This is a genomic window from Flavobacterium quisquiliarum (assembly GCF_019308285.1).
Lineage (GTDB): Bacteria > Bacteroidota > Bacteroidia > Flavobacteriales > Flavobacteriaceae > Flavobacterium > Flavobacterium quisquiliarum.
The window spans coordinates 403,700-461,370 of record NZ_WWEM01000031.1; the positions used below are offsets into that span (position 1 = coordinate 403,700).

Annotated in this window: 54 protein-coding genes (1 of these 54 cut by a window edge); 30 read left to right on the forward strand and 24 right to left on the reverse strand. The window is 32.9% G+C overall.

The window, feature by feature from the left end; genetic code table 11:
• The 8 genes from gyrB to GSY47_RS14125 all read right to left on the reverse strand — a co-directional run.
• Positions 1-1,143, reverse strand: the 5' portion of a protein-coding gene (gyrB, locus tag GSY47_RS14090) for a DNA topoisomerase (ATP-hydrolyzing) subunit B (RefSeq protein ID WP_179007060.1). Its footprint begins 798 nt before the window's first position; the window shows 1,143 of its 1,941 coding nt (coding positions 1-1,143); it begins with the start codon at positions 1,141-1,143; its stop codon lies beyond the left edge, outside the window.
• A gap of 291 nt (positions 1,144-1,434) precedes the next feature.
• Positions 1,435-3,051 carry an asparagine synthase B gene (gene asnB, locus GSY47_RS14095; protein WP_179007057.1) on the reverse strand — a complete coding sequence of 539 codons (1,617 nt, stop codon included), beginning with the start codon at positions 3,049-3,051 and terminating at the stop codon, positions 1,435-1,437.
• A 316-nt stretch (positions 3,052-3,367) separates the two neighbouring features.
• On the reverse strand, positions 3,368-5,044 hold the full coding sequence (gene asnB / locus GSY47_RS14100) for an asparagine synthase B (RefSeq protein WP_179007054.1): 1,677 nt from the start codon (positions 5,042-5,044) through the stop codon (positions 3,368-3,370).
• Positions 5,045-5,477: 433 nt separating this feature from the next.
• The gene (locus tag GSY47_RS14105) at positions 5,478-5,927 is read right to left on the reverse strand and encodes a hypothetical protein (protein ID WP_179007051.1); all 450 of its coding nucleotides are present in this window, start codon (positions 5,925-5,927) and stop codon (positions 5,478-5,480) included.
• A gap of 77 nt (positions 5,928-6,004) precedes the next feature.
• Entirely contained in the window at positions 6,005-6,535 is a 531-nt protein-coding gene (locus GSY47_RS14110; protein WP_179007048.1) for a GNAT family N-acetyltransferase, read from the reverse strand.
• Positions 6,536-6,669: 134 nt separating this feature from the next.
• On the reverse strand, positions 6,670-8,424 hold the full coding sequence (locus GSY47_RS14115; protein WP_179007045.1) for a TonB-dependent receptor: 1,755 nt from the start codon (positions 8,422-8,424) through the stop codon (positions 6,670-6,672).
• Between the two features lie 139 nt (positions 8,425-8,563).
• Positions 8,564-9,427, reverse strand: a complete 864-nt coding sequence (locus tag GSY47_RS14120) for a PhzF family phenazine biosynthesis protein (protein ID WP_179007042.1) — start codon at positions 9,425-9,427, stop codon at positions 8,564-8,566.
• A 91-nt stretch (positions 9,428-9,518) separates the two neighbouring features.
• Positions 9,519-12,533 (reverse strand): tetratricopeptide repeat protein, encoded by a 3,015-nt coding sequence (locus GSY47_RS14125; protein ID WP_179007039.1) that lies wholly within the window; start codon positions 12,531-12,533, stop codon positions 9,519-9,521.
• 292 nt (positions 12,534-12,825) lie between these two features.
• On the opposite strand from GSY47_RS14125, the gene GSY47_RS14130 reads away from it, so the two are divergent.
• The 3 genes from GSY47_RS14130 to GSY47_RS14140 are packed head-to-tail and all read left to right on the forward strand — an operon-like array spanning position 12,826 to position 15,326.
• A complete protein-coding gene (locus GSY47_RS14130) occupies positions 12,826-13,509 on the forward strand; it encodes a cell division ATP-binding protein FtsE (RefSeq protein ID WP_179007034.1) in 684 nt (227 codons plus the stop codon).
• Complete coding sequence (locus GSY47_RS14135; RefSeq protein ID WP_179007031.1) at positions 13,509-14,396, forward strand: glycosyltransferase family 2 protein; 888 nt, start codon at positions 13,509-13,511, stop codon at positions 14,394-14,396. Before GSY47_RS14130 ends, GSY47_RS14135 begins: the two co-directional genes overlap by 1 nt.
• Positions 14,397-15,326 carry a glycosyltransferase family 2 protein gene (locus tag GSY47_RS14140; RefSeq protein WP_179007028.1) on the forward strand — a complete coding sequence of 310 codons (930 nt, stop codon included), beginning with the start codon at positions 14,397-14,399 and terminating at the stop codon, positions 15,324-15,326. It abuts the gene before it with no gap.
• Here the strand turns inward: GSY47_RS14140 and GSY47_RS14145 are convergent.
• Positions 15,309-15,743 carry a sugar 3,4-ketoisomerase gene (locus GSY47_RS14145; RefSeq protein ID WP_179007025.1) on the reverse strand — a complete coding sequence of 145 codons (435 nt, stop codon included), beginning with the start codon at positions 15,741-15,743 and terminating at the stop codon, positions 15,309-15,311. The two genes, GSY47_RS14140 and GSY47_RS14145, sit on opposite strands and share 18 nt — an antisense overlap.
• Entirely contained in the window at positions 15,713-16,795 is a 1,083-nt protein-coding gene (locus GSY47_RS14150) for a glycosyltransferase (RefSeq protein ID WP_179007022.1), read from the reverse strand. Before GSY47_RS14150 ends, GSY47_RS14145 begins: the two co-directional genes overlap by 31 nt.
• A gap of 45 nt (positions 16,796-16,840) precedes the next feature.
• Between GSY47_RS14150 and GSY47_RS14155 the strand changes: the two genes are divergently transcribed.
• Entirely contained in the window at positions 16,841-17,977 is a 1,137-nt protein-coding gene (locus GSY47_RS14155) for a glycosyltransferase (protein WP_179007019.1), read from the forward strand.
• Here the strand turns inward: GSY47_RS14155 and GSY47_RS14160 are convergent.
• The 6 genes from GSY47_RS14160 to GSY47_RS14185 form a co-directional block, all read right to left on the reverse strand.
• Positions 17,974-19,215 (reverse strand): O-antigen translocase, encoded by a 1,242-nt coding sequence (locus tag GSY47_RS14160; RefSeq protein WP_179007721.1) that lies wholly within the window; start codon positions 19,213-19,215, stop codon positions 17,974-17,976. The two genes, GSY47_RS14155 and GSY47_RS14160, sit on opposite strands and share 4 nt — an antisense overlap.
• 34 nt (positions 19,216-19,249) lie before the next feature.
• Positions 19,250-20,203 (reverse strand): FemAB family protein, encoded by a 954-nt coding sequence (locus GSY47_RS14165; RefSeq protein ID WP_179007016.1) that lies wholly within the window; start codon positions 20,201-20,203, stop codon positions 19,250-19,252.
• Between the two features lie 7 nt (positions 20,204-20,210).
• Positions 20,211-20,813, reverse strand: coding sequence for a trimeric intracellular cation channel family protein (locus tag GSY47_RS14170; RefSeq protein ID WP_179007013.1), 603 nt, complete (start codon positions 20,811-20,813; stop codon positions 20,211-20,213).
• Between the two features lie 50 nt (positions 20,814-20,863).
• On the reverse strand, positions 20,864-21,274 hold the full coding sequence (locus GSY47_RS14175; RefSeq protein ID WP_179007010.1) for a PH domain-containing protein: 411 nt from the start codon (positions 21,272-21,274) through the stop codon (positions 20,864-20,866).
• Between the two features lie 14 nt (positions 21,275-21,288).
• Positions 21,289-22,137, reverse strand: a complete 849-nt coding sequence (locus GSY47_RS14180) for a hypothetical protein (RefSeq protein WP_179007008.1) — start codon at positions 22,135-22,137, stop codon at positions 21,289-21,291.
• A 102-nt stretch (positions 22,138-22,239) separates the two neighbouring features.
• Positions 22,240-22,983, reverse strand: a complete 744-nt coding sequence (locus tag GSY47_RS14185) for an RDD family protein (protein WP_179007006.1) — start codon at positions 22,981-22,983, stop codon at positions 22,240-22,242.
• Positions 22,984-23,003: 20 nt separating this feature from the next.
• On the opposite strand from GSY47_RS14185, the gene GSY47_RS14190 reads away from it, so the two are divergent.
• The 18 genes from GSY47_RS14190 (at position 23,004) to GSY47_RS14275 (ending at position 42,001) form a co-directional block, all read left to right on the forward strand.
• Positions 23,004-23,984, forward strand: coding sequence for a stage II sporulation protein M (locus tag GSY47_RS14190; RefSeq protein WP_179007004.1), 981 nt, complete (start codon positions 23,004-23,006; stop codon positions 23,982-23,984).
• 9 nt (positions 23,985-23,993) lie between these two features.
• On the forward strand, positions 23,994-24,770 hold the full coding sequence (locus GSY47_RS14195; protein WP_179007002.1) for a DUF4129 domain-containing protein: 777 nt from the start codon (positions 23,994-23,996) through the stop codon (positions 24,768-24,770).
• Positions 24,763-25,968, forward strand: a complete 1,206-nt coding sequence (locus GSY47_RS14200) for a DUF4350 domain-containing protein (protein ID WP_179007000.1) — start codon at positions 24,763-24,765, stop codon at positions 25,966-25,968. Before GSY47_RS14195 ends, GSY47_RS14200 begins: the two co-directional genes overlap by 8 nt.
• 85 nt (positions 25,969-26,053) lie before the next feature.
• Positions 26,054-27,067: an AAA family ATPase gene (locus GSY47_RS14205; RefSeq protein WP_179006998.1), complete on the forward strand. Its 1,014-nt coding sequence runs from the start codon at positions 26,054-26,056 to the stop codon at positions 27,065-27,067.
• A 113-nt stretch (positions 27,068-27,180) separates the two neighbouring features.
• Entirely contained in the window at positions 27,181-28,512 is a 1,332-nt protein-coding gene (locus GSY47_RS14210; RefSeq protein WP_179006996.1) for a DUF58 domain-containing protein, read from the forward strand.
• Between the two features lie 54 nt (positions 28,513-28,566).
• Positions 28,567-28,869 (forward strand): hypothetical protein, encoded by a 303-nt coding sequence (locus tag GSY47_RS14215; RefSeq protein WP_179006994.1) that lies wholly within the window; start codon positions 28,567-28,569, stop codon positions 28,867-28,869.
• A gap of 173 nt (positions 28,870-29,042) precedes the next feature.
• Entirely contained in the window at positions 29,043-30,122 is a 1,080-nt protein-coding gene (locus GSY47_RS14220) for an alkaline phosphatase family protein (protein ID WP_179006992.1), read from the forward strand.
• Positions 30,123-30,164: 42 nt separating this feature from the next.
• A complete protein-coding gene (locus GSY47_RS14225) occupies positions 30,165-31,094 on the forward strand; it encodes a DUF2167 domain-containing protein (protein ID WP_219071416.1) in 930 nt (309 codons plus the stop codon).
• Between the two features lie 173 nt (positions 31,095-31,267).
• Positions 31,268-32,056, forward strand: a complete 789-nt coding sequence (locus GSY47_RS14230) for a TrmH family RNA methyltransferase (RefSeq protein WP_179006986.1) — start codon at positions 31,268-31,270, stop codon at positions 32,054-32,056.
• 401 nt (positions 32,057-32,457) lie between these two features.
• The gene (locus tag GSY47_RS14235) at positions 32,458-34,680 is read left to right on the forward strand and encodes a RelA/SpoT family protein (RefSeq protein ID WP_179006983.1); all 2,223 of its coding nucleotides are present in this window, start codon (positions 32,458-32,460) and stop codon (positions 34,678-34,680) included.
• An 88-nt stretch (positions 34,681-34,768) separates the two neighbouring features.
• Complete coding sequence (locus GSY47_RS14240) at positions 34,769-35,233, forward strand: Fur family transcriptional regulator (RefSeq protein WP_091496313.1); 465 nt, start codon at positions 34,769-34,771, stop codon at positions 35,231-35,233.
• Between the two features lie 99 nt (positions 35,234-35,332).
• On the forward strand, positions 35,333-36,604 hold the full coding sequence (locus GSY47_RS14245; RefSeq protein ID WP_113677965.1) for an adenylosuccinate synthase: 1,272 nt from the start codon (positions 35,333-35,335) through the stop codon (positions 36,602-36,604).
• Between the two features lie 54 nt (positions 36,605-36,658).
• The gene (locus GSY47_RS14250; RefSeq protein ID WP_179006979.1) at positions 36,659-37,240 is read left to right on the forward strand and encodes an NUDIX domain-containing protein; all 582 of its coding nucleotides are present in this window, start codon (positions 36,659-36,661) and stop codon (positions 37,238-37,240) included.
• Between the two features lie 65 nt (positions 37,241-37,305).
• A complete protein-coding gene (locus GSY47_RS14255; RefSeq protein ID WP_179006977.1) occupies positions 37,306-38,103 on the forward strand; it encodes a DUF4261 domain-containing protein in 798 nt (265 codons plus the stop codon).
• Between the two features lie 50 nt (positions 38,104-38,153).
• On the forward strand, positions 38,154-39,092 hold the full coding sequence (locus GSY47_RS14260; RefSeq protein ID WP_179006974.1) for an alpha/beta hydrolase: 939 nt from the start codon (positions 38,154-38,156) through the stop codon (positions 39,090-39,092).
• An 89-nt stretch (positions 39,093-39,181) separates the two neighbouring features.
• Positions 39,182-40,066, forward strand: coding sequence for a L,D-transpeptidase (locus GSY47_RS14265; protein ID WP_179006972.1), 885 nt, complete (start codon positions 39,182-39,184; stop codon positions 40,064-40,066).
• Positions 40,067-40,205: 139 nt separating this feature from the next.
• Positions 40,206-40,796 carry a TetR/AcrR family transcriptional regulator gene (locus GSY47_RS14270; RefSeq protein WP_179006970.1) on the forward strand — a complete coding sequence of 197 codons (591 nt, stop codon included), beginning with the start codon at positions 40,206-40,208 and terminating at the stop codon, positions 40,794-40,796.
• Between the two features lie 65 nt (positions 40,797-40,861).
• Positions 40,862-42,001: an FAD-dependent oxidoreductase gene (locus tag GSY47_RS14275; RefSeq protein ID WP_179006968.1), complete on the forward strand. Its 1,140-nt coding sequence runs from the start codon at positions 40,862-40,864 to the stop codon at positions 41,999-42,001.
• Between the two features lie 62 nt (positions 42,002-42,063).
• On the opposite strand, the gene guaB is transcribed toward GSY47_RS14275, so the two are convergent.
• The 5 genes from guaB to GSY47_RS14300 form a co-directional block, all read right to left on the reverse strand.
• Positions 42,064-43,536 (reverse strand): IMP dehydrogenase, encoded by a 1,473-nt coding sequence (gene guaB / locus GSY47_RS14280; protein WP_219071417.1) that lies wholly within the window; start codon positions 43,534-43,536, stop codon positions 42,064-42,066.
• A 260-nt stretch (positions 43,537-43,796) separates the two neighbouring features.
• On the reverse strand, positions 43,797-45,197 hold the full coding sequence (locus GSY47_RS14285; protein ID WP_179006964.1) for a DUF5723 family protein: 1,401 nt from the start codon (positions 45,195-45,197) through the stop codon (positions 43,797-43,799).
• Positions 45,194-45,745, reverse strand: a complete 552-nt coding sequence (locus GSY47_RS14290) for a hypothetical protein (RefSeq protein WP_179006962.1) — start codon at positions 45,743-45,745, stop codon at positions 45,194-45,196. The genes GSY47_RS14285 and GSY47_RS14290 overlap by 4 nt, the downstream gene beginning before the upstream one ends.
• A 117-nt stretch (positions 45,746-45,862) precedes the next feature.
• A complete protein-coding gene (locus GSY47_RS14295; RefSeq protein WP_179006960.1) occupies positions 45,863-46,189 on the reverse strand; it encodes a hypothetical protein in 327 nt (108 codons plus the stop codon).
• Between the two features lie 13 nt (positions 46,190-46,202).
• Positions 46,203-47,069 (reverse strand): hydroxymethylglutaryl-CoA lyase, encoded by an 867-nt coding sequence (locus GSY47_RS14300; protein ID WP_179006958.1) that lies wholly within the window; start codon positions 47,067-47,069, stop codon positions 46,203-46,205.
• Positions 47,070-47,278: 209 nt separating this feature from the next.
• Here GSY47_RS14300 and GSY47_RS14305 point away from each other — a divergent pair, with 209 nt between their 5' ends.
• The gene (locus tag GSY47_RS14305; RefSeq protein WP_179006956.1) at positions 47,279-47,893 is read left to right on the forward strand and encodes a SatD family protein; all 615 of its coding nucleotides are present in this window, start codon (positions 47,279-47,281) and stop codon (positions 47,891-47,893) included.
• On the forward strand, positions 47,890-48,603 hold the full coding sequence (locus GSY47_RS14310; protein WP_179006954.1) for a DUF3307 domain-containing protein: 714 nt from the start codon (positions 47,890-47,892) through the stop codon (positions 48,601-48,603). Before GSY47_RS14305 ends, GSY47_RS14310 begins: the two co-directional genes overlap by 4 nt.
• On the opposite strand, the gene GSY47_RS14315 is transcribed toward GSY47_RS14310, so the two are convergent.
• Positions 48,589-49,623, reverse strand: coding sequence for a quinone-dependent dihydroorotate dehydrogenase (locus tag GSY47_RS14315; RefSeq protein ID WP_179006951.1), 1,035 nt, complete (start codon positions 49,621-49,623; stop codon positions 48,589-48,591). The genes GSY47_RS14310 and GSY47_RS14315 overlap by 15 nt on opposite strands.
• 291 nt (positions 49,624-49,914) lie before the next feature.
• Here GSY47_RS14315 and GSY47_RS14320 point away from each other — a divergent pair, with 291 nt between their 5' ends.
• The 6 genes from GSY47_RS14320 to GSY47_RS14345 all read left to right on the forward strand — a co-directional run bounded on the left by GSY47_RS14320 (position 49,915) and on the right by GSY47_RS14345 (position 56,085).
• A complete protein-coding gene (locus GSY47_RS14320) occupies positions 49,915-50,511 on the forward strand; it encodes a hypothetical protein (protein WP_179006949.1) in 597 nt (198 codons plus the stop codon).
• Positions 50,512-50,549: 38 nt separating this feature from the next.
• Complete coding sequence (locus tag GSY47_RS14325; protein WP_179006947.1) at positions 50,550-51,767, forward strand: OprO/OprP family phosphate-selective porin; 1,218 nt, start codon at positions 50,550-50,552, stop codon at positions 51,765-51,767.
• 88 nt (positions 51,768-51,855) lie between these two features.
• On the forward strand, positions 51,856-52,857 hold the full coding sequence (locus GSY47_RS14330) for a DUF6515 family protein (protein WP_179006945.1): 1,002 nt from the start codon (positions 51,856-51,858) through the stop codon (positions 52,855-52,857).
• Positions 52,858-52,960: 103 nt separating this feature from the next.
• Positions 52,961-54,100 carry a formylglycine-generating enzyme family protein gene (locus tag GSY47_RS14335; protein ID WP_179006943.1) on the forward strand — a complete coding sequence of 380 codons (1,140 nt, stop codon included), beginning with the start codon at positions 52,961-52,963 and terminating at the stop codon, positions 54,098-54,100.
• A gap of 118 nt (positions 54,101-54,218) precedes the next feature.
• Positions 54,219-55,496 carry a peptidase T gene (pepT, locus tag GSY47_RS14340; protein WP_179006941.1) on the forward strand — a complete coding sequence of 426 codons (1,278 nt, stop codon included), beginning with the start codon at positions 54,219-54,221 and terminating at the stop codon, positions 55,494-55,496.
• Position 55,497: 1 nt separating this feature from the next.
• On the forward strand, positions 55,498-56,085 hold the full coding sequence (locus GSY47_RS14345) for a YdeI/OmpD-associated family protein (RefSeq protein WP_179006939.1): 588 nt from the start codon (positions 55,498-55,500) through the stop codon (positions 56,083-56,085).
• 208 nt (positions 56,086-56,293) lie between these two features.
• Here the strand turns inward: GSY47_RS14345 and yajC are convergent, their stop codons facing one another.
• Positions 56,294-56,569, reverse strand: a complete 276-nt coding sequence (gene yajC, locus GSY47_RS14350) for a preprotein translocase subunit YajC (protein WP_091496041.1) — start codon at positions 56,567-56,569, stop codon at positions 56,294-56,296.
• A gap of 77 nt (positions 56,570-56,646) precedes the next feature.
• Positions 56,647-57,558 carry a transcription antitermination factor NusB gene (gene nusB, locus GSY47_RS14355; protein WP_179006937.1) on the reverse strand — a complete coding sequence of 304 codons (912 nt, stop codon included), beginning with the start codon at positions 57,556-57,558 and terminating at the stop codon, positions 56,647-56,649.
• Positions 57,559-57,671 lie beyond the last annotated feature (113 nt).

The window sequence follows — 57,671 nt, forward strand, 5'->3', positions numbered from 1 at the left end:
AATCAATTTTGCATCATTTGGATTTTCTTCCAAATAATTCTCTAACATTTCTCCAACTGCTTGAGAAACTGGAGAAACAACTTCTCTATTTCCAAGCTTAGTTTTCGTTTGTCCTTCGAACTGAGGTTCAGAAACTTTTACCGAAATAATTGCTGTTAATCCTTCACGGAAGTCATCTCCAGCAATTTCGAATTTTAATTTATCTAATAAACCTGAAGCATCAGCATATTTTTTAAGTGTTCTTGTTAAACCACTTCTAAAACCTTGTAAATGCGTTCCTCCTTCGTGAGTATTGATATTATTTACATAAGAGAAAATATTCTCTGTATAACTTGTATTATAAATCAAAGCAACTTCTACCGGAATTTCACCTTTATCATTATCCATGCTGATAACGTGAGAAACAATTGGCTCACGGTTACCATCTAAATAACGGATGTATTCTTTAAGTCCTTCATCAGAATGAAACACTTCACTTCTAAATTCACCTTTATCATCAACTTCTCTCTTATCCGTAAATGTGATTGTAATTCCTTTGTTTAAGAAAGAAAGCTCACGCATACGTGCTGAAAGTGTATCGTATGAAAACTCGGTAGTTTGTTGAAAAATAGTATCATCAGGAAAGAAAGTCTGACGTGTACCTCTTTTTTCTGTTTCTCCAATTTGTTTTACTGGATATAAAGCTTTTCCTCTTTCGTATTCCTGCTCATAAATTTTACCTTCTCTAAATACGGTAGATTTCATATGAACCGAAAGGGCATTTACTACAGAAACCCCAACTCCGTGCAAACCTCCAGAAACTTTATATGAATCTTTGTCGAATTTACCTCCAGCACCAATTTTAGTCATTACAACTTCAAGTGCAGAAACACCTTCTTTTTTATGTAAATCAACTGGAATACCACGTCCGTTATCTTCAACTGTAACAGAACCATCTTCGTTTATTGCAACACTAATAGCGTCACAATGTCCTCCCATGGCCTCATCAATAGAGTTATCAACAACCTCATAAACTAAATGATGCAGTCCTCGAACCCCTACATCTCCAATATACATCGATGGACGCATTCTTACGTGCTCCATTCCTTCTAATGCCTGAATACTATCTGCTGAATAATTGTTCTTCTTGATTTCTTCGCTCATATAATTTATTCTAATAAATGTATTTATTGTCTAACAGGCAAATATATGAAAACGCAGGCTATATACCCAGTAAAATACCACATAAAGCACTTAAGTTATCAACACAATTGTCTGAAAAACCCAAAAAAAATCCAAAAGCGAACTTTAAATTCTAATTTTCTTAAATTATAAATTATAAAACTGGAAATAACGTAAAAAATTAAAAAGCCGAAACTACATTTGAATGCATTTCGGCTTTTCTATATGTACTCCAATCTTGGAATTTGGAATTTATTTTTTTGAATTTAGCTCTTAAACTACCACTCCAGATTTTACACTTTCAAAATTTCCCTGTAAGTGTGCTGCATTTGCTCTTCCGCTTGGATCAAGATTTTCCTGCCATTTTGGAATCCATTTACGCACAGTTTGTGCTGCACTGACCTGTGGATAATATTTATGAAAAATAGAGCGGTACAAATAAGCTTCTTTTGTCGTTGGAGAATTATACGGAAATTCTGCATTTGCACCCGCTAATTGTTCGTCTGTAACTTGAGAAGCACAATATTCAATTAATTCATCAACCCAATTGTAACCTACCCCATCAGAAAATTGCTCTTTTTGACGCCACAAAACTTCTGAAGGCAAATAAGGATCTTCTGGTGTATCAAAAGCTTTTCTTAGAATGTATTTTTCAATTCCATCATATGTTTTAGGCTGTTTTTCTTCTGTTTTGATTCGGATATTTGTATCTAGGAATGCGGTATCCAAAAACGGGAATCTCACTTCCAATCCGTGAGCCATTGTGGTTTTGTCCGCACGAAGTAAATCTGCCGTAAACAACTTCTGAACTCTTTCTATTGTTTCATCTTGAAATTCCTCTGTTGAAGGCGCATTTCTAAAATACAAATGACCTCCAAAAACCTCATCTGCTCCTTCTCCTGACAAAATCACTTTTATTCCTTGCTCAGCAATCGCTTTAGAAAGCAAATACATCGGCACTCCGGATCTTACCGAAATAATATCATACGTTTCGATATGATAAATTACTTTTTCTAAAATCTGAACTCCTTCTTCTACAGAAAAATGAATTTCATGATGCTCTGTTCCTAAAAATTCAGCTGCTTTTCGCGCCACAATATTATCTGGAGAATCTGCATCTAAACCAATTGAGAAAGAATGTATTTTTTGCCCATTTTCTTTTAAAAAACGAGAAGCAATAGAAGACGTTAAAGAAGAATCCAGTCCTCCTGAAAGTATTACTCCAACTGGAACATTTGCCAACAAACGTTTGCTTGTTGCATCGATTAAACTCTGACGAACGACATTTAAATCTAAAGGCTGATCTGCATTTTTATGATCTTCGTACTCTGGACGGTAATATTTTACAAAACCCGTTTTTGCTGTATAATAATGTCCTGGAGGAAAAGTTGAAAACGATTTGCACTGATCTGCAATAGATTTCATTTCTGAAGAAAAATAAATACGTCCTCTTTCGTCCAAACCATAATATAAAGGCTTCACACCAATTGGATCACGACCTGCAATATATTTATCACCATCAATTACCACAAAAGCAAAATCACCATCGAGTTTGTTACAAAAATCATAACCAAATTCTTCATAAAGATGTACAATTACTTCTGAATCCGATTCTGTTCTAAAAGTATGATGTTGTAAAACTGTTTCTTTAAGTTCTTTATAATTGTAAATCTCACCATCATGAACCATCCAAGCTTTATTAGTTCCTTGAATTGGCTGCTTTCCCGAATTAAGATCAATGATTGATAGACTTTCATGACAAAGTATACTGCCATTTTCCATAATATGAACATCACTTTCATCAGGGCCTCGATATGACATTCTTTCTGAAAGTTCTTTAACAAGTTTGGGGTCTTTTCCTTTACCAATTACGGCTAACAATCCAGACATACTATTCTATTTATTATTATATTGTATTGTACAAAACTCAAAGCAAGCTGTACATTAAAAAATCATTAAAAATTTTCACTAAAAGCAAAACTAAAGATTATTTTTTGCTTTCCTAATACTTTCCATATTAAAATCTTCGGGGATTCAATTTTATTTCGGAGAATGCCAAATATAAAAAAAGTAAGCTTACTAATTACCAAAAACTTTTTATAAAGAACTGAAATCTAGAATTTAACAATTTTAGACAAGAAAGACGTTCTTTTTCAAGAACGTCTTTCGGCAATATATATACTAATTCTAAAAATTAAACTCTTCTTTAGGCTTTTTCATAAGCATCATCGTGAACGCTTGCTACTGCTCTTCCAGATGGATCGTTCATGTTTTTGAAAGCTTCATCCCATTCCAAAGCGATTTTTGTGCTGCAAGCCACACTTGCTTCCTGAGGCACGCATAATGCCGCCGCATCACTTGGGAAATGCTCTGTAAAGATTGAACGATAGTAATATTCTTCTTTTGAAGTTGGTGTCTGTAATGGGAATTTGAATCTAGCATTCGCCAATTGCTCATCCGAAACTTCTCTAGCTACCACTTCTTTCAAAGTATCAATCCAGCTGTATCCTACTCCGTCTGAAAATTGCTCTTTTTGTCTCCAAGCCACACTTTCTGGAAGCATGTCTTCAAAAGCTTTACGAACTACCCATTTCTCCATAGGATGTTCTTTGTTGATCATTTTATCTTGTGGGTTGATGCGCATTGCAACATCCATAAATTCTTTATCTAAGAATGGCACACGACCTTCAATTCCCCAAGCTGCCAAACTTTTGTTCGCACGTAAACAATCATACATGTGTAGTTTTCCTAATTTACGAACGTTTTCTTCGTGAAATTCCCTAGCGTTTGGTGCTTTGTGGAAATATAAATATCCTCCGAACAACTCATCTGCTCCTTCTCCAGAAAGAACCATTTTGATTCCCATTGATTTAATCACTCTTGCCATCAACCACATTGGAGTCGAAGCTCTTACTGTAGTTACATCATACGTCTCAAGGTTGTAAATTACATCACGAACCGCATCTAGACCTTCTTGAATAGTGAATTTAATTTCATGATGAATAGTTCCGATATGATCTGCTACTTTTCTTGCTGCCGCTAAATCAGGCGAACCTTCTAATCCAACTGAGAAAGAGTGCAATTGTGGGTACCAAGCATCTGTAGTATCATCTGACTCAATTCTTTTTTGTGCAAATTTTTTGGCTACAGCCGAAGTAATAGAAGAATCTAAACCTCCTGAAAGTAAAACTCCGTAAGGAACATCACTCATTAATTGTCTGTGAACTGCCGCTTCCAATGCTTTTTTGATTTCCGGAATACTTGTTTCGTTATCTTTTACTGCATCATAATCAACCCAGTCTCTTTTGTACCATTGAACAAATTCGCCATCTTTACTTGATAGATAATGTCCTGGAGGAAATAATTCGATTTTTGTACAGTATCCTTCTAATGCTTTTAATTCAGAAGCCACATAAAAAGTTCCGTGCTGATCCCATCCAATATACAATGGAATAATTCCCATGTGGTCACGAGCAACAAAATACTCGTCTTTATCTACATCATAAATTGCAAAACCGAAGATTCCGTTTAGTTCATCAACAAAACCAACTCCTTTTTCTCTGTATAAAGCTAGAATAACTTCACAGTCACTTTCAGTCTGAAAGTTATATTTTCCTTCAAATTGTTTACGTAAATCTCTGTGATTGTAAATTTCACCATTAGCAGCTAAAACCAATTTTTTATCCTCTGTAAATAAAGGTTGTTTTCCTGAAGCTGGATCTACAATTGCCAAACGCTCATGAGAAAGAATTGCTTTATCATTACTATAAATACCGCTCCAGTCTGGCCCGCGGTGACGAATGATTTTTGACATTTCTAATACTTGAGGTCTTAACGCTTCGGCTTTTTGTTTAAGATCAAAGGCACATACAATTCCACACATAATATTCTATATTTTAATTTTAAGTTTTTAATTTGATAAGGCAAAGATGTAATATTAGTTACAATTGAAAAACACAAACCTCAATATCAATTACAATTATTAATCAAAAATATTAATTTACATGAAAAATGTAAAATTTAAAAGTAAAAATAAGCTTCAAACTTAAAAATTTCAATTTGGAGTCCGAAATTGGTTTAAAATTGAAAGTTTAGAATGTTTTTTTGAATTAAATTTTGAGTTATTTTGATATCAATGAAAGATTCGCAAAGAGGATACAGAAAATTGTTCTGGAATTACTGTTTATACAACTACTAGCAAACTGCTTGTTATTTCTGCCTCCTCAAAATGACAAGATTATCGAGAAGAATCTAAGGTTAATTCAACTTTGTCAAAGTTTAAAACTTTGACAAAGTTCTAGACTTAGTAAATAAGATTACTCAACACTTTGAATCGTATAATGCGTCTTATTAATTTCAAACTGAAATCCAGCCTTATTTCCCATTAAATGATTTCCTAAAGGAGATTGCGGAGAAAGTGCAATCACATTGATTCCATCAATTGCTATTTTAGGAAGAGCGACACTAACATATAAATAGATTCCGTTTGCTTTTACTAAACTTCCCAAAACAATATTTTCAGTAGATTTCAACGAATCGATTTTATCTAAAATGCTTTTTTGCTCAATCGCTTCTTTCAGTTTATTAGTCAATTTTTCCTGCTCGATATGCATCATCGACAATGCAGTTTCGTGTTTGTCACCGGCAGAACCTTTGGCATCGTTTTTTGAATCTTCGGTCAAGTTGGAAATCATGTCTCTAAAAACATCTATTCGATCTTGAACCATTTGTGTGTAGTGAGTGTATATTTTTTCTTTGAAGGTCATTTTTTTTAAAGATGCAAAGGTTTTTGTTTTGCCACAAAGGCACTAAGGCGCTAAGATAAGTCATTTTTTTTCTAATCTTATTCGAAAAATTCTTTTGGATAAATTACCTCACCGCTTACTCCTTCCAAACTATTTTCTACCAACGCGATAACCATGCAGTTTTCTGCAGGTACATCAAATGGCATTTTGATATTGTATTTTTCGCAGGGTTCATATCCGAATCTTGGATAATAATCTTTATGTCCTAACAAAATAATCGATTTATAATCTAAGCTTTTTGCTACTTCATGTCCATACAGAATAAGTTTGGAACCAATTCCTTTTCCTTGAAATTCAGGCAGGACTGAAACTGGAGCCAACGCCAAAGATTCAAATGCATGAGAATCATTTACAATCTTTAATTTGGTGAATAAAATATGCCCGACCATTTTACCTTCAAGTTCTGCAACAATAGATAATTCAGGAATAAAAGCATCAGATTCTCTAAGTCTTTCCACTAGAAACTGTTCTTTATGATCACTGTATTCTTCTTTCTCAAAAGCTTTTTCTATCAATTGAAAAACACTTTCAAAATCGTTTATATTCTCTTGACGTAATTTAATTTCCATAACTGTAAAATTAAAAAAACAGCCACGAATTCACGAATCTACTCCAAAAAATTCATGAGTTCATGGCTGAAAAAAAAAAGGCACTTTATTTTTTTATAAAATCTTAGTGCCTCTGTGTCTTTGTGGCAATAAGCCTAAAAATCAAATTTATAATTTGCTCCTCCTAAAATCTGGAATCCTTGCACTGGGTAATTCAACCATTTTTGATATGCTTGATTTCCTATATTATTCGCTTTTAAGAAAAATGTCAAACGTTCGTTGAATTTATATCCTAAATGAGCATTGGCATCAAAATAACTTTTTAAAGTTATCGGAGCATAATTAGCTGCAATACCCGAATTTGCCTGCATATCTTTTCTTTCGCCCACATAAAACACATTCAATCCTGCATACCATTGCTTAGTAATAGTAACGTCTAAAGTTGAACTTAATTTCATTGTTGGTAAATTCCATGCTTCAACTACATTATCTGTATTGTAACTATTAAATGTTCCGTTGATTCCGAATGTTACATTTTGAGAGAAATCGGCTTTTAATTCTGCGTAAAATCGTAAAGTTCTAATATCTTCATAAACTACTCCAAATGAGTTTCCAAAAGCATAATCTTCGTTCGTAATCACTTCTGTGTAATCATTTGCTTTAAACAACGCTTTGTCTTTTTCATTCAAATACGAACCTGTCAAATTATAGTTTACATTGTTTGCCAGTTTTCCTTTTAAACCTGCAAAAACATTGTACTGCGTGCTTGACGGACGCATATTTAAAGTCGGTGATAAAAACGGATTCTCAGTCACAAAATCAGCATAAGAGTTTTGTTTTAAACCTCCATCAACTCCTGTATAGAAAATCATTAAATCTCCCACCAATTTATAAGAAGCATTTACTTTTGGATACAAATAAAATTTATTGCCACTGTTTTCAGAATCTCCGCTATAAAAAACTCCAGCTCCCAATTCTAACGTCCAGTCATTTTCATGAATTACAAAACTTGGCTCGATTCCAACATTTGTAAAACCATATTTAACAGCTTCTGTATTATTCTGCAAATAATTATTTTTGAAAGAACCGCTTACGTGATCTACAATTACATTTGTTTTAATCGCCTGATCCATGATGTCAACTGTAAAAGTCGGCTTTACAAAAAATCTATTTTCTGATGAAGAATAACTATCTGAAAAGTGAGTAAATTTTGCTGCAAGATTACTAAAAATACTCTCTGTAAATTCAGCGTTTCCGCCTACCCAAATTGTATTATAAGAATGATCTGGATTGATGCTATTTATTAAATCATAACGCTGTGCCGGAATTGTTGAACCAAAATCAGCTGGAAGTCCGTACCAATTGTAGATTTGATTTTGATATCCTAAATCAACATTCCAATTATTGTCTCTGTTGTTTTGGCCATAACCAACATTAATTGCAGTATCATAAAATTCATCATTCAGCTCCACATCTTTAATTCCCCCTTGCGACGAATGATGACGAAACATGCCCGCCACATAATCATTATTTCCTAAATCCTGATTTACAAATAATTCGCCATTCAAAGTACCATAATTTCCAACTCCAACAGTGGCGTAATTATTAAATAGTTTTTCTCTTTTAGCTTTTTCCACTCCTTCTGCTTTTCCTTTAGAAGGCGTAAACGTAGAAGCCACAGGAACAGATAAAATACTATATTTAATTACTTCCTTTGGCTGATTACCGCTGTCGTCAAGCGAAGGATTTTCTTTTACTTTAAAAGCATCTGAAATAGTCGGCGAATACGGTTTTACAACATTTACGGTTTCCGTTCCGATACTTTCATTTTTCTTAACTTGGGAAAACGAAAGCTGGACAGCAAATAATACTAGTAAAACGATAATTTTATACTGGCAATTTAATTTCATATTTCTTCTTTTTAAGAGTATAGAGAAAAGAATATAGACAATAGACTTTTGCTATTTCTTAATTCTTATGCTAAAAACCCTTTGTTCTCTTTCTATATTCTAAAATCTTTTTTCTTTGTTCTATTTTCTATATTCTTGTTTAAGCCTCCCATTCTCCTTTGGCTACGAACTGAGCTTTTCCTCCAATATTGATATCATATTGATCGTCAACTAATTTTCCTTTAAAATAGATTTCAGAAGGTCTGTTTATAAACTCGCCCTGATAGTTGATTAGTTCAATTTCTTTGGTATTGTATTTTAACAAAGAGGCTTGCAAACATGTACTGGCACTTCCTGTCGCAGCATCCTCCATTAACTGATTGTGTTCAATGTACAATAATCTGCTGGTTACTTTTGTTCCTTCAAAATAGTAAAAATATAAACCTTGGTGATCGGTTTTACAATGCTGTTTCATCCATAGACCCGCGTTGTCTTTATCCAAAACCAAATTCTCTAAAGCTCTTCTACTGCTTAGCGGAACCATTACAAAAGCGCTTCCAGTTGTAACTTCCTGAACTGGAAATTGGTTTTCAAAATCGCTTACTTTCAGATTGCTGAAGTGTGTAAAATCTTCTTTTGAAAAAACATCCCAAAACTTTGGCTGCGCTGCTTTTAACCAAATCAGATCTTCTGATTTATGAATTGCAATTGGTCCAATAGGAACTTCTAATTTCATTTCAGATGGAGCATTTTCAAAAATCTTGTTCATCAAAACCCATGAAGTTCCAATTATTGGATGTCCTGCAAACTGCATTTCGTGTGCTGGTGTAAATATTCTAATTTCCGCTTTATTATTTTCTCTGTCTAGCTTTGTAACAAAGGTGCTCTCTGCAAAATTAATTTCTCGTGCAATCTGCTGCATTTGTACTGTGCTTAAATTTTCTGCATCTAAAAAAACCGCCAGCTGATTTCCAGCATATTTTTTATCGGCAAAAACATCTACTATATAAAAAGGTAAACTCATATCTTTTTTGTAAAAAAATGTAAATTGTAAATTGTATACTGTTTCAATGTTTTCATTTTTACAGTATACAATCTACAGTATACATTAAAAATTATCTATTAATCGACGAATTCGTTTTTGATTCTTCCGCTTTAATAGCGCTCAATTCTTTTTTCGCTTCTTCTACAACATCCGGATAATCTGTAAAATTGTTGATTACGTTATCCAAAATATAAGTCGCTTGATAGCTGTCTTTTAATCCGTAGAAGTTTTTCGCCATTAGCACTAAACCTTTTGCTCCATAATATTTATATGCCGAATAGCTTTTAGCTAATTTCTGAACTGCAATATTTGAAGCATCGTACTTACCTTCTTTTGTTTTAAAATAAGCATCGTAATACAACGCTTCGGCTGCTAATTCTCCTTTCGAAGTTGTCAATAATTTAGCATAAGCTGTTTTTGCTTTATCTTCATTTCCGGTTTGAATTGCTGCACGAGCTACAATAATCTGAGCATCGGCTTTTACTCCAGCGTCCGATTTTGGGTTTTCTAAAACTTTTTCAGCAGCAACAACGGAGTTATCATAATCTTTTTTGTCATAATAACATTTCATTAAGTTCGCCTGAGCGAAAGTTTTATTCTGCGGATAATCTGCTTCGTTTTCTAAACGTTTTAAAACTGGAATTGATTTATCGCAATCTTTCGCTTTTAAATAAATCTGAGCCAGTCTATTCAAAGCCTGCTCTGTAAATTCATTTCTTGGCTGATCTGCAACATATTGATAATTTGATGTTGATTTTGTCTCAGAACCCTCAGCATAATAAAGCTGTCCTAAATAGAAATTCGCCTCTAAAGCATGTAATCCTGTTGGGAATTTGCTCACATAACCCGAAAATCCTGTAATTGCTGCTTTGCTATTATTTTGACTGTATTGTTTAAAGGCTGCATCATAAGTATCGTTATCTAATTCAGCGTCCGAAACTTCAACAAAATCTAAAGTTCTAACCCAAGTTGCGTATTCATCTACTTTTCCAGAATCCACATAAATTAATCTTGCTGTTGCAACTGCTTCTAAAGCTTCCGGTGTTTTTGGGAACTCAGCAGCAACTTTTTTGAATTTCGTTAAAGCCTGCTGATCTCTATCTGAATTGTAATAAATCAAACCTTGTTTCAAAATTGCTTTTGAAGTAAAAGATCCATTTTGGAATTCTGAAATCAACTGATCGTAGGTTTTAATTGCCTGATCGTTTTTCTTTTCAGCAACATAAGTATTTCCTAATTCAAACAAAGCGTCGTCACGATAAGACGATTTTTTATACATCTGAAGGAAGTTGTTCAATTCGTCTACTTTCTTAGCATTGTTTGACATGAATCCGTAAGAAAGTGCTTTTTGAAACTGAGCATAATCGGCATCAACACCTTTTGCGGCAATTGCTTTTCCGTACGCCTCGTTTGCTGCGCTGTATTTTGAAGTCACAAAACGACAGTCTCCCAAACGTAAATAAGAATCGTTTAAACGAACTTTATCTGATGGAGAATTATCAATTTGAGCCTGAAAAGAATTCGCAGCCTGATCATATTCTTTCAACTTAAAATAAGTATAACCAATATTATAATTGATGTTTTTATATTCGTCTGTAGATTTTGCAGCAGACATTCCGGCAAATTGCTTATAAGTTAACAAAGCATTCTGCATATCATCGTTTAAATATTCTGTTTCTGCTTTCCAGAACGTGGCACGAGCAGTAAATTCAGGTGTTTTTTGTTCGCTTATAGCGCTTTTAAACATTTTGCCTGCTTCCTGATAATTCGATTCGTTGTACAATTCTACACCACGATAAAACAATACTTTTTGATAAGCTGCTTTATTTTCAGCAGTTCTATTTTTCTCTAATAAAGCCAAAGCTTCTTTGTAATTTTTAGAAGAAATATAAGAATCAACCAATAGTTTTTCTACTTCAGAACGACTTGAATTGTTTGGATATTTTTTTAAGAAATCTAACAAAATTCCAGGAACGGCTTGATACGCATTTCCAATATCGTAACTTAATTTAGCATAATTTAAAGCTGCATCTTCTTGAATCTGCGCATTGAAATCCATTTCTGAAGCATTTTTAAACGCGTTTAAAGCTTCCTGCTTTTTACCAATATTCAAATAACTCAAACCTAAATGATAATAAGCATTTTGCGCTACGAAATCTTTTCCTTCGATAATTTTATTGAATTGAGAAATGGCTTTTTCGTAGTTTTTCTGCTCATAATAAGCATATCCTAACTGGTAAAAATCGGTATTATTCCATTTTCCTTTCTTACCTGCGTACTTTTCTAAATAAGGAATTGCTTTATCGTATTGTTTTAAATTGAAATAACTTTCTCCAATAATTTTATTCAATTCCGATTTTTCCAGTTCATTTGATTTAGCCATTGCTGTCTGCCCTAAATCAATTGCTTTTTGAAAATTACCAAGTTTGAAATTCATATCTGCTTGATAGTACGAAAGTTTCTCTTTGTACTTTTCTTCTCCGGAAACCTCATCAAAATATTTGGTTGCTTCTTTGTAATCGTCGCCTTCGTAAGCCATAAATCCTAAATAATATTTGGCTTGAGAACCATATTCTTTAGAATTAACTACTTTATTAAAATAGTTGGTTGCTTCTTTTTTCTTTTTTGCATTAAAATAGCTGTAGCCTTTCATGAAGTTAAACTTATCCGATTCGGATTTACTCATATAACTTTCATCTACTTTATCAAACCACTGCAATGCTTTTGGATAATTTCCTTGTTCAAAGAAAAACTGTGCAGCTTCAATATAAGCTTGATTTTGCTTAGTACTTGTTGGATAATCATTCACGAATTTTTCCACCAACGCATCAGCGTTTGCTTTGTTGGTTCTTATCGCACAATTGGCGATGTAAAACGCACAGTCTGACTTTACTTCTTCGGTAACTTCAGTATTTTTAACATGCTCAAAAATGAGCTGTGCCGAAGCATATTGTTTATCATTATATAAAGCCAGTGCTTTGTCAAAATCCTTTAAATCGTAAGTATAAATAGCTGATTTTTGTGCCGAAACTATGGTCGATAAAAGAATGATTTGGAATAAAAAGAACCAGGAAAGTTTACGCATTTTAATAATATTTAGTATTCAAATGTATCAATTTTATACGGTTTATAACGAAACGTTTTAAGGTTTTATTATGAACAAAAGATTAATCAGATGTGATTTTTTGTTTATTTAAACTTCAAAATATTGGTTCTCAAACTTTCTAAAATGAAATTTTTCCTGACACAAGTATTATTCCATTTTTTTTATTACTTAAAACTATTTGCATTTTTTTATATTTCTTACAGAAATGATTCAAATTTATTTTGAATCCAAACGTTATCTTATTACTTTTACCATTCAAATCAATTTTATTATGTCACAAACCGTACTATCTCTTAAAGAAGTCACTATATATCAAGAAGGAAGAAAAATTATCTCTCATATTAATTTAGATGTTAACCACGGTGAATTTATCTACATCATCGGGAAAACAGGTTCTGGAAAAAGTAGCTTCTTAAAAACTTTATACGCTGATTTACCATTAGTTGAAGGAGAAGGACATATAGTTGAATTTGATTTGGCAGCATTAAAAGAAAACGATATTCCGTTTTTGAGACGTAAAATTGGGATTGTATTTCAAGACTTTAAACTGCTTCCAGATCGTTCTATTAAAGACAATATGCTTTTTGTACTAAGAGCAACTGGATGGCATGAAAAAGATGCAATGCTGCACAAAATTGATGAAGTTTTGGACAAAGTAGGCATGAAAGATTTTGTGAATAAAATGCCACACCAACTTTCTGGAGGAGAGCAGCAACGTGTTGCCATTGCAAGAGCTTTACTGAACGATCCAGAATTTATCTTAGCAGACGAACCAACAGGAAACCTTGATCCACAGACAAGTTCTGAGGTTTTAGAAGTATTAAAAAACATCAATGCCAACGGAAAAACCATAATCATGGCAACGCACGATTATGCTTTATTGATGAAATTCCCTTCTAAAACTCTGAAATGCGAAGATGAAAGAATCTTCGAAGTGGTGCAAAGAAACGTGTAATGCTTTCTGTTTTAATTCCGGTTTACAATTACAATATTTTTACTCTTGTAGAAACGATATACAAACAGACTTTGGAATGTAATATTCCTTTTGAAATTATTTGTTTAGACGATGCTTCGCAAGAATTTACAATTGAAAACCAAAGAATTAATCAATTCCAAAATTGTTTCTTTACTATTTTAGAAAAAAATATTGGACGAAGTGCTATTCGGAATTTATTAGCAAAAAAAGCGGTTTATGAAAATCAGCTTTTTTTAGATGCCGATGTCATTTCTGTTCATGATAATTTTATTTCAAATTATATTTCAGAAATAAAAAACAACAAAAAAGTTATTTTTGGAGGTCTTTTGTATGAAACTAAAAAACCTTCAAAAGAATTGCTTTTACGCTGGATTTATGGCAGAGAAAGAGAAGCTTTACCTTTATCTCAGAGAATTCAAAATCCATCTCAAACAGCTTTAGTTTCTAATTTACTGATTAAAAAAGAAATTGTTCTTCGTTTTCCTTTTGATGAAACCCTAACGCAATACGGTTACGAAGATTTGCTTTTTTTTGCTGTTTTAAAATCAAACCAAATTGAAATTGCACATATTGAGAATCCTGTTTTTCATTTAAACCTAGAGACTTCTGCCCTATTTTTAAGTAAAACAAAAACAGCCTTAGAAAACTTAGCTTTTCTAAATTATTCGAACAAAATTTCTTTAAATGAAAGTAGAATTATTGCTTCATTTGAACTTTTAAAAACAATAAAAATGCTTGCTGTTTTTTCTTTTATTTTTCGAAAATTAGAATCGAAAATCGAAAGAAATCTGGTTTCAGAACAACCATCGCTTTTTCTGTTTGACATTTATAAATTGGGATATTACTGCTTTTTAAAATCAAAATAAATGGCTTTTTTCTCTATCATAATCCCGCTTTACAACAAAGAAATTTTTATCGAAAACACGATACAAAGCGTACTGGATCAAACCTTTCAGGATTTTGAGATTATTGTCGTAAATGATGGATCTACAGACAAAAGTGACGAAAAGCTGCTTCAGTTTAAAGACGATAGAATTCATTATTTCAGTAAAGAAAACGAAGGTGCTTCAACAGCTAGGAATTACGGCATCGAAAAAACGACTGCTGATTTTATAACTTTTCTCGATGCAGACGATTATTGGTATCCGACGTTTTTAGAAACAATGTTTACGATCATTTCAAAAGTTCCAAATCAAAAAGTTTTTTCGGCAGCGATTGAAATCGATACTTCTAAAAAAATAATTCCAGCGCAGTATTCTATTTCAAAATCAAATAATGAATTTGAAGTTGTAAATTACTTTCAAGCCAGTATAAAAGAAACGGTTCTTTGTACTTCCTGTGCTGTTTTTCATAAAACTGTTTTTGAAGAAGCCGGAAATTTTGATACTAGAATAAAAAGCGGTCAGGACACTGATTTATGGATTAGAATTGGACTTATTTATGATGTAGTTTTTTCTTGGAAAATATTGGCTCGTTATGTTTACGATCCTAAAAGTCTTTCAAAAAATACCAAACTGGTAAGAGAAAAAATGGATTTTTCAAAATATGAAGAAATTGAAAAAACTAATTCAGATTTAAAAAAGTTCTTAGATTTAAACCGATTTTCATTAGCTATAAAAAGTAAAATAGCGGGAGAAAAAATACTTTATGCGAAATATTCTAAACCAATTGATTTGAAGAATTTGGGGTTAAAGAAAAGAACTTTACTACTTCTTCCTGCTTTTGGATTAATATTTTTAATTAAAGTAAAAACCGTACTGGCTAATTTAGGCTTAGGATCATCGGTCTTTAAATAATCGATATTTTTTGTATTCACGGATGTAATCTTCTTCATCAAATTCATCAGAAGATAAAACTAAACATACACTTCCAGAAGAAAAATTCTGAATTTCCCTCCAAATTCCTGGAACAATAAGCAGTCCTATATTAGGTTTATTTAAAGTTATGACTTGTTTGTTTTTTCCGTCTTTCAAAATCACATCAAAACTACCGCTTAGAGCAATTAAAAATTGTTGTTGCCCTTTATGTGCATGTCCTCCTCTTTTACTTCCGCTTGGCACATCATACAGATAATAAACTCTCTTTGAAACAAACGGAATGGTATCTCCTTCAATAACCGAAAGGTTGCCTCTTCGATCCTGAATTTTCGGAATTTCGATTAAACGAGTATCCGTAACAGTTGTTATTTTGGATTGGTAAGAAGATTTCTCCATTGTTTAGAAATATTTTTTAAAGACAAATGCGATACACTTTGAACAGCATTCTTTTTACAAAAATGATATAATTCGTCGTCATCCGCAAATCTATTTATTGCTAATGCCAACGCTTCTTTATTATGGTTTTCGACAAGCAAACCATTAAATTCATTCTGAATAATTTCTCTCGGTCCAGAATTGCAATCTACGGCTACAACTGGCGTTTCTAAAGCTAATGATTCTACAATTGACATTGGAAAACCTTCGTAATTACTGGTCAATATAGTAAATTTGGCTTGCCGAACTTCCTTAAATGGGTTTTGTTTAAATGGAAAAATTTTGACATACTTACTTAATTCTAACTTTTCGATTTTCTGCTTTATAAATTCTAAATCATTTCCCGAACCTAAAAGATGTAATTCATATCCTTTCAAGAAAATTTGAGATGCTACAAAAGCTTCCAACATTAAAGTAAAATTCTTCACTTTTTCATCTAATCGACCAAAAAACAAAATCACTTTTTTAGTTTCTAAAACCTCTTTTTCGAATTCTTTTTCAGCAATAAAAAACGGATTGTAAATCGTAATTGTATTATCGAATTTATAAAGCTGCTGTATTTTTTCTTCAATTGCTTTTGAAACACAGATTAATGCTTCGACATTTTTATAAATGATTCTTGACCAAAATTTTGAAGAAGGAAAATAATTTTGAAAATTGTAGCTATGTACAATGTAAAAGATTTTAGTCTTTCGATAAATAAATCTCGTAATTAATTCTCTTAACAATACATTTCTGGTTCTGCTGTCAATTACAATTTCGATATTGTTTTGAACTAAATAGTGGCGAAGTAAAATTCCTTTTTTTAGTTTTTTAAGAAAAGAAAAGCTTGAAATTTCTTTTTCTAAATTGAACAAACTTCCTGTAAACGAATAATCTAAAACATCATTTACAATAATCGAATGCACTTCGAAACCTGAATCTTCCAACATAAAAGTCAATAAAGCTGCAAAACGTTCTGCTCCTCCTTTTCCTAAAGAATTTGAAACAATAGCAACTTTCTTTTTATTCATGTTTTTGACCGAAAAAGTAAATATATTTGTCAAATATACACATAAATGAAAATTTTACTGGTAGGAGAATATAGTCATTTGCACAATTCTTTGAAAGATGGTTTGCAGCAATTAGGACACAAAGTTTTTATTATTGGTCAGAAAGACGGTTTTAAAAATTTTCCTGTTGATTTTCCTATCCAAAAAAAATGGGATGCTGGATTTTTAAAAAAGTTAAAAATTGCCATTTATAAAATCTCTGGTTTTGATATCAGCTCTTATTTAACGTATCGCCAGTTTCTAAAATTAGAAAAACAATGCTCTGATTTTGATGTCGTACAGTTAATTAACGAAAATAGTTTTCATTGTACTTATAATTTCGAGAAAAAGATTATTTCAAGTCTTTTAAAAAACAACAAAAAATTATTTTTACTAAGTTCGGGATTCGATTATTTAAATGTGAAATATTGTTTCGAAAATCCCGATTTTAAATCTGTAATCTCTTTATATCAAAATAACAAAATTGATAAAAAATCTTTCGGAAACGTTTTAAAATTCCGTGAAAAATCTTTTTTCAAACTACATCAATTTATCTATAAAAAGTGTAATGGAATAATTGCTTCCGATTTAGATTACCATCTTCCGCTAAAGGGCAATCCTAAATATTTGGGAATGATTCCAAACCCGATTAATATTGACAAACTTCCATTTCAACCTATTGAGATCAATGATAAAATCATCATTTTTCACGGCATTAATACTGATAATTATTTAAAAAAAGGAAATGATTATTTTGAAAAAGTGTTAGAAATAATCGAGAAAAAATACGGTGATAAAATCGAAATAATTACGGTTCGAAGTGTTCCGTATTCAGAATATATCAATCTCTATAATCGTTCTCATATTTTACTGGATCAAATTTACGGATACGATCAAGGTTACAATGCGCTAGAATCGATGGCAAAAGGAAAAGTCGTTTTTACCAATGCCGAAACTGAGTTTATGGAGTATTATAAGCTTACTGAAAACGTCTGCATCAATTCTATTCCAGATGTTGATTATTTGGTAAATGAATTGTCTTTTTTGATTGATAATCCTGAAGAAATTACCGCCATAGGAAAACGTGCCAGAGCGTTTATTGAAAAGGAACATGATTATATAAAAATCGCGGAGCAATATGTTCAAAAATGGAACGAAAACTAAAATAAACTTTTCCTGAAATAAATCGCAAGCAGTATCAAATAAGTTAAATTCTGAAAAGCGTAGGCCAATACAACACCTTCGATTTGGAATATCTTCATGTAATATAAACTAGCAGCATATAAGACAAATAATGAATACAATTCGGTTGCAATAAAAGCCCAAGTCAATTTTTTAGCAAAAAACTGATAGCCTAAAATTAGAGCGCTGACTTTAAAAACATCTCCTAAAAACTGCCAGAAAAACAAATTAGTCACTGGGAGAAATTCTTTTGTAAAAAGAAGCTCAACAACAAAAAACCTTAGACAATAAAGGATAATTAAACCTAAAATAAAAACAGGCAGAATGTATTTATAAAACTGCCAAAAAATATTTTTGGTTTCTTGATTTGTTGATGCTTTTGCTAGTTTTGGCAAAAAATAAACGGTTAGAATTGTACTGACAAACAACAGATAATACGACGAAATTCGCGTCATGGTTTCCCAATATCCTGCCTGTTCCATTCCTAAATTCTGAATGATTTGGTTTCGGATCGCCAAAAACACAATTGGTCCAAGAACCGAAGAAACCAAAGCCATTACAGAATAAGAGGAAAGATTTTTTAATATTTTAAAATCAAACCAATCCATTTTTACGATTTGAAAAAAGTCAATTTCTTTTTGAACCAGATAAAAGGTTGCAAAAAACAATAAAGCAGGCGCAATTACAATTGCCAGTAAAGCTCCAAAAGTTTTAAATTGTAGAATCAAAAAAACAGAAGTCAGTAAACCAATAACGTTTCCAATAATATTGATCCAGATTACTTTTTGAAATCTTCCTAAACCATTTATCAACGCGACAAAAAAGATGGAAACACCGTAAAAAGGCAAAGCAAAAGCTAAAACCTTTAAAATCTTTAAATATTCTGTATTACTTCCAAAAATTTTAATGTTCCAATAATCGGCTGTTGAAAATAAAATCATAGCTAAAAGAACAGCTACAACAATCAAACTAATAAAAACGGTCGTAATTATTTTTTGAAGTTCCGCTTTATTTTTCTCATTTTCGGCGGTATATTTTACAATGCCGTTTTGAAATCCTAGAGTGGAAATATTTTCTATTGAAGTTATAAAATTACGCAGATTTCCGACCAAAGCCATGCCACTCGGGCCAACAAAAACAGCCAATATTTTTGACGTAATCAAACCAATTCCGATTTTTAAAACCACGCTTAAACTGTTTAAAGAAGTAATCTTAAACAAACTGGTTTGAACTATTTTTTTATAGAAATTCAAATTAGTATTTAAAATCAATTTTATAAAAATCCTGAGAATAGATTGAACAACCTAACTCTTCTTTTTGTTTTAAAAGCCCTTCATTATATCCAGATAGATTATTTTCATCAACAATTCCCATATCAAAAAAGATCTTTCCATCTTCTTTGTATTTTTGAATTAAATTAATGAATAAAAAATCTAAAGCTCTAAATTTTTCACCTTTTTTTGAAGTTGCCCCATATTGAGATTTAACTACATTTCTTGTTTCGAAAATTGTTATTCCGGCAATAATTTCGTCATTTGTATAGGCAGAAAACTGTCTAATATTCAGAGGAAAATTAGCTTTTAAATATGATATTTCTGCTTCAGAATGAACGGGTTTTACGCAAAATTTTTCTAAAAGTCTTGGCTGTAGAATGTTTTCCCAAAAAGGATTAAACCCTTCTTCTTCAACAATATGCAAATCAAGATTTTCAATTCTTCTAAAATGTTTTAATTTGCTTTTTGAGATTTTAAGTTCCGTTGATAAATTAACAGCCAGATTCATTTCTTTTCTTTCTAAAACCGCTCCTCTTTTCAACAAAAAAAACTCCATAGCTGCATTTCCTTCTAACAAATAAAAATCAGGAATTGGTTTATAATAAAAAGTTTCAATCTTATTTTCTTTCAAAAAAAGTAAAATATCATCTAAAATAGATTCTACCTTTTCGCCATTCAATTTAGAAGAAAAAACCAATCCGCCGTAAGTAAGTCCCTGATGTGAATAAACGGTATTTCCATTTTTATTGGCTGGAAGAATGGCTCGCAATTTTTCCTCTTCAAAAACCAAAAGAGAAAAATCTTCAAATCGATCTTTATGATATTCCATAAAATCGCGATGAAATAAAAAAGTAGCATTTTTGGCCTGATCAACAAAGTTGTTCCAAATAGAAAAATCGTTCTGATTGTATATTTTAATACTATATTTTTTCATCTCCAAATTACTTATGATCAAATGCTTTCAAGTGCCATTTATATTTTACAGCCATAAGTCTGATCACGATAATAACAAGTGAAGTTACCAAATATAAAATATCATCTTCTAAGTTTAATTTTCTTAGTCCAAAAAATAATATTCCGCCAAAAATACAGATTGTTGCATAAATCTCTTCTCGAAAAACGTTTGGGATTTCGTTGCATAAAATATCTCGAATTACACCTCCAAAACAAGCTGTCATTGTTCCCAATGCAATACAAATTGCCGGATGAAGTCCTGTCAAAAGTCCTCTTTCGAGACCAATTAAGGTAAAAACCCCAAGTCCAATCGTATCAAACAAAAACAAAGAAGTTCTTAGTTTATCAAACCTTTTTCTAAAAAGAATTGCCAGAAAAAAACCTAAAATAATGACATAAACATACTGCATATCACGCATCCAGCCAACTGGAGTTCTACCAATGAGAACGTCTCGAAGTGTTCCGCCCCCTACCGCTGTCACAAAAGCAATAATAAAAACCCCAAAAGGATCCAGTTTTTTATGCATTGCCGTTAAAGCGCCGGACATAGCAAACGCCATTGTCCCAATAATATCTAGTAAATGAAACATTTTTTTCTGAGTTACAAAGATGCAAAGGTGCAGAGATTTTAGTATTGTTCCTATTTTTTTAATACTATTTCTACTTCAGAATTTATTCTTTTTATTGCTTCTGTAAATCTTATTTTGTCTTTCGGAGAAATTAAAATCGAGTCATATTTTCCATACATAATTTCTAATCTATCCAATGAAAGTGCAGGTGAACTTATAACATTGAACGTTTGAGAAATACTTTTTATATTTTTAATATCAATCGAAAAATCAATAAGAAAGCCACATTTTATTCGCAGTTTGTCTCTCACAATCGTATAAAAAGTAGTAGCAAACATATGTATAATGAAAGCGCTGATACAAAACATAAAAGAAAAACCTATCCAATTTTTATCATAAGCAAACTGTATCAGTGCTAGTCCAAAAATTACAATTAACAGCAATGCCAGCCATAAGTCAATTTTAGATTTGAATTTTTCCATTTCGTTTTCCTGAATTATTTTTTAACATAAATGGGACTTCTTTTTAATAGATAACTAACAGAATCCATCCAACTGTCTTTTACTGCTAAAAAAGGTTTACGGGTTTGAGAATAAATTTTGTCCTTATTTTTATACATATCAAAATAAACCGTATAGTAATAATAATTTTGATTGTTTGATGTTGTAGTTGAAACATCGTTTGTTTTTACTTTTTTATTATTGTCACTCACTTTTGCATTGCCGCTGTTATAAGTGGTCGAAGTTGCCGCCGTTCCAATTGTATAGGAAACTTTTGCAGCAACAATATTATCTACTCCCAATATTTTTTCTAGATCTTCGATCGGTGTTTCGTCAATATTCTTATAATCTATTCCTGCATTGTGTAATAAACTATTAGTTGTTCTTAAATCCTGAACTGTCAGCGGAAGGATATTGGAAGATTTATCGAGAAGTTTGTTATAAAGATCGTTTTGAGCAAATTTTGCCATTTCTTCTGAACTTTCCTGCGTATCTGAATTTAAATACGGAACTGGAAGAACGGCTATTGTATTGGATTTCATTTCAGAAACTGCAATTGTAGAAGATCCTGAAGAAGGCGAACTATTTCCCTGACTAACATCAAAAGTCTGTGATCTTCCGCTGGAAAAATCAATTCTGGCAATTTGTGAAACGTCAAGCGAAATCTGAAGTGTTTCTCCCGGAAGTGAATATTCTACTGTTTTATCAGACATTTTTGAAATGGTACATTCAATAATCTGATAATCTCTTTTTATAATTTTATCTAATTTTTTTCCGCCTTGAGCGAAACTAAAAATGAATGTAAGCAACATTAAAACAACAAGGAAAGGCTTTCTATTTTTCATGTTTTAGAAGTTTAATTTTACTCTTAAAAACTAATAATCAGTTAAATATAAAAAAAATATAACTTCAAATAAAAAAACATTTTCAATTCTTAGTCCAAACTATTACATATGCTGTGTATAGAAATTATAATCTTTTAAAATCACTCGAATAAAATCATTATTATTTCCAGACTGATTTTTAATTCCTGTTACGCTTTCAATCTTTGCCACCAATTTGTAAATAATTTCATGGTCATTTTTAGCAGCCGCCTTTTGGTAGGTTTCTTTGATGATTCGCATATCATTATCTGAAAGTTTTATCACCAAAGGATAAGTTGGCACATACGCATCTCCAATTTCTTCCAAAATAGTATGGCTGATATTAATTTTATTCTTTAAAGTAATAACCGCGGTTCCTGCTGCCATATCGCCCAAACGTTGTGATTTATGACTTGTAATGACCGTAATTAAACCCGGAAGCCCAAAAAAGCTGAAAAAGTCGATAACCCTAAAAAACCAGCGAACCAAATAATCACCAAATCCAGCCTGGTAACCATCAATTTTGACCACTTTAATTTTGACCAGTTTCTTTCCAAACGATTGTCCTTCAAAAATACTTTCTAAAACTAACGAATAGACAATTATGGGTGAATAGATAATTAAATAAATAGCTCCTTTGGACCATCCATCCAAATTAAACATTAATCGGTCCACCTGCAATAGGTCAAAAACAACCAATGAAACCGTATAAATATAAGAGACAATGATAGCAATATCAATGAAAAAAGCCCCTAATCGTTCGCCTACAGTTGCAGCAATAAAATTTATTTTGACATTTTGCGTCGTGTTAATAGATAATTCTGACATATTTTATATTTTAGCCTACAATGAGAGAAATCGCTTTTATAAAACAAAACAAAGAAAAATGGCTCGAATTCGAGCTGGCAATTTTCGGTAAAGCTAAAAAAAATCCTGATGAATTAGCTAATTTGTACATTCAAATGATGAATGACTTAGCTTATGCCCAAACGTATTACCCTAAAAGTAAAACGGTTGTGTATCTCAACCATCTTGCTTCTCAAATTTATCAAAAGATTTACAAAACCAAACGCACCGACAGTAATCAGTTTATTGATTTCTTTAAGATTGATGTTCCGCTGTTGGTTTATGAATACAAAAGATATTTATTATATGCCTTTGCTTTATTTTTTGTGACGGTTTCTATTGGTGTACTTTCTGCTCGTTATGATCAGGACTTTGTCCGATTGATTTTAGGGGACGAGTACGTAAATATGACTTTAGAAAACATCAAAAAAGGAAATCCAATGGCCGTTTATGGATCCGGCAGTAATTGGGGAAGTTTTATAGGCATTACCGTAAACAATCTTTATGTTGGAGCCAAATGTTATTTCTATGGTATTTTTGCTGGTATAGGTACTTTTTTTGTTTTCCTTCAAAACTGTATCATGCTGGGTTCTTTTCAATATTTCTTTTACGAGCAAAATGTTTTCTGGAAAAGTGTACGAGGTATCTGGATTCATGGTTCTATGGAAATTTTTGCTATTGTTATTGAAGCCATGACAGGATTTATTTTGGGAGCTTCTATTCTTTTTCCTAAAACTTTCTCCAGAGTAAATTCTTTTAAGATTGGATTTAAAAACAGCTTCAAAATTTTCTTGAGTACTTTTCCTTTTACGATAAGTGCCGGTTTTCTGGAAGGTTTTATTACTAGATATTCTATTGATATGCCTAATTGGCTAAGCAGTTTTATCATTTTATTTACGCTTGCCCTTATTTCGTTTTATTACCTGGTTTATCCTTTTATAGTACACAAAAAATTAAATTCCTTAACCGCCGCAAAACTTTAATACCAAGTAATGACAAGATTATTTTTTATTTTATCTTTTCTTTTTTGCTGCTGTGTTTCTAAGGCTCAGGATTCTACTGTTGTACCTATAGATCCGCCTAAAATCAGTACAATTAAATATACCGAAAAGGATATTCAGGTAGATTCTAGAAAAGTAACAGTAAAACATTTCGATAAAAATTTCAAGAAAAAATATACAGATCCTGAATTTATATACGAATATAAAGCCCCCGAAAAAAACTGGTGGGATCATTTTAAACATTGGCTGGCAAACCTATTCGCTAAATTATTCAATTTTAAAAGCGTAAAAACCTCACTTGACTTTGTTGTTATTTTATTCAGAGTTATTATGGTTTTGGTAGTTGTTGCTTTAATCTATTTTATAGCAAAAGCTCTAACCAAACAGGAAGGAAGATGGATTTTTGGAAAAAATGCCAATAAAAAAGCAATTTTTTATTCTGATGCCGAGAAAAACATTCATCTTTTAGATTTCGAAAAATTAATTAAAGAAAGTATTGAGGCTGGAGAGAAAAGAGTCGCTGTACGTTATTATTATCTGTGGCTTTTAAAAGTTATGGCACAAAGCAATTATATTGAATGGGATATCGAAAAAACCAATTCTGATTATTTATACGAATTGCAACAGCCTGTTCACAAAGAAGAATTCATGTATCTTTCTTATTTGTACAATTACATCTGGTACGGCGAATTTGAAATAGATGATATTGTATTCAGAAAAACAGAGAATAGATTTAAGAATGCTTTAAAAATGTTTGGCAATGGATAAAAACGTTAAAATATACATTGCTATTCTCGTTTTAATATTCGGTTTAGTACTGCTTACAGACAATGGAAAACCAAAACCTATTGACTGGACTCCTACTTACTCTGTAAATGATAAGATTCCGTTTGGATTATACATTTTCGACCATGAAGTAAATGGCTTTTTTAAGAATCAAAAAGTAGAAAAAATTTCGGTTCAAACACCTTATGAATATTTAGATTCTCAATATGATGAAAGAAAAAATGTAGAAAACTATAAAATCAAAGGAACCTTTATTAATATTTCTGAAGCCAATAATATTGACGAACAATCTATGAAAGAGATTTTGTATTTTGTTTCGCACGGGAATAAAGCCTTTTTGAGTATGAGAGCTTTTCCAAAAATTTTATTAGATTCATTAAAAATTGAATTACAAACCGATTTTATGCCCTCAGAAAATGTTTCGATCTGGATGGCCAATAAAAATGTAAGTACAAAAAAATATACTTTAAATACTGGTTTAAGTGATTATTTTTCAAAAATAGACACTATAAATACAAAAGTTTTAGGATATCAAAACAGTGCAAAAAACAAAAGACAGATTAATTTTATTGAAGTTCCGTATAAAAATGGTTATGTGTATTTACATACGCAGCCTGTTGCATTTACGAACTATAATCTGCTAAAAAAAGATCATTATCAATATGCAGAAAATGTGCTTTCGTATTTTACGGCAGGGAATATTTTCTGGTATAACAAAAGCATAAATGATAAGCGAATTTCAAATTCTCCTATGCGCTATATTTTTAGCCAGCCAGCTTTAAAATCGGCTTGGCTTTTAGGACTTTTGGGAATTTTAATTTTTATGATTTTTAATGCCAAACGAAAACAACGCATTGTACCCATTATAAAACCATTGCAGAATTTAACTGTAGATTTTACGAAAACCATTGGAAATTTATATTATCAAGAAGGCGATCACACCAATATTATTGATAAAAAGATTATTTATTTCTTAGAAAAAATTAGAACTGATTATTTGATCGACACTTCGAAATTAGATGAAGAATTTATCAAAAAATTGCATTACAAAACTGGAAAAGACGAAAAGGACATTGAAGATCTCGTTAGACTAATCAACGATCATCGAAACAGTTATCATGGAAATCTTGAGGAAGATTTAATTAAAATAAATACAGCAATAGAAAAGATTATACATTAATTTATTTAGCCACAGATTAAAAGATTTTATAAAAAATTAATCTGTGTTAATCCTTTTAATCTGTGGCAAAAAAAACATACCAATTATGGACGACATCAATACAGCATCAGGCGAAATCACAAATGAAAATGTGAATTTTGAAACTAGAATCAATTTAGGGCCTCTTTTAGAACATGTAAACTCGATAAAAAAAGAAATTGAAACTGTAATCGTTGGACAGCACAAAATGGTGGACCAGCTTTTGGTCGCTATTTTATCAAACGGACACGTTCTTCTAGAAGGTGTTCCAGGTGTTGCCAAAACAATTACTGCCAAATTATTATCGAAAACTTTAAATATTGGTTTCAGCAGAATTCAGTTTACACCAGATTTAATGCCTTCTGATATTTTAGGAACTTCCATCTTCAATTTGAAGAATTCTGAGTTTGAATTCAAAAAAGGGCCGATTTTCTCTAATTTAATTTTAATTGATGAAATCAACCGTGCTCCAGCGAAAACGCAAGCCGCACTTTTTGAAGTGATGGAGGAACGTCAAATCACAATTGACGGATCTGGATATCAATTAGAAACACCATTTTTGGTCATTGCAACTCAAAATCCAATTGAGCAAGAAGGAACTTATCGTCTTCCAGAAGCGCAATTAGATCGTTTTCTTTTCAAAATCACTATTGATTATCCAAAATTGAATGAAGAAATTTTAATCATTCAAAGAGAACATTCTTTGCAAGATCATGGCAAATTAGACGCGATAAAAACCATTCTTTCTTCTGATGAAATCAAAGAATACCAAGGTTTGGTAAAACAAATTAGAGTCGAACAAAATTTATTGGAATACATTGCAAGGATTGTAGTAAACACTAGAGAAAATGCCTTTTTATATTTAGGAGCTTCTCCTCGTGCCTCGATTGCAATTTTAAACGCGTCTAAAGGTTTCGCAGCAATCCGCGGACGTGATTTTGTGACTCCTGAAGATATTAAAGAAGCGGCAATTCCTGTTTTACAGCATCGTGTTATTGTAACGCCAGAACGTGAAATGGAAGGTATTACAAGCTCGGAAATCATTAAACAGATTATTGAAACAGTGGAAATACCGAGGTAACTTTATGCCTCCTGCGAGGTTTTCAAAACCTCGTAGGTATTTTTTCATTCTAAGTAATTCATACCTACAAGATTTTGAAAACCTTGCAGGAGGAACTAAAAAATATTTAAAACTTGAAATTCATAAAAAGTCTATATCTGAATAATTTCTTCTTCTATGTGCTGATTGGCATAATAGGATTATTTGTTTGTGCTTTTATTTTCCCAAACATGTACAATGCTGTTTGGCTTGTTGTTTTGGCTTTGGGAACTTTTTTAGTGCTTGATCTTTTAATTCTGTACATCGCCAAAACTGGACTGGAAGCAGAACGAATTACGCCTGAAAAATTATCCAATGGAGATTTAAATCCGATAAAGATTAATTTAAAGAATCATTATAATTTTCCAGTTTCAGTTAAAATAATTGATGAAATTCCGTTTCAGTTTCAGGTTCGTGATTTTAAAATTATCAAAACCATAAAAGCAGCAACACAAAAAGAAATTGGTTATGACCTCCGTCCAACAGAGCGTGGGGAATATCATTTTGGCGCTTTAAATGTGTATGTTTCTTCGCCGTTAAGATTAATTTCTAGAAGATTTACTTTTGATAAAGATCAGATGGTTCCGACTTATCCCTCTTATATTCAATTGAGAAAATACGATTTAATTGCTTTTTCTAACAATTTGTTTCAATACGGAATTAAAAAAATCCGTCGAATTGGACATACAATGGAATTTGAGCAGATTAAGGAATATGTTCAAGGCGATGATTTAAGAACCTTAAACTGGAAAGCCACCGCAAAGAGAAATTCTTTGATGGTCAATCAGTTTCAGGACGAAAAATCACAGTCGGTTTATATGGCAATTGATAAAGGCCGTGTCATGCAAATGCCTTTTGATGGTTTGAGTTTGTTGGATTACGCTATCAATTCTTCTTTGGTTTTATCGAATGTTATTCTGAAAAAACAAGACAAAGCGGGACTTTTTGCTTTTTCTAAAAAGGTAGAAAATAGAGTTTTTGCAGAAAGAAGAGGTTCGCAGATGCAGAAAATCCTCGAAACTTTATACAACATAAAAACCGATTTCTTCGAAAGTGATTACAGTCGATTATATGTTGATATCAAGAAAAATATCAATCAAAGAAGTTTGATTATTCTGTATACCAATTTTGAAACTATGGATGGATTAAATCGTCAGTTGCCTTATTTAAAAGGGATTGCGAAAAGTCATTTATTGGTTGTGGTTTTCTTTCAAAACACAGAATTGAACTCCATTATCAATAAAAAAACAACTACGATTCAAGAAGTTTACGATAAAGTAATTGCAGAAAAATTCATGTTTGAAAAACGTTTAATCGTCAATGAATTAAAGAAATACGGAATTCATTCGGTTTTAACACAGCCAGAAAATCTTACACTTGACGCAATCAACAAATATTTGGAAATTAAGTCCAGAGGAATTTTATAGAAGTTGTGTGCGTCTTTCCAAAATGTAAATAACTGTCGTCTAAAAAAGAAAATTATGAATAGAATTGAATTACCAATTTTCACATATATACTTCAATTTAGAGAAGGAACTTACTGTTCACAAGTTAAAGCCGAAAACATTGAATCTTCCATTTTTAAATGGTTTGAAAAAATTAAAGAAGAAAAAAACGAAATAAAGTTTCTAGGAAATAAAACACTTAATGATATTGAATTCAAAATTAACAATCAAACAAATATCCCAACAAAACTTGACAGATTAAATAATGTTTGGTTTTTGCATTTCAGCTCAAAAACTGGTTCATTTTTTATAAACATTATTAAAACATCGAATTCCTGATCTCTCAATCTTAAACTTTTGTAATTCAAAAAAAACATAAAAAGCGAATAATAGCTTTATTCGGTTTTACCTTCTTTTTGTCCTTGCATTAATTTATAGTTACATTACGTTATCACGTAAAAATTGCTTTATTAAATTACTTAGTTTTGAATTCTATTTCAAATTAACAAGTAATGAAAAAAGCTTTTTTTATTCTGACCATTCTATTGAGCCTTAAATCTCTAGCTCAAAAAACAGAAAACATCATTATTATCACTACAGATGGTTTTAGATGGCAGGAAGTTTTCAAAGGAGTTGATCCTGCAATTGCCAATGACAAAAAATTCAATCAAGGAGACAGCGCTTATATTTATAAAAAATATGCTGATGCCGATATCAAAGAAGCCCGTAAAAAACTCATGCCTTTTTTCTGGTCTGAAATCGCTTCGAAAGGACAGATTTATGGTAATAGAGATTTAGGAAATAAAGTTGATGTTGCTAATCCGTATTGGTTTAGTTATCCCGGTTACAGCGAAATCATGACTGGAAATGTGGATCTGAAAGTCAATTCAAATAGCTACAAACCTAATCCGAATGTAAACGTTCTCGAATTTTTAAACCAGCAGTCTAAGCTAAAAGGAAAGGTTGCTGCATTTGGTGCTTGGGATGCTTTTGACCGAATTCTAAACGAAGAAAGAAGCGGATTTACAGTAATTTCTGCTTTTGATAAAGTCGGCGGAAATAAACCAACAGCCGCTCAAAAACTATTAAATGAAATGCGTGACAGTTCGTTTAAACCATTCCACATGGATGAATGTCTGGATGTTTTTACGCATTATCAGGCTTTAGACGAACTAAAAACGAAAAAACCAAAAGTACTTTATATTGCATATGGCGAAACTGACGAATGGGCACATCATGCACAATATCGTTCATATTTGGATGCAGCGAATCAGGTTGACAAATGGATTCAGGAAATTTGGACTTTTGTTCAAAATGATCCGCAGTACAAAAACAAAACGACCTTATTTATAACCGTAGATCATGGACGCGGCGACAAAGTAAAAGCACAATGGACAGATCACGGTGCTGATGTTCCAGGCGCTTCTGAAATTTGGTTTGCTGCAATGGGACCAGAAATTGCACCAAAAGGCGAGATTAAAACCGAATCTCAATTCTATCAAAAACAATTTGCCCAAACTCTCGCCAAAATAATGGGATATGATTTTAAAACCGATCATCCTGTTGAAAAAGAGATTTCAGAATTATTCTAAAACAACCAAAACCATAAATAATTTTTAACCAATTAAACCCAAATGAAAAAAACGTTATTATTTTTATTGTTATCGATCCTTTCGATTTCAAAAATCAGCGCACAAGAGCCTGATACTTTAAAGGCATTTTATGACAAAATTGACAAATCTTTCAAGTATGAAACTGGAAAAATTACGCTTCCTGAAGGAGACGGATCATTAAATGTCCCAAAAGGATTTAAATTTTTAAATGCCGAGCAAACCCAAAATGTCTTGACTAATTTATGGGGAAATCCAGAAGACAAATCGATTCTTGGTTCTCTTGTTCCAGACGGAAAAGGGGTTACACATGCTGACAGCTGGATGTTTGTAATCAGTTATCAAGGCGATGGTTACGTTAAAGACGATGATGCAGATGATATTGATTATGATGATCTTCTAAAAACCATGAAAGAAGATGTTGCTGCCGCGAATACCGAAAGAAAAACTGCAGGTTATCCTGAGGTTCAATTAATTGGCTGGGCATCCAAACCATTCTATGATAACAACCTAAAAGTATTGCATTGGGCAAAAGAATTGCAGTTTGGAGAAGATAAAAATCATACTTTAAATTACGATTTAAGAGTTTTAGGACGAAAAGGAATGTACAATATTTCTGCTGTTGCTGGAGTAGATCAATTAGCAGAGGTAAAAGCAAGCATTCCTGGAATCATCAAAAGTGTTGAATTCAATGACGGACATAAATATCTTGATTTCGATGCTGACACTGATACTGTTGCCGCTTGGACAATCGGTGGTTTAGTAGCTGGAAAAGTATTGGCAAAAGTTGGATTCTTCGCTGTTTTAGCAAAATTCGGAAAGTTCATAGTAATTGGAATTATCGCTGCTTTTGCCGCAATAAAGAAATTCCTTTTTGGAGACAAAGACCAAGTAGTTACAAGACCTGAAGAAGAGACCGCTCTTTTAGAAGAAAACAATCCTACTGAAGAGTAACAATTTTTTATTAGCCACGAATTCACTAATTATTTTTTAACTCAACTGTGAGAAAAAATAATTCATGAATTTTTGGCTAACCTTTTTTAACAAACCTACAAGGTTTTAAAAATCTTGCAGGAAGAAAAAAACTCTGTACCTTTGCCCCTCTGCAACTTTGAGCCTTAAAAAAAATGAAACAAATCACGTCTGTTCAAAATCCGTTTATTAAATCTTTGGTTTTACTTCAGGAAAAAGCCAAAGCCAGAAAACAAACCGGAACTTTTTTGATAGAAGGACAACGTGAAATTTCATTAGCCATAAAAGGCGGTTACGAAATTGAAACAGTTTTATTTTTACCTGAATTAGTTACTGAAAATGAAATCAATAAGCTAATTCAAAATCCATTTCAACTGATAGAAATCAATAAAGAAGTTTATCAGAAATTGGCTTATCGTGATACTACTGAAGGTATTTTGGCTGTAGCCAAAACCAAATCTTTAAAATTATCAGACTTAAAATTATCTGAAAACCCTTTAATTCTGGTTGTCGAATCTTTAGAAAAACCGGGAAATATCGGCGCTGTTTTACGAACTGCTGATGCTGCAAACTTAGACGCCGTTTTAATCGCCAATCCTAAAAGTGATTTATATAATCCGAATATTGTTCGTTCCAGCGTTGGATGTCTTTTTACCAACCAAATTGCAACGGGAACCTCTGAAGAAATTATCGCTTTTTTAAAAGAAAAAAAGATTAATTTCTACAGTGCTACTTTACAAAATTCAACTTCCTATCACACCCAAAATTTTACTACTCCAACTGCTTTAGTTGTTGGAACCGAAGCCACAGGTTTAACACAACAATGGCGTGACGAAGCAACACAGAATATCATTATCCCAATGCAGGGAGAAATCGACAGCATGAACGTTTCTGTTGCCGCAGCTATTTTAATTTTTGAAGCCAAAAGACAGAGAGGATTTTAGATTTTAGATTTTAGATTTTAGATTTTAGATTTTAGATTTTAGATTTTAGATTTTAGATTTTAGATTTTAGATTTTAGATTTTAGATTTTAGATTTTCTAAAAGTCGCTTCGCTCCTTTTAAAAAAAAAATTACTTCGCTTTGCGTATTTAAAGTCTTTTAGATTATTTTAAATTGATATTGATTTTTGACATTGACATTGATATTGGAATTTGGGATTTAAAAAATTGGAATTTACTTTCTTTTTTACTGTCAGGCTGAGCGAAGTCGAAGCCCTTTTTACAGACAAGAATCTTAAAATTACACCCTCAAAAATCTAAAATCTGTACTCTAAAATCAGCAATCATAAAGCCTTGTGTATATTGAAACTAATTCTTATTTTTAGTACTTGAACTATGCCGTTATGACAGAAATAGATATTGAAAAAGAAAACAAAGCTATTGCACACGAATACAAGGAATTACTCCGAATAAGCTACCAAACTTTAAGCCCTTCAGACAAAAAATTAATTCGAAAAGCATTTGATGTCGCCGTTGATGCTCACAAAGAACAGAGACGAAAATCGGGAGAAGCTTATATCTTTCATCCTATTGCAGTTGCAAAAATTGTTGCCTCAGAAATTGGTCTGGGTGCAACCTCTATCGCCGCAGCCTTACTTCATGATGTTGTAGAAGATACTCCAATAACTGTTGAAGATATTGAACGCTTATTTAATCCGAAAGTAGCGCAATTGGTTGAAGGTCTTACTAAAATCTCATTGGTTCAAAAAGACTTAAATGCTTCAATGCAAGCAGAGAATTTCAGAAAAATGATTCTGACGCTAAATGATGACGTTCGTGTAATTTTGATCAAATTGGCTGATCGTCTTCACAACATGCAGACGATGGATTCGATGGCGGAATACAAACAAACCAAAATTGCATCTGAAACGTTATACATTTATGCGCCTCTTGCACACCGTTTGGGACTTTACAACATTAAAACTAAACTGGAAGATTTAGGATTAAAATATACAGAACCTGCCATTTATAATGATATTGTAAGCAAAATTCGTGAAACGAAAGAAGAACAAGATGCTTACATAAAAGACATTTCTGATGTCTTAAAGAAATCTTTAGACAATGAGGGCGTTGATTATATTATCAAAGGCCGACCAAAATCTATTTATTCGATTCGCAGAAAAATGCGTGCGCAAAATGTAACCTTCGATGAAGTTTACGACAAATTTGCGCTTCGAATTGTCTATAAAGCGGATCCACATGACGAAAAATTTATAGCATGGAAAATATACTCCATCGTAACAGATCATTATAGACCAAGCCCGAGCCGTTTACGCGACTGGATTTCTTCCCCGAAATCAACTGGTTACGAAGCACTTCATATTACGGTTATGGGGCCAAAAGGTCGCTGGGTTGAAGTTCAGGTTCGAAGTGAGCGTATGGACGAAATTGCCGAAAAAGGTTACGCTGCACATTACAAATACAAAAACGGAGCAACGGAAGAAAGTGGTTTAGATACATGGCTGAATCTTCTTCGTGAAGCTTTAGAAAACCCTGAAACCAATGCGGTAGATTTTGTTGAAGATTTTAAAATGAATTTATATTCTAAAGAAATCTTCGTCTTTACGCCAAAAGGAGAAATCAAATCATTGCCAAAAGGTGCTACTTCATTGGATTTTGCTTTCAGCATTCACTCGGAAATTGGAATTAAGACCCGCGGAACTCGCGTAAATGGAAGATTAGTACCGCTAAACCACGAATTAAAAAGTGGCGATCAGGTTGAAGTTATCACTTCTCCAAACCAAAAACCAACAGTAAACTGGCTGGAATATGTAACAACTTCGAGAGCAAAGAATAAGATTAAAAACGTTCTTAACGAGAACACTAAAAAAATTGCAGAAGAAGGAAAAGAATTACTTGTTAGAAAATTAAAACACCTAAAAGTTACCTTTAACGAACAAGTAACCAATGAATTAGTAAACTTCTTTAAATTAAAAACAAGTTTAGATTTATTTTACAGAGTTGGAATTGGTGCGATTGAAAATCAGCAGTTAAAAGATTATGCAGCGCAGAAAAGCAATTCTTTTATCAATTTCTTTAAAAATAAAATTAAACGAAATAAAGATACAACTGCCGCCGAAGATATTCATAAACCAGTTATCAGCAGTAACTACGACATGCTGGTTTTTGGAACAGAACATGACAAGCTGGATTATAAATTATCGCAATGCTGTAATCCAATTCCAGGTGATGATGTATTTGGTTTCGTGACTATCAACGAAGGAATTAAAGTGCATAAAAAAGACTGTCCTAACGCTATCGGAATGCAGTCTAATTATGCGTACCGAATCATGAGTGCCAAATGGATCGATTCGTCTCAGGAAGAATTCAAAGCCATTATCAATATCACAGGAATGGATGTTCTTGGACTTACAAATCAATTGACCAGAGTAATTTCGAATAATATGAGCGTTAATATTCAGAGTATTTCTTTGAGTACTGATGCAGGAATTTTTCACGGTCAGATTGCAGTAATTGTAAAAAACAACACCATTTTGAAGAAAATGATCAATGCCATTAAGAAAATTGATGGTGTTGATAAGGTCACAAGAGAATACAGAACCTAACTTTTTAACCTATCTATAAGGGATTTATAACTAAACTTTAAACCCGAAACTTTTATTGATTGAAAATAAAAATTTATCTTTGCCGGATATGACACTCATTTCAACTGACAACACTAGAAATCAAGAAATTGTAAAAAACGTTTTTACAATGTATCTTGAGCAAAAAGGGCATCGCAAAACTCCTGAGCGTTATGCTATACTTCAGGAAATTTACGACAGCGAGGAACATTTTGACATCGAAAATCTGTATATCAAAATGAAAAACAAAAACTATCGTGTGAGTAGAGCTACTTTATACAACACGATTGAGTTATTGTTAGACTGCGCTTTGGTTAGAAAGCATCAATTTGGGCAAAATCAGGCTTACTACGAAAAGTCTTATTTCGACAAACAGCACGATCACATTATCATGACTGATTCTGGAGAAGTAATTGAATTTTGCGACCCAAGAATTCAAACGATCAAAAAAACGATCGAAGAAATATTTGATATCGAAATTACAAATCATTCGCTTTATTTCTACGGAAACAAAAAGCAGAATTCGAATTCATAGTCTGAAAAATCAGACTTTTTCAAAAAAGACAAAAAAAAAGAAAATTAACTACATAATCAGTAGGATGGCTTAGACTGTCCCAACGCAAATTAAAAAAGAATGACCGTAGATTTATTACTAGGATTACAATGGGGAGATGAAGGTAAAGGAAAAATTGTAGATGTACTTACCTCAAATTATGATATTATTGCACGTTTTCAAGGAGGACCAAATGCAGGACATACATTAGAATTTGACGGAATTAAACACGTACTTAGAACTATCCCTTCTGGAATTTTTCATAAAAACTCAGTAAATATCATCGGAAATGGCGTTGTAATTGACCCAGTAGTTTTTCAAAAAGAGATTGAAGGTTTAGAGAAATTCAACCTTGATATCAAAAGTAAATTAATCATTTCTAGAAAAGCACATTTAATTTTACCAACTCACCGTTTACTTGACGCTGCTTCTGAAGCTTCAAAAGGAAAAGCTAAAATTGGTTCTACTCTTAAAGGAATTGGACCAACTTATATGGACAAAACAGGTAGAAATGGTTTACGTGTTGGAGATATTGAATTAGAAGATTTCAAAGATCGTTACAGAGCTTTAGCTGACAAACACGAAGCGATGATTGCTTTTTACGATGTTAATATTCAATACAACTTAGCGGAACTAGAAAAAGAATTCTTTGAAGCTATCGAAGAATTAAAAAAATTAGATTTCATTGACAGTGAAGAATATATGCACCAGGCTCAAAAAGCTGGAAAATCTATTCTTTGTGAAGGTGCTCAGGGATCTTTATTAGATGTTGATTTTGGAACTTATCCTTTTGTAACTTCATCAAATACTACTGCAGCAGGAGCTTGTACTGGTTTAGGAATTGCTCCTAACAAAATCAAAGAAGTTTACGGAATTTTCAAAGCTTACGTTACTCGCGTTGGTAGCGGACCTTTCCCAACTGAACTTTTTGACGAAGTGGGTGCTACAATGGCAAGAGTTGGAAACGAATTTGGTTCTGTAACAGGAAGACAAAGACGTTGCGGATGGTTAGACTTAGTAGCTTTGAAATATGCTGTTCAAGTTAATGGAGTTACACAATTAATGATGATGAAAGGTGACGTTCTTTCTGGATTTGAAACTCTAAAAGTTTGTACAGAGTACAACTACAAAGGACAAAACATTTCTCACTTCCCTTACAACATTGAACCAGAAAATGTTACTCCGGTTTACAAAGAATTTAAAGGATGGAAACAAGATTTAACGGGATTGACAACTTATGATCAACTGCCAGTTGAGCTAAAAGAATATATTGAGTTTATTGAAAAAGAAATCGAAGTACCAATCAAAATTGTATCGGTTGGACCAGACAGAAAGCAAACAATTACAAAATAATACATTTAAACGCTCTGATTATCAGAGCGTTTTTTTATACAAATTATTTCATTTATGAAAAATCCAAAAGTTGAAATTAAAGAAACTAAATTATTATCAGACAATTGGTATATCCTTAACCGAGTTACTTTTGATTACCAAAAAGAAAATGGTGTATCTGAAATTCATATGCGTGAAGTTTATGATCGCGGTAATGGCGCTGGAATTTTATTATACAATTCAACTAAAAAAACAGTCATTTTAACGCGTCAGTTTCGTTTACCAACTTTTCTCAACGGAAATAAAGACGGAATGATGATAGAAGTCTGCGCAGGACTTTTAGACAAAGACAATCCCGAAACCGCAATCATCCGTGAGACAGAAGAAGAAACAGGTTATCGTATTTCTAAAGTGGAGAAAGTTTTTGAGACCTATATGTCGCCAGGTGCCGTAACCGAAATTTTGTATCTTTTTGTTGGAGAATATGATGAAAGCATGAAAGTTAGCGAAGGTGGCGGATTGGATGCTGAACAGGAAAATATTGAAGTTTTAGAATACACTTTTGATGAAGCTTATGCTATGATCGAATCTAGAGAAATTACAGATGCAAAAACTATTATGCTGTTACAGCATGCAAAAATTAAAGGTTTGATTTAATTTTTTTTGAGTATTTTAGTGTTAAAAATCAACTTAAAAAAAACACTAATCTAATAATAATTTAAATGGGATTATTTGACTTTTTCAAGAAAAAAGAAACTTCGGAAAAAACAGAAAAAACAGAAAGCAATTTATTACTTGCCATGCCAATGTTCGAAAATAACGAGCGTTACAGTATAGAGAATGTAATACAGGACCTAAAAGATTTTTGGGGATTATCAGTTACCGATTTTACAGGAGATGATAATTCTGCCATTTTTAAAATAAACGGTGAATTAATAGCTGTTGCATTTGTAGGAGCACAAATTCCCTGGGAAGATATCTCGGGAACTGCCAAATATACTTATAGCTGGCAAACAGCAGAAGAAGATTTAAAAAATTTTGACGGACATGCCATCGTTTCTGTTATGTCTGGGCCAAAAAGTCAATTGGAAAGATTCACCATTTTAAGCAAATTATTATGTTCTATTCTTTCGACATCCAATTCATTAGGGATTTATCAAGGCAGTCAAACCTTATTAATATCTAAATCGCAGTATTTAGAATACATTCCCGATTTACAACAACAAAAATCTCCAATTCATTTATGGATTTATATTGGAATTAGAACTTCTGAACAAGGAAACAGCATTTATACTTATGGATTAAAGGAATTTGGAAAACAAGAAATGGAAGTTTTAAATTCTCAATTACCACTTGAAGAATTATATGGTTTCATTTCCAATATAATCGCTTATGTAATTGATAGTGATGTTACTTTTAAAAATGGGGAAACACTTGGTTACACTATGGATCAAAAAATTAAAATAACTTCTTCACAAGGAATACTTGTCGAAGGGCAAACTTTAAAATTAGAAATGTAATTTCTAATCAGAAATAACAAAATCAAAATATACAATTAGGACATTTTTAAATGAAGCTATTCCGTAACAAATATTTTAAAATAATAGCATTTCTTTTCATATGTCTAAATGTAATAGCATTTATCCATGCTTATAAATTTACTCATTTTGCAGAATCTAAGTCCCAAAAAACGGAGAGCCCTGAAAAGCTCTCCTCTTTTGAAAAAGTCAAAACTTTATTCTTTGGAGTAAACAATCCAAAACCTCTAAATAAAAAATTTCCAACTCAGAAATATCAAACCATAAAACTAAAAAGCAATAAAGAAATAGAATGCTGGCTGATTAAAAATCAAAACTCTAGAGGAACAGTTATTCTATTTCATGGTTATGGTGGCGAGAAATCATCAATGCTAGATAAATCAAATGAGTTTTTAAAATTAGGTTTTAGTACTATGCTTGTTGATTTTATGGGAAGCGGAAACTCTGAAGGAAATCAAACTACAATTGGTTTTAAAGAAGCTGAAGAAGTAAAAACTTGTTTTGATTACATATCATCAACAGGAGAAAAAAATATTTATTTATTTGGCACTTCTATGGGAGCTGTTTCTATAATGAAATGTATTAAGGACAACAAAGTAAATCCAAAAGCAATAATCATAGAATGCCCATTTGGTTCCATGTATCAAACTGTTTGTGCCAGATTTAAGAAAATGCATGCACCCACTTTTCCAATGGCAGGAATTTTACTTTTTTGGGGCGGCATACAAAATGGCTTTTGGGGATTTAACCATAATCCTTCAGAATATGCCGAAAAAATAAACTGTCCCACATTATTGCTTTATGGTGAAAAAGATAAGAGCGTCAGCAGATCAGAAATAGATGAAATTTATAAAAATCTAAATGGCTTTAAAGAACTTCGTGTTTACAAAAATACAGGACATGAAAACTACTTAATAAAAAACAAGCTCCAATGGAGTCAGGATATCAATTCTTTTTTATCATCAATCTAAAAATGTAAATCCCGAAACCAATTCAAAAAATTATGTAACCCTTTTTGGCTATCAGATGTATAACTTTATTTTTATAAAATTAACAACCTATGAAAAAGTTATATTACACCGCAAACGCCCTACTTATATTGATATTAGTTTTAATGGTTTCCTGTAAAAAAACAGATACCATTGAAATAACAGAAAATAAAACCGCTAAAAAAGTAGTTGAATATAAAGAGCCCGAAGTCGCAGTTTCTTACCAGTTCCAAAAAACGAAAGAATGGCTCAAAGCGAATGAAGCTGACAGCACTAAAATGAACATTGTTTATGCAATAAACAGAACTGATAAAGCCAATTTAAAAAAATTAGATTCAGTAGTAATTCCAGCAGATTTTAGTGGCGATCTAGTTTATTACCTTCCATTCCCAATACATGTCGCTGCTTTGCAGGAAGTTTCGAAAATCATCTTATTTTCTTATCCAACACAGACTTTTGCCGCCTATGAAAATGGCGAATTAGTTCGTACAGGACCAACCAATATGGGAAGAAAAAAAGATCCTACTCCAACAGGCTTATTTTTCACAAACTGGAAAGCCGAAAAAACAACCAGCACGTTTAATGACGAATGGGAGCTAAAATGGAATTTCAATATCGAAAATAAACTAGGAGTTGGTTTTCATCAATATGAACTACCAGGTTATCCAGCTTCTCATTCCTGTTTAAGGTTATTAGAAAAGGATGCTAAATTCCTTTACAAATTTGCTGATGAATGGATTTTGAAAGACAAAGAAAATGTAAAAGTAAAAGGAACTCCTGTTATCGTTTTTGGAAGTTATGATTTTGACGGGCCAAAGCCTTGGCTGCAATTGGCATCAGATCCAAAAGCTTTAAATATATCAGAATCTGAGATTGAAACTGAGACAAAGCCATTTTTAAAAGAGATTTTAGAAAATCAAAATCTTAGAGAATCTAATCAGAGTTCTGAGATTTAGGATTTTCAAACGAAGTATTTTTTTTTAGCTCGTAAAACATTAGTTTTTGCGGGCTTTTTTATTATAAAACAAAAATATTAAATAAATAAGCGATCGTTCATTTATTATTTATATCTTTGTACTCTAATTACTTAGAATTATGAGAACACGAGATATTAATAAAGAAGAGATTGTAAAACAAAAAGCAATTGAAATGATCGTAAACCAAGGCGTAGAAGGTTTTGGAATGAACCGTTTGGCAAAAGAATGCGGGATTTCTGTTGCAACTCTTTACATTTATTACTCGGACAAAGAAGATTTGATTCGAAAAATAGGAATCGAAATTGGACAAAAACTATTTAATAAAATGCTGGAAGGTTTTTCTCCAGAAATGTCTTTTAAAGACGGACTTAAAAATCAGTGGGAGAATCGTATTTATTTCACTCTTAATTTTACCCTTGAAGCAACTTGTTTTGAAATCTTGAAACAATCTACTTACGGCGATGCTATTGTAGAAGAAATTACAGGTGGTTTTAAACAAACCATGTCACAATTCATTCTTTATGCTATCGAAAAAAAAGAACTTATTCCAGTTACTTTTGAAGTTTTTTGGAGTATTGCTTATGGCTCGCTCTATTCTCTCTTAGAACTTCATAGAGAAGGAAAATCCATGTCCGGAAAACCTTTTGTGTTTACAGACGAACTTAAAAACGAAACTTTTAATCTGGTTCTAAAAGCTCTTACTCCTTAATTTTTCAATTTCAATAACAATTGCAAAAATCAATGACAATTGCAATTACAAAAAAAATAAATACAATGAAAACTACAATTATAGAAAATAAAAAAATTGCCATTATTGGTGGTGGCCCAGTCGGGTTAACAACTGCTCGAATTTTACAAATAAATGGCGCTGACGTTACGGTTTATGAAAGAGATCTAAATGCTCAGGACCGAACTTCGGGTGGAACACTTGATATTCACTCAGATTCTGGTCAATATGCGATTCAAAAAGCGGGTTTAATGGACGAGTTTTATAAATACGCGAGACCAACTGGCGAGAAAATGGCTGATATTGACGGAAATATTACTTCTGACGAAATGCCTAACGAAACGAATGCTTTTTCTCGTCCTGAAATTGACCGAAACGATCTTAGAAAAATTATGCTGGAGAATCTCCAAGAAGAAACTGTTGTTTGGGACTGTCAATTGATAAATCTTGAAAAAACAGACAATCAATATATTTTGGAATTCAAAAACGGCAAAACAGCAACTGCTGATTTTGTTATTGTAGCAAACGGAGGAAGATCTAATGCCCGAAAATTTGTAAGCGATCAGGAACCACAACTTTCTGGAACTTATATTATTCAAGGAGAAATTGTAAATCCAGATCAAGATTATCCAGAATTCAAACCTAAATACGGAAACGGAAACGTCATGGCGATGGGCGAACATAAAATGTTTTATACTCATACGATGCGTGATGGTTCAGTACATTTTGGAGTTTCTTTTAAAGCAGATGAAGATTGGATTACTAATCATGGAATCAATTTTGAGGATGATCAAGCTGTGATTACTTTTTTAAATGAAACTTTTAAAAATTGGGGAGATGATTACAAAAAATTCTTTGTCGCATCGACCGAATTTTCGGGCCTGCCTTTGCGATTATTTTCTTTGGAAGAACCTTGGAAAAAACATTCAAACATAACTCTTGTGGGAGACGCAGCACATTTAATGCCTCCGTTCGCAGGAGAAGGCGTAAATATGGGCCTTTTTGATGCTTTTCATTTAACAGAAAACCTAACCAATGGAAAATTCGAAACAATTGACGAAGCTATCGCTGATTATGAACAAAAAATGTTTGGTTATGCTTTAGAAGCACAACGCATGACGAAGAAAATGGAAGATTTACTGCATTCTGATATTGTTGCGGAAGATATTTTGAATAGCAGATTTTAAGATACAAAAAAGGCGTAAGAATTAAATCTTACGCCTTTTGTTTCATAGTGAGAAACTAAAAATTATCTAGAATAATTTGGAGCTTCTTTTGTAATTGTTACGTTATGTGGGTGACTTTCAGTGATTCCGCTTGAAGTGATTCTCACGAAACGTCCTGTTTCCTGTAAAGTAGGAATATCTTTTGAACCACAGTATCCCATTCCGGCGCGAAGACCTCCAATAAACTGAAGCATACTTTCGTTCAATTCACCTTTGTAAGGAACACGTCCAACAATTCCTTCTGGAACTAATTTTTTAACGTCGTCTTCAACATCTTGGAAATAACGATCTTTTGAACCCGTTTGCATCGCTTCAACAGAACCCATTCCGCGGTAAGATTTGAATTTTCTTCCTTCAAAAATAATAGTTTCACCAGGAGATTCTTTTGTTCCTGCTAATAATGAACCTAACATTACACAGTCAGCACCTGCAGCGATTGCTTTAGGAATATCTCCTGTATAACGAATTCCACCATCTGCAATTACTGGAACTCCAGTTCCTTTAATCGCTGCAGCAACTTCTAAAACTGCTGAAAACTGAGGGAAACCAACACCTGCAACGATACGTGTAGTACAGATAGAACCTGGTCCGATTCCTACTTTTACACCGTCTGCACCATTTTCTACTAAATATTTAGCAGCTTCCGGCGTTGCGATGTTTCCAACGATAACATCTATTTGAGGGAATTTTGATTTAACTTCTTTTAATGTATTTACAACACCTTCTGTATGTCCGTGTGCTGTATCGATAATGATTGCGTCTACACCAGCATTTACTAAAGCTTCAGCTCTTTGAACTGCATCTCCGGTAACTCCAATTGCAGCGGCAACTCTTAAACGACCAAAAGAATCTTTGTTTGCGATTGGCTTTTGAGTCAGTTTTGTAATATCTCTAAACGTAATTAAACCAACTAATTCGTTTTTATCGTTTACAACTGGTAATTTTTCGATTTTATGACCTTGTAAAACCACTTCAGCCTGCTCTAAAGAAGTTCCTTCAGAAACCGTTACTAAGTTTTGGCTTGTCATAACTTCAGCGATTGGTCTTGCTCCATTTTTCTCGAAACGTAAGTCACGATTGGTTACAATTCCTTTTAAGATTCTGTTTTCGTCAACGATTGGAATACCACCGATTCCGAATTCTTTCATGGCATTTTTTGCATCAGCAATTGTAGAATTCATTGGTAAAGTTACCGGATCGATAATCATACCAGCTTCTGCACGTTTTACTTTTCGAACTTTTCCTGCTTGTTGTTCGATCGTCATATTTTTATGTAAAACACCGATTCCGCCTTCTTGCGCCATAGCAATTGCCATTGCACTTTCAGTAACTGTATCCATAGCAGCAGATACAATTGGAACGTTTAATGTAATGTTTCTTGAGAATTTTGATTTGATACTCACTTCGCGGGGAAGCACATTCGAGTAGTTAGGTACTAATAATACATCGTCGTAAGTTAAACCTTCGCCGATAATCTTGGAGTTGTGTGCTATCATGGTGCAATTTCTAGTTGAATTGCGTGCAAATATAGTGAATAAATTGCTAACTTGAATACTAACTTATTCATAAATTTATCCTTACACGAATCGTCTTACAAAATTCTACTGCCTAGCCCAGATGGAAATGAAAAGCCACGAAAAGCTAAAATACATTTTTTTCTGGCTTAAAAAAGCGACCAACGGAAGCTCTTTTTATGCCTTGAAAAAAAGTATTTTGGCTCGAGTGCTTGAAATGGACAGCTGGAAATAGCTTCTAATTAATCTTCTTTATCTTGAAAAACAAAATTAATTCCGAGTTGAAATGCCGCGCTGTTCGCTTTAGACAAATCTTTATATTCGAGAATATTATTTACAAGAGCGTAAATATTAACTGCGCCAATTGTTCCTGCAATTCCTAATCCTATATTCTTGTTTGAGAATGAATCAAAGGTATAAGTTGCTTTTACATCTAATTTTCTAAAAATATTTCTTCGATAAAAAGCGGTCAAAGCCGCAATAGGTTCACGCGGTGTGGTCATAGCAAAAAGCTGTGCTCCTACGGCATTTTTATAATATTTATTAACCTGACCTCTACAGTTACATTCATCATCTGGACGTGCTTCTCCAAATGAATATTGAATGGACGAATAGAATTTAGTTGGACGCCAAGTAGTGTATTTATTGTATAATGTATCTCTTGGAATGGCTTTTTCGAATTCATCAAAAACGTCTTCAGGATCATCATTGCCCATAAAATCAGGATTTACTCCATTGTATTGATAGGTTCCTTTGTAAGTAAGCGTTTCGATATCTTTAGATTGTCTTATAAATCCTAAATCAATTATACTGGCTGTAAGCTGTAGATTATCTTTGATGTAATAGGTAATTCCGGCATCTACTCCAAGTCCTAAACTTCCACCAAAAAAAGTATTACTTACTAAATCTCTAGCTACGTTTCCTTCGTATTCATCTTTGGTAAACTTAGAAATTCCAGAAGTTTTTAATTCTAAATTAGAAGAAATAACTTGATCGTAAACATTTGGATTTCCAGCATTCTGTCCTGTATAAATATATCCTGAGTTTTTAGTTGAAGTTGCATTTGCACCGCTTGAGTAGATTTTTGCACGTCCGCCGTAAACAAATTTATCGTTTACTTTTTTATGATATCCGATATGAAATACAGAAAGCACCTCAGCTTTGGCAGTTAAATCTCCCAGATTAAAAGATTTTCCAATATAATCTCGATTTCCATTCAGAGCCAGCAGAGCAGGATCTTTAGGAACATACATGAAAAAATCAAATTCCTGATACAGTCCAAAAGAAACATACGACTTACTTTCTCTTCCCCCTACTCTAAAACCGCCAGAAAATATTTCCAATTGCTGATTGGTCATTACTTTATCGTTTCGGGAAGATTTATTGATTACATCTCGAAGTTTTTGATTAAAATCGACTCCATTAGCTGCAAATAAGTCATAGGCCGTAAAACCTTTCGATCCTACATTGGCAGAAATTCCAGATAAAACTGGAAAGCCGAAATAATATTTATAAGAAACATCAGCTCCTGGATTTACAAGTAATGACTGTGGAATTTGAGTAAAATTATACAGCACTTCTTTATTTTGAGCGAAACAAGAAAGCTGAAAAACGATGCCGAAAATCAGATATATTTTTCTCATTCTATCACTAAATAAGCTGTTGCACTTGATTTCAATTTTAGGCTTCCTAAACTTTGGCTATTCAAGGGGTCGCCTGAAGCAACTAAAACTACGAATCCTATTTTAGTGGTTTGTTTTAGAAGAGCTAAGCGTTCATTTTCAAAAACTTCTGTTGGATATTTTATAACATTGGAACCTCCTTGATAAGAAGGGACAGGAAAAGATATCGTCTGCAGTACTTCATTTTGATCGTTCATCAAAAGCATATTTAGAGAAAAGGTGCGATCAATAGTATTTTCGATTTCAAAATCGAACTCTGCTTTCTTTAATCGTTCATTAAAAAATTTATCTTTAAAAACAGTAAAATTTCTAACATCATAAGCTATATTGATTGTACCGTCATCTATAAGCTGATTGGCAGGAATATCAAAATAGGCAAGATTTGCCACAACGACCGGCTCTAATTTTAAATCTTTTATCTGGTCGAAATCTAATTCGCTGGAACAGGAAAAAAATAGGAAAGTCAAAAAAAACAGACTTGAAATTTTATGAGAAGGAATTAATTTCATGGCAAATACTATTTCAACATTAAAGGTAACGCTTAATGTTTACAATCATTATCTAAGGTAGGTAAATATAACTATTAATTAATGAAACTTTCCAAACAATTTCCGAGTAATTGAGAATTATTCACTATCTTTTGAAACTATACTAGAATTTAATACTTCTTCTAAATTTCCAATTTTCAATAGATCGTTAATTGTTTTTTCGATACAATCCCTAGACAATTCTTTAACAAATAAATCAGGAGGAACTTGATATAAGCCATTTAAATTATCTCCTTGCTTTTTATCGTATTCTACTATTGTTTTTAAAAAATCGTATGTCCAAACATTTATTCCATATCGTCTACCATCTTTCATTATTACATGTATATTGCAAAAGTCATTCTCTTTCTTCCAATTTTCTGGATCAACTTCTTCAAATTCTAACCAAAGTTCAAAATCATTCATATCTCAATGCTTTTTAATGAAACTTTCCAAACAATTTTGAGGCTTCATTATAAGCGCTTTCAAAGCTTAAAGAGTTTAAACCAGTATGTTTTTTGTTTGCAGTAAAATAGGAAATCAGTTTTTCTGTGGGCATATTACCCGTTAACTTATCGGTTGCCATTGGACAGCCTCCAAATCCTTGGATTGCACCATCAAAACGTGTACAGCCGGCTTTTGCTGCTGCATCAATTTTTTCGAACCAAGTATCTGGTGTGGTATGCAAATGGGCTCCAAATTCAATGTTCGGGTATTTTGGAATTAAATGAGAAAACAAATAGGTAATGACTTCTGGCGTAGAAGTTCCAACAGTATCAGAAAGTGAAAGAATTTTAACGCCCATTCCTGCAAGCTTTTCTGTCCATTCCGCTACTATTTCTACATTCCACGGATCTCCGTAAGGGTTTCCAAACCCCATGGAAAGATAAGTTACAACTTCTTTACTTTTTTTATCGGCCACTTCTAGTATTTCTTCTAATGTAACCAATGATTCTGCAATAGTTTTATGCGTGTTACGCATCTGGAAATTCTCTGAAATAGAAAATGGAAATCCTAAATATCGAATCTGTTCATATTCTGAAGCCGTTACTGCTCCCTGCGTATTGGCAATAATGGAAAGTAATTTACTAGTAGTTTGAGACAAATCCAACTGTTCTAAAACTGTTGCAGTATCCTGCATTTGCGGAATTGCTTTTGGAGAAACAAAACTCCCGAAATCAATAGTATCAAAACCCACTCTAAGCAAAGCCTGTATATAGGAAACTTTATTTTGTGTTGGAATAAAATCTCTAATGCCTTGCATGGCATCTCTGGGACATTCAATGATTTTGATTTCTTTATTCAAAGCTTATTCTTTTGTAAAAGCTAAGTTAGTTTCTTTTTTAATGAAATAAAAAAGAATTTTAGAGAATGCCAATTATTACTCAATATCGTAATATCTGAAATTATTACACTAAAGCGTAATATTTTAAAATATTACCAAAAAACGTAATAATTAATTTTATTACTTATATTTGTAATAGAAAGTTTATTATTTTTTAATTATATTTGATTATGACTAGTGTAATTACAGGTGACATAATTGGTTCAAGACAGCAGGAATCAGAACATTGGGTGGAAGATTTAAAAAAGATTCTAACTCCGTTTGGTGCTACGCCAAGTCAATGGGAAGTATATCGTGGTGATGAATTCCAGATAGAAGTTTCTAATCCTGAAGAAGCCTTGTTGGCTGCTATTTTAATTAAGGCTCGTTTACGTGCCATAAAATCAGACGCGAGGATGAGTATTGGTTTTGGAGATAAAACACATAATGCAACAAAAATATCCGAAAGCAATGGTTCGGCTTTTATTCATTCTGGAGAACTTTTTGAAACATTAAAAAAACAGAAAGTTACTTTGGCACTGCGAACAGGAGATACTAATTTTGACGAGAAACTCAATTTAATGCTGCAATTGGCGTTAACTTTTATGGACAGCTGGCTAGTACAATCCGCAGAATTTATTGCCTTAGCAATAGAAAACCCAAAACTTTCGCAAGAAGAACTGGGGCAGAAATTAGGCATCAATCAAGCTGCCGTGAGCCGAAGACAAAAACGTGCTCAATTTGAATTGGCTATGAATTTAGATCGATATTTTAGAACTCAAATAAAACAACTCACAACCTTATGATTTTATTCGTAAAACTACTTTTAGCACATTTATTAGGTGATTTTATCTGGCAGCCGGGAACTTGGGTTGCGGATAAAGAAACCAAAAAACATAAAAGTATTTACTTATACATCCATATTCTGCTTCATGGAATTTTAGCAGCAATTCTAGCCAGCGAAATCCGTTTTATTCCCTACGCCACTTTAATTGCCCTAACGCATGGCATCATTGATTTGATCAAACTAAATTTTCAAAAAAAGAAAAACAAACGCACTTGGTTTGTAGTGGATCAAATTGCCCATATTTTAGTTTTAATTGGCGTTGTGCTTTTATATGAAAACAAAAGTCTCCCTTATTTTTGGCAGGATAATGTGTTTTGGATTTTTGCAACTGGTATTTTACTCCTTACCAAACCAACGTCCATTTTTATTAAAACCATAATTTCAATCTGGGCACCTGAGAGCAAAATCAATAATCAGGACAACTCATTAGTCGCTGCAGGAAATTATATCGGAATCCTGGAACGTTTATTCGTTTTCGGATTTATCCTGACGAATCATTTCGAAGCAATCGGATTTTTATTGGCTGCCAAATCCATTTTTAGATTTGGCGATTTAAAAGAAGCCAAAGACCGAAAGTTGACCGAATATGTTTTAATCGGCACATTAATCAGTTTTGGAATTGCAATTCTCGCAGGATTATTGGTTCAAATGCTTTTACAGCTGTCCTAAAACTTTCTTATTAATTGCTTTTATTAATGCTGGCCCTTCGTAAATAAAACCAGTGTACAATTGTACCAAGCTTGCTCCTGCATTTAGTTTTTCGATGGCATCATCTGCAGAGTGAATTCCTCCTACTCCAATAATTGGGAATGCTTTATTGCTTTTTTCCGAAAGAAAGCGAATTACTTCTGTAGAACGTTTTGTTAATGGCTTTCCAGATAAACCTCCCGTTTCAGACTGATTAGAAGATTGCAGACCTTCTCTGGAAATGGTTGTATTGGTTGCAATTACACCTGCAATCTGCGTAGTTTTTACAATATCAATAATATCTAACAATTGCTCATCTGTAAGATCCGGAGCGATTTTTAGAAGAATTGGTTTTGCTTTCTGCGTGCTTGTTTTTTGTTTTTCAACATTTCTATCCTGCAAAGTCTGCAATAAAGCTGTCAAAGGTTCTTTATCTTGCAACGCTCTTAGATTCGGAGTGTTTGGAGAACTTACGTTTACCACAAAATAATCAACATGATCATACAAAGCATCAAAACAAATGATGTAATCTTTAACCGCATCTTCGTTATCCGTTACTTTGTTTTTTCCAATATTTCCTCCAATTAAAACTCCCGAATTTTTCTTCAAACGCTCCACAGCTTCTAGAACGCCGCCATTATTAAATCCCATTCGGTTAATAATTGCCTGATCTTGTTTTAAACGGAACAAACGTTTTTTCGGATTTCCTTCTTGTCCAACCGGAGTTACCGTTCCGATTTCGATAAAACCAAAACCAAAATCGCCTAATTCTTTGTAAAGCTTTGCATCTTTATCAAAACCAGCTGCAAGTCCAACTGGATTTTTGAATTTGATTCCGAAAACTTCTCTTTCCAATCGAGAATCTTTTACCTCATAAATTGATCTTATAATTGCCGAAACTCCTGGGATTTTTGAAATGAATTTAACGAATGAAAAAGTAAAGTAATGCACTTCTTCTGGATCAAACCAAAAAAGTATCGGACGAATTATCAATTTATACATGAGTGTGTTGGTGTTATTTTGGGTGCAAATTTAAATATTATAGTTTAAAAAGGTACTTAATTGCTCCAACAAATAATTTCGATTTTGTTCAATTCTTTAAAATGTCTTCAAAAGAGATTACTATTTCTTAAAGCTCAAACCATTACAGAAAAGACTTTTTTGATGTTGCAAATTATAAAATGAAACCACTTCAAGGCTTTCGATAAGCTTCTTTGGATTTTTTATTATTTAATTTTGAGACATTTAAGGAAAAGATCTTGTGACTATTTTTCATTTCAAAAATTGAAAGTTATGCTAAATGAAACAACAGGAAGAATTTATAATTGGTTTAGAAAAATATTTCTTCTGGTCACTTTTTTCTTTTTATCCGGTTATTCAAACATTACAGCTCAAGAAAACAAAGAAAAGAGTTTCAGTCCACATCATCAAATTGGACTTTCGATCAATCATGTGCATGTTTTTGAAGGTCGTGATGACGAAGGAAACCGTGAAGTTTTAAGCCTTCCTGCTTGGGGATTGGATTATACGTTTCAGTTTCACGAAAAATGGGCAATCGGTCTTCATACCGACTTTATAATTGAAAAATTCAAAGTCGAAAAAAATCTTGCCAGTGGGGAGGACAAAGAAACTGTTGAAAGAAGTTATCCAATCGCCCCTGCTCTAATGGGAATCTATAAAACAAATGAACACTGGAGTTTTCTTTTAGGTTTTGGAGGAGAATTTGCAAAAGAAGAAAATTTCTTCTTAACCCGTGCTGGAGCAGAATATGGTTATGAACTGCCAAAAGGCTGGGAAATTTTCGGCACAGTAAGTTATGACTTTAAATGGAATGCTTACGACAGCTGGGGAATTGGATTAGGAATTACCAAAAACTTTGGAAAAGAATAGATTTATAAAACAAGTTAGAAATACAATCCGATAAACTTATGTCCAACTCGCAAAAAACAATTCATATTAAAGCGTTTCTTTTACTTGCACTGCTTCTTATCAGTTGGAGAGGAATATCTCAACAAGAAAAAGACACTACAAAACTGATGAATGTTCGATATGGAAGTAAAGGAATTGAATTACAAACTAGAGATAATAAATTTTTATTTCAGCTCCAAAGCCGTTTACAATTTCGCTTTTCTACTCCTTACGACACAGATCCTCTCACTTATGATGATTACAGTCAAGATGCGAAAACTACTTTTAAAATAAATCGCGCCCGATTAAAAATCGGCGGTCATGCTTTTGAACCTTGGCTTAAGTATTATTGGGAATATGAATTGAGTCAGTCTAATTTACTTGATTTTAGAATTATGATTGAAAAATGGGATTTTTTGAGTTTTAAAGTCGGACAATGGAAAACAGAATTTACCCGCGAACGTTTCATTAGCAGTGGTGAACAGCAAATGGTGGAACGATCTCTTATCAACAGACCTTTTACTGTTGACAGACAATTAGGAGCCGAAGTTTATGGTCATCTAAAAGGAAGCGGTATTGCCGATTTTAATTATTGGTTCGCGGCTTTAACAGGAACAGGACGCGGAAGCACTTCAAATGACGATAATAATCTAATGTATTTTGGAAGAGCACAATGGAATTTTCTAGGAAGATTTCTGGATTTTGAAGGTTGTGATTTAGAATTTCACGAAAAACCAACTCCAATTATCGCCTTTTCGGCTATAACTAACCGAAGTCCTTACACAAGATTTTCACAAGCAGGCGGAGGTTCTTTAGATGGATATGAAGATGGTTTACCAGGCCAATACAGAGTAAATCAATGGAATTTAGAAACGGCTTTTATGTACAAAGGTTTTTCTTGGCAAAGCGAATGGCATACCAAAGAAATTATAGATAAATACAACAATAATGATATGACCGTAATGAAAGGTTATTATGTTCAGGCTGGATATTTCTTTCATAACGTGTTTCATTGGTGGCCCAAACATTTGGAAATGGCAGGAAGGCATGCCTCTTACCGTCCAGATTATTCAATTAGACAAAATCGACAAGACGAATCAACATTAGCCTTTAACTGGTTTTTTAAAGGACATAAAAACAAACTTACTTCTGAGGTTAGTTATTTCAGTTTTCAAGATAAAACGTTGCCATTGGAACAGGGCTGGCGTTTTAGAATACAATGGGATATTTCACTTTAAAATATAAAAAAATGAGATTAAACTTTTGACCTATTTCAAAAAACGAGACATTTTTTTTCATAACTTTAATTCACTTAAATCACTGAAAATGAAAAACATATCCAAAACAATAAAAAATACAGCACTTATGTGCTTGATTGGGACATTTTTCCTTATTTCAATAGATAGTTTTGCACAGCGCCGTGGCGGTGGCGGAGGTGCCGCTCATCGTGGTGGCGGAGGCGGTATCAATAGAGGTGGAAATATTGGAGGTGCCACGCACACAAGACCCGCACAAACAACCCGTCCTACGCAAACCACAAGACCTGCGCAAACCACAAGACCAGGCTCTAACAGCGGCAGCATAAAACGACCTGCCAATTCTAACAATAAAGTTACCAGACCTGTTAATTCAAATAATAAAACAGCACGACCTGCAACAGCAAATAGAAATAACAACAATAGAACTGGTAACAGAAATACAAACATAAGTGGCAACACTGTTAATAGAAACAGAAACAATGTCAATATTAATGTAAACAACAGCGTTCATGTTCGAAACAACCGAAACACTATCGTTAGACCTGGGCCAAGACCTTATGTGCGTCCTCCTTATGTATATGGTGGTTACAGATACAATTGCTACCACCCTTATTATCCTCGTCCGTATGTACCTTTTTATTGGGGACCAGTTTGGCATCCTTGGGGCTTTTTTGTAGCCACTTTAGCTGTTACAGCAATCGTAGTCAGCGTGGAAAGTACACAATATCATTACGATCAGGGTGTTTGGTATACTTCGACCAGCGGTGGTTATACAGCCGTTCCTGCACCTGTCGGAGGTACTGTAAATAATATCCCAAGCGGAGCAGAAACTGTAAATACTGGAACCGTAAATAATTATTACTATGGAGGAACCTATTATGAAAAAGATGGGGGTAAATACACCGTTGTTGCTCCTACCGCAGGAACAATTGTAGAGAAATTACCCGAAGGTGGCGAAGAAGTGACAATTGGCGATGCCAAATATGTAAAATTTGGCGAAACGTATTACCAGCCTGTACAAATCGATGGAAAAGACAAATATGAAGTAGTTCAAGTTGAGAAAGAATAATAAATTTTATTAATTCTATAAAACTACTATACTATTAAAAGTTATTTTCATAATTTTACCTCATCTATTTGACAACCATTATATCAGATCAAAATTATTAACCATGAAAAATAAAACTTTTTGGATCTTTGCTATACTTACGATTTCTATTATTTCGTTAGCGTACGGTTACACTAAACTAATTGTACCTAAAAAAGAAATAGCAGCAACAGCAGATTGTCACGAAATTCCAAATACTTCAGAACCATCTGTATTTAAGCCAACTATTGAAAACAAAAACAAGCCAACTGGAAAAACACCAGAAGGAATGGTTTGGATTCCAGGTGGAGAATTCTCTATGGGAAGTAATGTTGAAGACGAAAGTTTGTGCAGTATAAAAGGCGTTACCAAAGATGCTGCTCCAATTCATCGCGTATATGTTGATGGTTATTACATGGATAAAACAGAAGTTACCAACGAAGAATTCGAAAAATTTGTAAAAGCCACTGGTTATGTAACTGTTGCAGAACAAAAACCGACTAAAGAGGAATTCCCGACGGCAAGTGAAGAAGATTTAATAACAGGTTCTGTTGTATTTACTCCCACTCCATCTGCTGTTAATTTGAATAATTTCCTGCAATGGTGGCGTTATGAACCAGGCGCTGATTGGAGACATCCTGAAGGCCCTCAAAGCACCATAAAAGGAAAAGAAAAATACCCTGTCGTTCATGTTGTCTACGAAGACGCAGCTGCTTATGCAAAATGGGCAGGAAAAAGACTTCCAACAGAAGCCGAATGGGAATTTGCAGCGCGTGGTGGCAAAACAGGCAATCTATATGCTTGGGGAAATACTTTAAAACCAAACGGAAAATTTCAAGCCAATATTTATCAAGGTCATTTTCCTATTAAAGATGGAGACACAGGCGAAGATGGATTTAAAGGAATTGCACCAACAGCCCAATTTGCTCCTAATGCCTATGGTTTATATGATATGGCTGGAAATGTATGGGAATGGGTTAACGACTGGTATAGCGTAGATTATTATAAATCATTAGCTGAAACTGGCAAAACAGTTAAAAATCCAAAAGGCCCTGACGCTTATTATGATCCAAGTGATCCAACAGAAATAAAACGTGTGCACAGAGGTGGTTCTTTTTTATGTACTGACCAATATTGCACTCGCTACATGGTTGGAACCAGAGGAAAAGGCGAAATTAGATCTGCTGCAAATCATGTTGGTTTTAGATGCGTAAAAAGCATATAACAACTTCAAAATAATCGAAAGGGATTCTGTACAGAATCCCTTTTTTTATTCAATCACACCTTTAAAGCTAAATTTCACAGCAGAATATTTTTTCTATATTTGCTAAAAATCTAAAAAAATGCAACATATCATAGATCGTTTTATCAGTTATGTAACAATTGATACTGAATCAGATCCAAATTCACAAACAACACCAAGCACTCAAAAACAGTGGAATCTTGCCAATAAATTAGTCGAAGAGCTAAAGGCAATCGGACTTGAAGAGGTTACTATAGATGATAAAGCCTATATTATGGCGACGCTTCCAAGCAACGTAGATCATGAGGTTCCAACCATTGGTTTTGTTTCTCATTTTGATACTTCACCAGATTTTAGCGGTGCTAATGTAAAACCTCAAATCGTTGAAAATTACGACGGAAAAGATATTGTTTTGAATGCTGAGAAAAACATTGTCTTGTCTCCAAACTATTTCAAAGATTTATTGCAATATAAAGGACAAACCATCATTACAACTGACGGAACCACGCTGTTAGGCGCCGATGATAAAGCTGGAATTACAGAAATTGTTTCGGCAATGGAATATCTAATTCAGCATCCAGAAATTAAACATGGAAAAATCAGAATTGGTTTTACTCCAGATGAAGAAATCGGACGCGGGGCACATCATTTTGATGTTGAAAAATTCGGAGCACAATGGGCTTATACCATGGATGGAAGTCAGATTGGTGAATTAGAGTATGAAAATTTTAATGCAGCTGGAGCGAAAATTACTTTCAAAGGAAAAAGTGTCCACCCTGGTTATGCAAAAGGAAAAATGATCAATTCAATGCTTTTGGCTAATGACTTTATCAATGAATTGCCAAAAGGAGAAACTCCCGAAGAAACGAAAGGTTACGAAGGATTCTTTCATGTACATCACATCAAAGGAAACATTGAAGAAACAGTTTTGGAATTGATTATTCGTGATCACAACAAAAAGAAATTTGAAAAACGAAAAGAACTAATTCATAAAATCACAAAACAATTCAATAAAAAATTCGCAAAGAAATTTGGCGAAGATATTGTAATTGCTGTTGTAAAAGATCAGTACTATAATATGAAAGAAAAGGTTCTTCCTGTAAAACATATTGTGGATATTGCCGAAAAAGCAATGAGAGAATTAAACATCAAACCAATCATTAAACCTATTCGCGGCGGAACTGACGGTTCTCAATTATCATTTATGGGATTACCTTGCCCGAATATTTTTGCTGGAGGACATAATTTCCACGGAAAATACGAATACGTACCTGCTGAAAGCATTCAGAAAGCAACAGATGTAATTGTAAAAATTGCTGAATTGACTGCTATTCCTGGGATTTTTGACGCACCTGAAAAAACTAAAAGAAAAAGATAAAGTGGAAACAGATTCTGATAAAAAACATGTTTGGGACAAAGTCAATCAATGGGAAGAAGAACTTCTTTTCCTTAAATCGATTATTGATAAAACTGAACTCGTCGAAACCATAAAATGGGGAGGCCCAATTTATGTTTACAACAAGAAAAATGTTATCGGAATTGGAGGTTTTAAAAATTATTTTGCGATTTGGTTTTTAAATGGTGTCTTTCTGAAAGATAAAAAAAAGAGACTCATCAATGCTCAGGAAGATAAAACAAAATCAATGCGTCAATGGCGTTTTACTTCAAAAAAAGAAGTAAACGAAAAAGAAGTTCTTGAATATATTTTAGAAGCGATTGAAATCGATAAGCAGGGAAAAGCAATAAAACCTTCTAAAAAAGAAGTCATCATTTCAGAATTGCTAAACAAAGAAATGAAACAAAATCCGACTCTAAAAGAAGCTTTTGAGAATTTCAAACCTTATAAACAATACGAATTTTTAGAATATATTGAATCTGCTAAACAAGAAAAAACAAAACTCGCAAGAATTGAGAAAGTGGTTCCGATGATTTTGGCAAATGTTGGATTGAATGATAAATACAGGTAATAGAAATTCCAATCCCGAAGTTTCGGAATAAATTCCAAATTCCAATCCATACAAAACGAAACCTTAGTAAAAGTTTAAAACTTTTACTAAGGTTTTTCTTTATAAGCAAAGTATTGTCATTTCGACCGAAATGACAACACAAGACGCAAAAAAAATCCCAAACTCCTATTTGGAATTTGGGATTTAAATATTGTATTTTTTTTTAAAATTATGCTTTCTTATTCAAAGCTGCGCTTAATTCTAAAGAGATAGCAGAACGCTCTAATTTTAATTTTCCAGACATCGTTTCGATTACAACAGTAGTTTCTGCTAATTCAGCAATTTTACCGTGAAAACCACTTTTTGTAACTATTTTATCCCCTACTTTAAGGTTGCTTTCAAATTCTTTTTCGTTTTTAGCTCTTTTCTGCTGTGGTCTGATCATGAAAAAATAAAGTACCACGAACATTAAAAGAAATGGCGCAAATTGAGATAATTGTCCCATAATTTAAATTTGTTTTTGATTTATAATTAATATTTTCTTTTTGGAATTTGTCTTTTCTTTTTTGGAATTTCTAGATTTTACATCAATCCTCTTCCGGTTTTCAGCATCTTTTTATTAGCGGTAAGCTCTTTTACCAGATTATCTAAAATTCCGTTGATAAAAATACTGCTTTTTGGAGTAGAATACTCTTTTGCAATTTCTAAATATTCGTTAAGAGTTACTTTTACTGGAATCGATGGGAATTTCATAAACTCGCAAATCGCCATTTTCAGGATAATTGTATCGATTTCTGCAATACGATCGCTGTCCCAGTTTGGTGTTTTATCTTCGTATTCTTTTGCAAAAGCCGTTTCATTTAAAACAGTTCTTCTAAACAAATCTTTAGCAAAATCTTTATCCTCAACATCCTTATACAATTTTGGCACTCTAAAATCGTCTGGTTCTTCGGTTTTAATCGCTTTCAATTGTTTAATGATATGAGTGTTTACAACAGGAATATCATCAACCCAAGTTAATTTATCATCCTCTAAATACTCATATAATTTTTCATTTGGAACAATTACGTTTTCAAACAAATCAATAATAAATTGTCTGTCTTCTTCAAACGTATTGACATTATTCGACATGTATTTTTTGTAGATATCACTTGCTTTAACATCATTTAAAAGCAAAATAATATAATCGTCGTTTAATGACCAATTGTTGATTTTACGATTTTCTAAAGCGATACTAAGAGAGTTGCTTTCGGCAAGAAGTTGAAAAATCTTGTTTTTAACAAATTTTTCATTTGGATTACGTTCTGCTGCAGTAGCAAGATGTTTTTTACTTGACAGATGTAAATAAACGGCTTCTTTTTTACAAATTTCTATCAATGAAGAAAGCATTATAAGATATAAGTCCTGAATATTATCAATACTGTAAAAAAGAAATTTCTCTTCTTTTTCCATATTATCAGAACCGCTTTGATGCATTGCATAAATGGATTGCATTACTTTAACGCGTATGTGTCTTCTATTTACCACCTCGTAAGAACATTTAAAAATTAGTCTGCAAAAGTATAACTTTAGATGCGTATTTTAAAATTAATTCGTAAAAAAGTCGC

Excerpts from the sequence above, each read along its gene's own strand:
- GSY47_RS14115 (WP_179007045.1), bottom strand. The coding sequence starts at position 8,424 with ATGAAATTAAATTGCCAGTATAAAATTATCGTTTTACTAGTATTATTT.
- GSY47_RS14250 (WP_179006979.1), top strand. The coding sequence starts at position 36,659 with ATGAAAAATCCAAAAGTTGAAATTAAAGAAACTAAATTATTATCAGAC.
- GSY47_RS14290 (WP_179006962.1), bottom strand. The coding sequence starts at position 45,745 with ATGAAATTAATTCCTTCTCATAAAATTTCAAGTCTGTTTTTTTTGACT.
- GSY47_RS14145 (WP_179007025.1), bottom strand. The coding sequence starts at position 15,743 with ATGGAGAAATCTTCTTACCAATCCAAAATAACAACTGTTACGGATACT.
- GSY47_RS14130 (WP_179007034.1), top strand. The coding sequence starts at position 12,826 with ATGTCACAAACCGTACTATCTCTTAAAGAAGTCACTATATATCAAGAA.
- pepT (WP_179006941.1), top strand. The coding sequence starts at position 54,219 with ATGCAACATATCATAGATCGTTTTATCAGTTATGTAACAATTGATACT.
- guaB (WP_219071417.1), bottom strand. The coding sequence starts at position 43,536 with ATGATAGCACACAACTCCAAGATTATCGGCGAAGGTTTAACTTACGAC.
- GSY47_RS14330 (WP_179006945.1), top strand. The coding sequence starts at position 51,856 with ATGAAAAACATATCCAAAACAATAAAAAATACAGCACTTATGTGCTTG.
- GSY47_RS14175 (WP_179007010.1), bottom strand. The coding sequence starts at position 21,274 with ATGGAAAAATTCAAATCTAAAATTGACTTATGGCTGGCATTGCTGTTA.
- GSY47_RS14200 (WP_179007000.1), top strand. The coding sequence starts at position 24,763 with ATGGATAAAAACGTTAAAATATACATTGCTATTCTCGTTTTAATATTC.
- nusB (WP_179006937.1), bottom strand. The coding sequence starts at position 57,558 with ATGCAATCCATTTATGCAATGCATCAAAGCGGTTCTGATAATATGGAA.
- yajC (WP_091496041.1), bottom strand. The coding sequence starts at position 56,569 with ATGGGACAATTATCTCAATTTGCGCCATTTCTTTTAATGTTCGTGGTA.
- GSY47_RS14240 (WP_091496313.1), top strand. The coding sequence starts at position 34,769 with ATGACACTCATTTCAACTGACAACACTAGAAATCAAGAAATTGTAAAA.
- GSY47_RS14235 (WP_179006983.1), top strand. The coding sequence starts at position 32,458 with ATGACAGAAATAGATATTGAAAAAGAAAACAAAGCTATTGCACACGAA.
- GSY47_RS14320 (WP_179006949.1), top strand. The coding sequence starts at position 49,915 with ATGCTAAATGAAACAACAGGAAGAATTTATAATTGGTTTAGAAAAATA.
- GSY47_RS14190 (WP_179007004.1), top strand. The coding sequence starts at position 23,004 with ATGAGAGAAATCGCTTTTATAAAACAAAACAAAGAAAAATGGCTCGAA.
- GSY47_RS14120 (WP_179007042.1), bottom strand. The coding sequence starts at position 9,427 with ATGAGTTTACCTTTTTATATAGTAGATGTTTTTGCCGATAAAAAATAT.
- GSY47_RS14225 (WP_219071416.1), top strand. The coding sequence starts at position 30,165 with ATGAAAAAAACGTTATTATTTTTATTGTTATCGATCCTTTCGATTTCA.
- GSY47_RS14315 (WP_179006951.1), bottom strand. The coding sequence starts at position 49,623 with ATGTATAAATTGATAATTCGTCCGATACTTTTTTGGTTTGATCCAGAA.
- GSY47_RS14275 (WP_179006968.1), top strand. The coding sequence starts at position 40,862 with ATGAAAACTACAATTATAGAAAATAAAAAAATTGCCATTATTGGTGGT.
- GSY47_RS14135 (WP_179007031.1), top strand. The coding sequence starts at position 13,509 with ATGCTTTCTGTTTTAATTCCGGTTTACAATTACAATATTTTTACTCTT.
- GSY47_RS14325 (WP_179006947.1), top strand. The coding sequence starts at position 50,550 with ATGTCCAACTCGCAAAAAACAATTCATATTAAAGCGTTTCTTTTACTT.
- GSY47_RS14310 (WP_179006954.1), top strand. The coding sequence starts at position 47,890 with ATGATTTTATTCGTAAAACTACTTTTAGCACATTTATTAGGTGATTTT.
- GSY47_RS14170 (WP_179007013.1), bottom strand. The coding sequence starts at position 20,813 with ATGTTTCATTTACTAGATATTATTGGGACAATGGCGTTTGCTATGTCC.
- GSY47_RS14165 (WP_179007016.1), bottom strand. The coding sequence starts at position 20,203 with ATGAAAAAATATAGTATTAAAATATACAATCAGAACGATTTTTCTATT.
- GSY47_RS14255 (WP_179006977.1), top strand. The coding sequence starts at position 37,306 with ATGGGATTATTTGACTTTTTCAAGAAAAAAGAAACTTCGGAAAAAACA.
- GSY47_RS14205 (WP_179006998.1), top strand. The coding sequence starts at position 26,054 with ATGGACGACATCAATACAGCATCAGGCGAAATCACAAATGAAAATGTG.
- GSY47_RS14285 (WP_179006964.1), bottom strand. The coding sequence starts at position 45,197 with ATGAGAAAAATATATCTGATTTTCGGCATCGTTTTTCAGCTTTCTTGT.
- GSY47_RS14195 (WP_179007002.1), top strand. The coding sequence starts at position 23,994 with ATGACAAGATTATTTTTTATTTTATCTTTTCTTTTTTGCTGCTGTGTT.
- GSY47_RS14185 (WP_179007006.1), bottom strand. The coding sequence starts at position 22,983 with ATGTCAGAATTATCTATTAACACGACGCAAAATGTCAAAATAAATTTT.
- GSY47_RS14265 (WP_179006972.1), top strand. The coding sequence starts at position 39,182 with ATGAAAAAGTTATATTACACCGCAAACGCCCTACTTATATTGATATTA.
- GSY47_RS14295 (WP_179006960.1), bottom strand. The coding sequence starts at position 46,189 with ATGAATGATTTTGAACTTTGGTTAGAATTTGAAGAAGTTGATCCAGAA.
- GSY47_RS14335 (WP_179006943.1), top strand. The coding sequence starts at position 52,961 with ATGAAAAATAAAACTTTTTGGATCTTTGCTATACTTACGATTTCTATT.
- GSY47_RS14180 (WP_179007008.1), bottom strand. The coding sequence starts at position 22,137 with ATGAAAAATAGAAAGCCTTTCCTTGTTGTTTTAATGTTGCTTACATTC.
- GSY47_RS14270 (WP_179006970.1), top strand. The coding sequence starts at position 40,206 with ATGAGAACACGAGATATTAATAAAGAAGAGATTGTAAAACAAAAAGCA.
- GSY47_RS14110 (WP_179007048.1), bottom strand. The coding sequence starts at position 6,535 with ATGGAAATTAAATTACGTCAAGAGAATATAAACGATTTTGAAAGTGTT.
- GSY47_RS14150 (WP_179007022.1), bottom strand. The coding sequence starts at position 16,795 with ATGAATAAAAAGAAAGTTGCTATTGTTTCAAATTCTTTAGGAAAAGGA.
- GSY47_RS14140 (WP_179007028.1), top strand. The coding sequence starts at position 14,397 with ATGGCTTTTTTCTCTATCATAATCCCGCTTTACAACAAAGAAATTTTT.
- GSY47_RS14230 (WP_179006986.1), top strand. The coding sequence starts at position 31,268 with ATGAAACAAATCACGTCTGTTCAAAATCCGTTTATTAAATCTTTGGTT.
- GSY47_RS14305 (WP_179006956.1), top strand. The coding sequence starts at position 47,279 with ATGACTAGTGTAATTACAGGTGACATAATTGGTTCAAGACAGCAGGAA.
- GSY47_RS14105 (WP_179007051.1), bottom strand. The coding sequence starts at position 5,927 with ATGACCTTCAAAGAAAAAATATACACTCACTACACACAAATGGTTCAA.
- GSY47_RS14260 (WP_179006974.1), top strand. The coding sequence starts at position 38,154 with ATGAAGCTATTCCGTAACAAATATTTTAAAATAATAGCATTTCTTTTC.
- GSY47_RS14245 (WP_113677965.1), top strand. The coding sequence starts at position 35,333 with ATGACCGTAGATTTATTACTAGGATTACAATGGGGAGATGAAGGTAAA.
- GSY47_RS14220 (WP_179006992.1), top strand. The coding sequence starts at position 29,043 with ATGAAAAAAGCTTTTTTTATTCTGACCATTCTATTGAGCCTTAAATCT.
- GSY47_RS14125 (WP_179007039.1), bottom strand. The coding sequence starts at position 12,533 with ATGCGTAAACTTTCCTGGTTCTTTTTATTCCAAATCATTCTTTTATCG.
- GSY47_RS14155 (WP_179007019.1), top strand. The coding sequence starts at position 16,841 with ATGAAAATTTTACTGGTAGGAGAATATAGTCATTTGCACAATTCTTTG.
- asnB (WP_179007054.1), bottom strand. The coding sequence starts at position 5,044 with ATGTGTGGAATTGTATGTGCCTTTGATCTTAAACAAAAAGCCGAAGCG.
- GSY47_RS14215 (WP_179006994.1), top strand. The coding sequence starts at position 28,567 with ATGAATAGAATTGAATTACCAATTTTCACATATATACTTCAATTTAGA.
- asnB (WP_179007057.1), bottom strand. The coding sequence starts at position 3,051 with ATGTCTGGATTGTTAGCCGTAATTGGTAAAGGAAAAGACCCCAAACTT.